Genomic DNA, 57,671 nt, shown 5'->3' with positions numbered 1-57,671 from the left:
TGTGCAGGTTGGAGCTGACAAAGCCAATGGGATTGTTGATCTCATGGGCCACGCCGGCAGCCAACTGGCCGATGGACGCCATCTTCTCCGCCTGCAGCAGCTGGTTCTGGGCTTCTTCCAGCCGGGTGTTGGTGGACTTGATGCGATCGAAGTTTTCTTCCAGCGCCATCTGGACGCGCCGCTCTTCGGTGCGGTCCTGCAGCAGCCACCAGGTCTGCGTGTGGCTCGATTGCGGATTGGCCACATAAGCGATCAGCTGCACCCACAGCCGCTTGCCCTTTACCGACACCAGCTCCATTTCGTGGCGCAGCGATTCACCGCGTCTCAGAATCGGCGCCGCCACTTCCGTCAGCGACTTCAGCGATTCATCGCTGGGGAAGAAGCGGCGGGTGCGCTGGCCTGCCGGCGGCTCGTCATCGAGCTCGAACATGTCCGCAAACTTGCGGTTGCCGCGCAGGATGCGGCTGCCTTGGGTGGTGATGATGCCGACCGAGGCATTCTCCAGAAACGCCTCCAGCTCATGGTGGGTCAGCAGCAGCTCGGCGGTGCGCTCGGCCACCAGGTCTTCCAGCTGGTCGCGATGGCGGCGCAGCTCTTCATCGGACCGGCGACGCTGCGTCACATCCTGCAGCGTCTCGATCGCCCCCACCACCTTGCCCTGGGCGTCCAGCAGCGGGGCGGCGGTGAAGAAGAGCCATCGGCCGCCCTCGTGCATGGTCGGAAAGAACGCCTCCACTTCATAGGCGTTGTCCACGATGGGTGAGCGGCGGCAGGCACCGTCGTAGGCCTTTTCGTAGTCCTCGGGCGACGCGCCGTGGATGATCATGTCGGACAGCAGCGGGCGCCGCTCCGGGTAGAACGCGGTCCAGGCTTCATCACCGCCCAGCATGTCCATGCTGTCGCGCCCCGTCAGCTTGGCGCAGGCGGCATTCCAGTGAGTGACGCGGTGCTCCGCATCCAGCACGAAGCTCGCCACCGGGCTGTTCTCGATGATCTGATGCAGCACCCGTCCCACATTCAGCAGGCTGGTCTGCACATAACGGATGTCGCTCAGGTCCTGCATGGTCAGCACGTTGAACGGCTGGTCCTCATGCAGGAAGGCGCGGGCGGTCAGCTCCAGCACCCGCACCGCGCCGCTGGCGGTCAGCGCCTCCACTTCGATCGCCGGGGCCAGCCCCGTCTGCGCCATGGCGGTGCGGGCATAGTCGCGCAGCGGCTGTTGATGGTCGGGCGTCGCCCAGCCGTCAAACGGCATGGCGGCCAGGCTGCGGTCGTCGTAACCCAGCAGGCGCAGCGCGGCCCCGTTGGCATAGACCACCCGGGTGCTGTCGTGCACCAGCACCGGCGCCATCACCGCCTCCCAGGCCGCATACAGCGCGCCGGGCAGGGTGGAAGGCCAGACGGAGGCCGCGGCAAGCATCAGCGCGTTCATAGGCGCACTTCACCGGGGTCTTCCAGAATGAAGGAGCCGTCGTCCGCCCATTGCACCTGCGTGATGCCGGGCTCCAGCAACTCCAGCCGTCGCAGCTCCGCTTCCTGCGCGCTGAGCCTGCCGTGCTGCACCCGCACCACATCAGCCAGGCGCTGGTTCTCCAGCACGAGCTCACGCATCTGCAGCACCTGGCGCACCGCGCACATCAGGTCCAGGTCCACCCAGGGCTTGCCGATGAAGCGGACGATGCCGGCATCATTGAGCCCGCGCACCAGGGCGTCCATGTCGGCATAACCGGAGACGATCATGCGCTGGCAGTCGGGCTGCAAGGCTTTGAGACCGGTCAGGAAATCCACTCCGTTCATCTCCGGCATGCGGTAGTCGGAGATGGCCAGGGCATACACATGGCGGCGGGCCTGCTCCAGCGCTTCGGCGCCGTTGCTGCATTCGTCCACGAGGTAGCGCTCACCGCCGGGCGTGGTCAGCCCGTGACGGATGAGGCGATGCAAGGCGTGGAGGATGCCGGGTTCATCGTCCACGATCAGAATGCGTTCTTGCATGCAGGGCTCCTGCGTCAGGCCGCCTGGGGTGCGGCGGTGGGCGGATGCACCGCAGGGCCTCGCGGGCCCGGCGGCTCATCGTTCCGGATGGAGAACGTGAGACGCACGCCCTCCCGATTGGCAAACTCCTTGATCTGCTTGACCATCCGCGCATCGAAGACGTGTCCCGCCGCCAGCAGCAGTGTGCCCTTGGGGGTGAGCAGGTCGCGGGACAGCACCATGCCCGGCTGGATCTCATGGGCACCGAGCTCCCGCTCGTGCTCCGCCTGGGTCGGTGCTTCGGCCAGGGCCTTCTGCAGGGCCTCGACCACGTCATGCACATAGCGCGTCCCGGCGCCGCCCCGGATCAGCTGCTCCGCCTGCTGGGGCGTGTAGCGCTTCTCGGCCAGGCGGCCACTCACGGCGGAGCAGAAGTCACTGACGGCACTGAGCACCTGCGCATCCAGCGGCACCGCATCGCCCGCCAGTCCGTCCGGGAAGCCGTGGCCATCAATGCGTTCATGCTGAGACCGCACCAGCCTGGCGACATGCTGCAACTCGGCCAGCGGCAGCAGGGCCGCTTCGCCATTGAGGGTGTGGCGGCGATAACGCGCGGTCTCTTCCGCATTCATCAGCGACACCGGCTTGTGGAGCAGCGCATCGGGCAGGCCGATCTTGCCGATTTCATGCAGCAGGCCGGCGATATGCAGGTCATCCTGCTCCCGCTGGAGCAGCCCCAGATGTCGTGCGGTGCGGCGGGCCAGATCGGCCACGAAGCGCGAATAGCCGACCAGTCCGCCCTCGCGCAGTTCCATCAGGCCGGAGAAGACCTGGATGGAGAGGAGGAAGTTGTCCTTGACCTGGCTGAAGGACCGCTCGAGCATTGCATTGACCTGCTCCAGTTCCTGCGTGCGGGCTTTCACTCGCTGGGAGAGGTCCTGGTTCAATGCGGCCAGTTCGGCGTTCTGCCGCGCCGTCAGGTCGAGCAGCGCCTGGTTCTGCAGTGCCAGCCGGCGCCGGGAAATTGAATCTTCCAGCGCCGCCAGCAGCTCGCGGTCGTCCCAGGGTTTGGCGATGTAGCGCTGGATCTGGCCGAGGTTGACGGCCGCCACGGTGGTCTGGATGTCCGCATAACCGGTGAGCAGAATGCGCCCGACCTCCGGATGCGAGGCATGCACCTTCTCCAGGAAGGCCGCGCCATCCATCTCCGGCATGCGCATGTCGGAGACCACCACATCCACCGGCTCGGTGGCCAGCAGTGCCAGCCCTTCCGCGCCGCTGGAGGCCAGCAGGCATCGATATCCGGCGGGCCGCACCAGCCGCCGCAAGGCGCTCAGGATGGACGGCTCATCGTCGACAAACAGGACCACGGGCGGCGGGATGTCCGCTTCCATGACGGTGTCTCCGGGCTGCGTATGTGTCCAAGTGTAGGTCTGCGATCCAGCCGCTGTCCCGGGCCATCCCCCAGTCGCCTCGCCATTCCTTCACGGGACAGCGCCATCCAATGCGCCGCCCAGAAGCCCGCAGGCCCGAAGCCTCAGGGCGTGCCCGGGAGCGGCCGGCTGGCCATGGCTTCCCGCCACTGCATCGCGGCGTGGATCCGTGACCGGGTGCTGGGATGGCTGTAGAACCAGAACTCTTCCAGCGCACCCGGGTCTGCCTTGCGATATTCCACCAGCCGCAACTGGGCGTTGGCGAAGCCGATCGGCTCCTGCGCCAGGCTCAGGGAGAACTGGTCCGCCTCCGCCTCCTGCGCCCGGATCATCGTGTTGGTGATCGGCGTGCTGAGCGCAAAGAACACTGAGAACACCGCCATCAGCAGCGGCATGCTGGCGATGTCGGTCACGTCCTGCACGCCGGAGGTTCCGGCAGTGCGGCGGATCAGCCCGTCCAGCGCCCACTTGGCAAAGAGGAATGCCACCAGCACCACCAGCGTCATCATCATCAGCATCTTCGGGATGTGATTGAGCACGTAGTGGCCCATCTCATGCCCGGTCACCGCCCGCACTTCCGCCTCACTGGTGCGGCGCAGCAGGTTGTCGTTCAGGCGGATGGCCGCCGTACCGAAAAGGCCGGTCACATTGGCGCTGATGCGGGTGGTCTGGCGCGAGGCATCAAACACCAGCACGTCGCTGGCTGGCACGCCGGTGGCGCGGGCCATCGTCAGCAGCGATTGCTTGAGCGGCCCGTCCTCCACTGGCTTGTAGGTGTTGAACATCGGCTCGAAGACCACCGGCGCGATGGCGATCATCACCGTCAGCAGGGCGATGGTGCCGGCGGCGCCCCAGGCCCACCAATACTGGCGGGCGCGCCGGATCAGCGCATATAGCACCACCAGCGCCACTGCGGCAATCAGACCACTGATGACGTTGGCCAGCAGCCATTCCATCAACCAGGCAGACGCGGTCTGGGTGGACATGCCGTAGGCGTGCTCGCGGAAGAAGTCTTCATAGGCGGACAGCGGCAGGCTGACCAGCGAGCCGATGCCGACATAGGCGGCAGAGAACAGGAAGTCCCGGCGGATGGGGCCCCGACCCACCCGTGCGGCCCAGTCCCGCACCCGCGCGGCACGTCGGCCGCTCATCCAGACGGCGGCGATGGCCAGGCCCAGCAGCAGATGCCACAACTGCAACCAGTAGCCGCCTTCGTAATAGGCGTCGGACTTGCGCATCACATCGGCGGGAATGCGGTCCATGAAGGCCTGGGTGGCGGCGTTGGCGTCCAGGGGCAGGGCGCGGACCCAGCGCTCGTCGGCGGGCTTGAGCACAAAGCCGGAAGCCTTGGCGATGGCATCCGCCTTCTCCGCCTGTCCCTGTGCCTGGCCAGCTTCGGCGGCGAGTGCCGGCAACGCCGCACTCATCACCAGAACGGCGGCCATCAGACCTTTTTTCATGATTCCTCCCGGGAGCGTCGATTGAAGCGGCGCATTGTTCCCGGCAGGCGCCGCGGTGGCGCGTGGCGCGCGACGAACGGCGATGGTGTGGCGATGGGCTGCAGCGGGTTCGGATCAGACGCAAGACCGGGCATTCAGGGAAGGTCCTGGACGGGTGTCTTCATCGCAGCCGGAGCGCCCGCGGGGGGCTGCAGCCATCCGGCCAACAGCTCAGCCGCCTGCGCCAGCCGCAGATCGTCCACCAGCGACCGGAGGTGGGCGAAGCGCTCGTCGCCGAGTGTGGCCCGAAGACTGTCGGCCAGGGTGTCGAAGGTGTGCAGGCCCTCCGCCTGCTGGTCCGCCAGCAGTTGCACCAGCGCCGCAAGAGCGGGAGGCGGCCCGTCGATCGCCCCAGCCGCCCCAGCCGCGCCACCCGCACCGCCTGCACCATCCGCACCACCCGGGTCGGAACGACCCGTGCCCAGGGAGGCGCGAAGCGAAGGCGCTGCCGCCGTTGCCAGCGCTGCCAATTGCTCATTCAGCCGGATCACGTGGCCGGTGGCGGTCTGCAGATCACCGTGCCGGCACGCAGTCTCCGCGAGTGTGGCCGTGGCCGCCACCGCACTGGCCCCTACGTTGCCGGCACTGCCCCGCAGCTTGTGCAGGCGGGCGGCCAGGGCGGGCATGTCCTCGCCGTCAGCGCCCGGCAGGGGCAGTACCGGATGGTCCTTCAACAGCATGCCCAGCAAGGCCAGGAACAGCGTGTGGTCGCCGTCCAGCCGCTGTCGGACATCCGCCGAGTTGATGCCCTCGATCTCCGGCCAATCTCCCAACGGATCCGACTGCTCGGCAGCCTCGCCGGCGGACGGGGCCGGCCGGGCCGTGCGCACCCGCTTCACCAGCCGCGTGATGCAGTCGATCACCTCGGCCGGCTGGAACGGTTTGACAATGAAATCGTTCATGCCCGCAAAGCGGGCCTCCTGGCGCTGACTGGCCAGCGCGCCTGCGGTCAGGGCCACGATGGGCAGCTCGGCCAGGCCCAGATCCTGGCGGATGATGCGGGTGGCGGTCATGCCATCCATCACCGGCATGTGGATGTCCATCAGCACCAGGTCGCAATGGGCGGCATGCTCCCGCAGATAGTCCACCGCATCGCGGCCATCGGTGGCCAGCGCCACGCCTGCGCCACAGGATTCCAGAATCCGTTTCGCCACTTCCAGGTTGATCTCGCTGTCGTCCACCACCAGCACCGTCACGCCCGCCAGCGCATCCCGCGCCGTGCTGGTGTGCAGTGCCGGTGGGGCGACCCTTTGCGGGTCCGCCAGCGGGAAGGGCAGTTCGACCCAGAAGCGGCTGCCAAGGCCCGGCCGGCTGGAAAATCCCACCTGGCCGCCCATCAGCTCCGCCAGCTGCTTCACGATGGACAGGCCCAGCCCGGTGCCGCCGAAGCGCCGCGTGATGGAGCTGTCCCCCTGCGCAAAGGGCTGGAACAACTGCTCGGCGGCCTCCGGTGCGATGCCGATGCCGGTGTCCTCCACCTCGAAGCGCAGTCGCACCTGGCCTTCGTCTGCCGGCAGCCGCTCGATGCTGAGCCGCACCTGGCCGGCGTCGGTGAACTTGATGGCGTTGCCCAGGAGATTGGTGAGGATCTGGTTGACCCGCAGGGAATCCCCCATCACCAGCGGCGGCAGCGCCTGTGGCACCTGCTGCGTCAGGCTCACGCCCTTCTGCTGGGCCTGCACCTTCATCACGTCGACGAGATAGTCCACCAGTTCCGCCGGGGCGAACGGCTGGGTCGAGATGCCCAGCTCGCCCGCTTCGATCTTGGAGAGGTCCAGCACGTCATTGATGATGCCCAGCAGATGCTGGCTGGCCCGGATCATCTTGGTGAGCAGCTCGGACTGCTGGCCGTTGAGCCGGGTCTGCTCCAGCAGGAAACCCAGCCCGATCACCGCATTCATCGGCGTGCGGATCTCGTGGCTCATGTTGGCCAGGAACTGGCTCTTGGCGCGGTTGGCCTGCTCGGCGGACGCCTTGGCTTCCATCAGCATCCGTTCATGCCGCTGCTGGGCGCTGATGTCGTGCGCAATGCCGAGATAGCCCAGGAGCTGCCCCTGGCGGTCCTTCATCGCGGTGATGACCAGGGAAACCGGCAGCGACGACCCATCCTTGCGACGATAGGTCCAGGTCATCGTCTGACCGTGGGCTGCGGGCTCGCGAAAGTACTGCTCCCCCGCAATGCGGCGACCGAGCGACTCACCCAGCGTCTTCGCCCGCGCCTTGATTTCGGCGGGCACATGGATGAGCCCGGGCGTGGCATGGCCGATGACTTCGGCGGCCTGATAACCCAGCATCTTCTCCGCGCCGGAGTTGAAGACACGAATGACGAAGTCGCGGTCGGTCGCGATGATCGAGACCTCGGAGGCCGACTCCAGCACCGTGCGCAGCAGTGACGAGGCTTCCACCAGTTCCAGCTCAGCCCGCTTCTGGTCGGTGACGTCCCAGTTCACGCCGATCATGCGGCGGGACGGCCCGTTCGGATTCGGCTCCACACGCGCCACCGCGCGGATGTGCCGGATCTCGCCATTGGGCCAGCGGATGCGGAACTCCATGTTGAAGTTACGGCGCCCGTGCAGGCAGTCCTGCAGATTGGCATCCACCTGCCCCCGGTCGTCCGGATGAATCAGCTCCCGCCAGAACTGATCGGCCTGCGGGCCGCTGCGCGGGTCCAGATGGTAGAGCGCATACATGCGCTCGTCCCAGGCGGCCGATCCGTCGATCAGGTCGTATTCCCAGACGCCAATGCCGGCCGCGCTGGTGGCCAGCGCCAGGCGGGCATGGCTGTCCGCCGCGGCCATGCGGCTCTCGCGCAGTTCGGTGACGTCATGCACCAGCACGTAGAAGCCTTGTACCTTGCCGTTCACCACGTCCGGCAGGTAATGGGCGAGCGAATGGCGCGCGCCCTGGCCATCGGGCCGCGGAATGCTGCGCTCGAAGGTCTGCGGCTCCCCGCGCAGCGCGCCTTCGATGTGGGCGCGGTTGCGGGTGATGAGGTCGGTGCCGAGCAGCTCCTGCATGGTGCGGCCGGCCATCTGGCTTTCGTCGAGGCCGAACCAGGTGCGGTAGGCACGGTTGGCAAAGCGGTTGCGCAGATGCTTGTCCCAGTAGCCCACCATGGAGGGCAGGGCATCCAGAATGTTGCGCAGATCCCGCTGGGCCGCTTCCAGACTGGCGGTGCGCTCCTTCACCTTGTCTTCCAGCTCGCGGGTGAGCCGCTGCAATTGCCGCTCGGCCCGTTTGGTCTCGCTGATGTCCCGGACCGTCTTGAGCATGCCGAGGACTTCGCCGTCATCGCTGGGCAGCGGCGTCATCGAAATGGCGACATCAAACTCGCGCCCGGTGCGGTCCCGACGGACCGTGTCATAAGTTGGCACGGAGGTGGCGATGCGCAGCCGGTCGTGGATCGCTGCCGCATCCTCCTTGTGGGAGTCGGGCACGATCAGGAAGTCCAGGGGCTGACCGATCGCCTCCTGACTGCTGTAGCCGAACAGTGCGCTGGCGGCGGGATTCCACGACATCACCCGTCCATCCAGCGACACACCGATCAAGGCGTCGGACGAGGCTTGCACCATTGCGGCACGGCGCGCCTGCTCCGCCCGCAGCTCCTGCTGGCGCTGCTTGGACTGTCCGTAGAACCAGGCGATGCTGGCGAGCAGCAGGGCGGCCAGCGTGGCTTCCACCGCCACCTCCACCGGAGACCGCAGCCCCAGCGACCGCACGAAGCTGTCGGTCGGCTGGATCTCGGCTTCCCAGCGCCGGCCGTAGATGTCCAGGATCAGCCGGGTGGGCCCGATGCTGCGCCGTGGCGTGCCCTCCAGCACGGTGGAGAAGAACGGCGCGGCGTGGGCCTGATCGACCAGCGCATCCACATCCCGCAGCGTGAGGTCATAGAACTCCGGACGGCTGTCGAGGTTGTTCAGGACATCGTCCACACTGAGCGGTGCGTAGGCCCAGCCGATTGTGGCGCTCTGGCGGCCGATTTCCGTCTGCGGCGGCACGGGTGTGTTGTAGATGGGCAGCATCAGCAGGAAGGACTGGCGCTGCTTGCCCTGCGCCTGCACCAGGGTGAGGGGACGGGTGAGAATGGCCCGCGCTTCCGACATCGAGCGCACCGCCGCCTCACGGCGGCTGTGATCGGAGGCGGTGTCCAGTCCAACGGCCGCGGCGTTGTACTCCTGGGGCTCGATGTACTGGATGACAAACGCTTCGCCGTCGTTGGGTCCCAGCGTATGCACCGCAAAGGCGGGTGCCCCGTCGTGCCGGGCCCGGACGCTGAAGTCCGCGAGCTGATCGCGCGCCACCCGGCGGATGAAGCCGAAGCCGCGGGCCCCCGGAAACTCCTTCGCGATGTCTCGGGTCAGGGCGTACCGCCGGAAGTCCTCCCGCGTCACCCGGTCCACACCCGCCGCAGCGATCGCCCCGCGTGCGCCCCGCAGCCCGTATTCATAACTGCGCATGCGGTCCTGCACCTGGTCCGCCACCTCCTGGGCCAGCGCCCGGCTGCGGGTGGCGATGATGTCCTGGTTCTGCTGCATTTGCCAGATCACGGCCGCGACGGCCAGCAGGAAGCCGATCAGCAGGCCGATCAGGGCATCTCGGCTGGCGAAGGAATTCCAGCGGCTCTGGGGGACCTTGCGCATGGTGTCAGTGGGTCAGCAGGTCCTCGGCCAGCAAGAGTGTCAGCGTAAAGCAGCTGCCTTCCCCCGGGCGGCTGGTCACCGTCATGTGGCCGCCCATGGCATCGATCAGCTGGCGGGTCACCACCAGTCCCAGCCCGGTGCCCGGCAGGCGGCTGCCCTGCAGGCCGAGCCGATTGAAGGGCTCATAGAGATGCTCGATCTGCTCGGGACGCATGCCGATGCCGGTGTCGGAGATGGAAATCTCCAGCCGATGATCCTGCACCTGCAGCGCCACCGACACCTGGCCGCCGCGCTTGTTGTACTTGATGCCGTTGCTGAGCAGATTGACCAGGCACTGCCGCAGCCGGTTGCCATCACCCAGGGCCTGCTGGTCGGCCGGAATGCGGCAGGACTGGACCAGCGTCACACCCATCTGCTCGGCCAGACCCGACGTGGTGTGCAGCGCACTGTCCAGCACCGCCAGGACCTGGATGGGCCCGCGCTGTACCGACAGCTGCCCCAGCTCGAAATGGCCCAGTGCGCTCAGATCGTTCATCAGCGCGGAGAGCTGCGTGCAGCCGGCCTCGATCATCGCGACCCGCTGCGCCTGCGTGGCGTTGAGCGGGGCGACCCGGTCGCCCGCCAGCAGCTGGGCAAAGCCGAGGATGCAGTTCAGCGGATTGCCGATCTCGTGGGCGACGTAGGAGATCATCAGCGCCTTGGTCTTGTTGGCCGCTTCCGCGGCGGCCCGCGCACTGGACTCGGCGGCGAGCCGCTCCCGGTCGGTCAGGTCGCGGCACATCAGGGTGGTCAGGCGCAGGCTCCCGTCGCCGACGGTGGAGATCGAGACTTCAGCGGGCACCTCCGTGCCGTCACAACGGGACAACAGCACCCGGTGGCCGGAGGTCGGCTGGGTCAGGTCGAGGCCCGGGAGGCGGGCCCCCAGCACATCCGCGGCCGGCCGACCGGTGGAGCCGAGCGGGTCCATCGCCAGCAGGCGGCCGGCGGCAGCGTTCATCAGCGCAATATCGCCGCTGGCATTGATGGTGATGATGGCATCCGAGGCACCTTCCACCACTGCGGCGAGGCGATCGGCCTGCAGGCGCTGCCCCTGGGAGGCTGCCATCGCCAGCTCGATGTCGGTGCGACGCTTGAGCTCCAGCAGGTTGCGCACCCGGGCCTTGAGCACCGTGCCGGAAAACGGCCGGGCCAGGATGTCTGCCGCACCCAGCGCCAGTGCCCGCGTCTCATCAAAACCCTCCGCCTGACGGCTGACAAAGACGATGGGCACATGGCTGAGGGTGGGCGCCGCCTTGAACAGCCGGCACAGATCAAAACCGGGTTCCTCCCGGCCTTCGGAAGCGGTGTCCACCAGCACCAGATCCGGCCGCCAGGTGCGCACCAGCACCATGATCATCACCAGGTCCCGCGCATCGGCGGTGCGGACTTCACCGATGCCTTCGAGCGTCTCATGCAGTCCGGAGACTTCCAGCGGATCACTGCCCACCACCAGCAGCCGGGACGGACCGGCGCGCAGCACCTCCGGCTCATGCAGGGCGGCCTGGGTGGCTTCCGTCTTGGCCCGCTCCACTTCGGCCACGGTCCGCAGCACGGCAGCGACCCGCGCCTGCAGCTGCTCGGCCACGATGGGCTTGCGCACGAAGTCCGCCGCGCCCAGCTGCAGCGCTTCCAGGCGGGTGGCTTCCCGGTCATCACTGGTGACAAAGAGCACCGGCACATGGGCGAGCGCGGAATCGTTCTTCACCATCGAGCAGAGCTGCGTGCCCGACATGCCGGGCATCTCCATGTCGATCAGCATCAGGTCCGGACAGCGCGACCGCGCCAGCGCCAGGGCCTGCTCGCCGGACGTGGCCAGGCGCTGGTCCGGGTATCCGGTCAGGATCCTGCTCAGCACGCGCAAGGTGCCGGCGTCATCGTCCACCAGCAACAGCGACTTCTGCTTGGCCATATCCCTCCCGACGTCGAACGGTCATGTCGCCTCCGCTTCCAGCTTGAATGCGCTGACGGCGTCGACCAGCAGGCGGGCCTGATGGCTGAGGCTGTCGGCTGCGGCGGCGGACTGTTCCACCAATGCCGCATTCTGCTGGGTCGTTTCGTCCAATTGGGCGACCGAACTGTTGATCTGCAAAATGTCCCGGCTCTGCGCCTGGGAGGTCTGGCCCAGTTCGCTGATCAGGCCCACCACGCGGGCCACTTGGTCGCGGATTTCCTGCATGCTAGTGCCCGCGCTATCCACCAGTCGGGAACCGGCTTCCACCGTTTCCACATTGCTGATGATCAGCTGCTTGATTTCCCGCGCAGCGGTGGCGGAGCGCTGCGCGAGACTGCGGACCTCACTGGCCACGACCGCGAAACCGCGTCCGGCCTCCCCGGCTCGGGCGGCCTCCACGGCGGCATTCAAGGCCAGGATGTTGGTCTGGAATGCGATCCCGTCAATGACACTCACAATGTCGCCAATTCGCTGGCTGGCTTCATTGATATTGGTCATGGTGTGGATGACGTGGCCCATGACGTCCGCGCCTTTTTCCGCAGCCCGATTGGCGGCGGTGGCAAAGCTGGTGGCCTCCTGCGCAGTGTCGGCGCTGTGGCTCACCGTGCCGGAGAGCTGTTCCATTGATGCGGCGGTCTGCTGCAGACTCGAAGCCTGACGCTCGGTGCGCTGGGAGAGATCGCCGTTACCGACGGCAATCTGGCCGGCGCCGGTGGCCACCGAGTCGCTGCTGGAGCGGACCACGCCCACCAGATGGCGCAGTGCTTCCTGCATCTGCTGCAGCGAGGTCATCAGCTGACCGACTTCATCGCGGGATTCCGCCTGGATGCGGGTGCTGAGGTCGCCCTTGGCGATGCGCTGGGTGATGGTCATGGCCGCCAGCAGTGGCCGGGTGACACTGCGCGCCATCCAGCCTGCAATGCTGGCGCCCAGCACGGCAGAGAGCGACAGCAGCGCAATCATCGACCAGGCAGCCCGGTCGATGGTGACATCGGCATCGGCGCGGGCGGCGTCCATCGCCTGACGCTGAGTGGCGACCAGCTCGTCCAGGGCGCCAAAGTAGGCCGTCTGTGCCTGGCTCACATCGCCGACCAGCAGGTCACGCGCTGCCTCGTTGTTGCCGTCCATGCCCAGCTTGATCGCCGGATTGATGGCCTTCACATAGGCCTCCCGCGTCCGGGTGACGCGTTCCAGCAAATCACTGCCGGCCTGATCGGCCAATTGAGTCTGCAATTGCTTGAGCAGCTCCTGGGTCGAGGCCCGGTTGGCGTCGATGCGTTCCTTCTCCCGCTGCTTGGCGGCGGGGTCGGTCAGCAATGCAATGTTGCGGGCCACGCGGGCCGTCACATTGACGTTGTCCTTCAGATTGGTGAGGAGTGTGACGATGACCAGATGCTTGTTGGTCAATTCGTGCATCTGTTCGCCCACATGCCGCAGGGCCACACGACCAAATCCGGCCACCGCCATGCTCATCACAATGAGCAAGGCAAATCCCAGCCGCATCCGGGTCGCAATGGACCGATCCTTCAATGCCTGCATCTCAGTTCTCCCTGTGCATCAGCGTTGCGCCGTGCTGTCTGAATGGACCTTGGTAGACCTCTGCGGGGACTCCGGTCGGCTGTGTCAGCCTTGTTGTAGGCGTATCGTGATCGCTAATCGGCGTTTTGTCGCGATATCCGACTGGCGTTCAAAGCCTTTCCAGCGCAATTGAGATGTCATTCGACAACTTCTGCACATCTGCGTTCAAGGCGATTGCCGCGTCCATCCATTGCTCCGACACATCGGGGTCGGACTGCATGGCGGTTTCCAGCGCCTGCAAACGGGCTTCGAGATCCCGGGCGCCCAGCGTCGCGCTCGACCCGCGCAGCGCATGGGCTGCCTGACGCCAGCGCTCCCGCCGCTGGTGCGGCGAGACATCGGCCAGGTCCGGATGGCCGTGGGGATAGACCTCGGCGAAGCGTTGCAGCACCCGCAGCAGCACCGCATGGCTGCCACCGACGCTTTGCAGCGCTTGAACCAGGTCCAGACCGGGAACGCGTGGCAGGACCGCGCCCACCGCCGCATTGAGCTGGCGCATCAGTACCTCGTACAGGCGCACCGGATCCACCGGTTTGGCGATGTGGTCATTCATGCCGGCATCCAGGCAGGCCTGGCGGTCTTCACCATAGGCATTGGCCGTCATTGCGATGATGGGCACGCCGGGCCCGCGCAGGGCGCGAATCTCACGGGTGGCGGCGAGGCCGTCGAGGACCGGCATCTGGACATCCATCAGGATCAGGTCAAACTCCACCTCTCGGGCCCGGGCCACTGCGCTTGCGCCGTCGTCCACCACCTCCACCTGCAGACCGGCCGAGCGCAGCAGCTCTTCGCCCACTTCCTGATTGACCGGGTTGTCTTCCGCCAGCAGCACACGGCGGCCGCCATGCCGGCGGCGCAGGGCCTGCAGGATGTCATCCTCGGGCAGGGCCGCTGCCGGGGATGGGCCTGTGAGTGAATCGAATGCAGGCCGGTGGTTGGCTTCATCCGGCGAGTGCCGGGCGGTGTCCACAGCGCGTCGCGCCTCCGCGCCGACATCCTTCATGGAACCGTGCGGAACACCCGGCGCCTCCGCTGATTCGCCGTGCGTCTCTGGTGGTCCTCGGTCTGAGGATGCATCCTCCGCAGGTGCGTTTGAAGCGTCGCCGGGATGGGTGCCCGCGCGGCCGTCCGCCGGCGCGATCAGTCGCCCAATGGTGTCCAGCAGCAACGTGGGCGTCAGCGGCTTGGCCAGCACCGCACCGAAACCCACCTGCATCGCTTCATCCCGGATGGCATCGCCGTCATAAGCGGTCACCAGGATGCTGGGCGGCATTGCTTCGCCCATGACCTCCCGCAGTCGGCGCAAGGTCAGCAGTCCGTCCCAGGGCACCATGCGCCAGTCCACGATGATCAGGTCCGGCGCGCGGCCGGTGTCCAGGTCTTCATCGGCCTGACGGACCGCGCTGGGTCCGGAGAGATGGCCGTCCACCGACATGCCCAGCACCTTGAGCGCGTCGCCGATCGCGTCCAGCGCTTCGGGCAGGTCGTCGACGACCATGGCGTGGCGGCCCTCCAGGCGGCCCCGCATGCGCAGCGGATCCGCCCGCTCGGCACGTTCTGTCCAGGCGGTGAACCAGAAGGTGCTGCCCCGGCCGGGCTGGCTTTCCAGACCGACGCTGCCGTCCATCAGCTCGGCAATGCGCCGGGTCAGGGCCAGGCCCAGGCCGGTGCCGCCATAGCGGCGTGTGGTGGAAATGTCCGCCTGCTCGAAAGCACTGAACAGCGCACCCTGGCGCTCCAGCGGAATGCCGATGCCGGAGTCCCGCACCTCGAAGCGCAGCTGCAGCCGACCGTCCTTTTCCTGCAGCAAATGGCCCTTGAGCCGGACCCAGCCATGCTCGGTGAACTTGACCGCATTGGCCAGCAGATTGATCAGCGCCTGGGCCAGCCGCTTCGGGTCGCCACGCATGCGCTCGGGCAGGTGGTCGGTGTCCAGCACCAGTTCCAGCTTCTTGTGGGCGGCTTCTTCTCCGACCAACTCCAGCACGCTGGACAGCAGATCGTCTCGGGAGAATTCGAGGCTCTCCAGCACCATTTTGCCGGCCTCGATCTTGGAGAGGTCCAGGATGTCGTTGATCACCTGCAGCAGATGCTGGGCCGCCCGCTCGATCTTGAACAGCCGCTCCTGCTGTTGCGGCTGCGCGGTGTCGCGGCGCATCAGGTGGGTGAGGCCGATGATGGCATTCATCGGCGTGCGGATTTCGTGACTCATGTTGGCCAGGAAGGCGCTCTTGGCCCGGTTGGCCACCTCGGCACTCTCGCGGGCGTCGATCAGATCGGCAGTGCGGGTGGAGACCAGCGTCTCGAGATCGTCGGTGTGCAGTCGCAGCTGTTCCTCGTAATGGCGGCGCTGCACCTCGGCACGCGCGACGCTGATGCCCAGGGACAGGTCGTGCGAGGCTTCTTCCAGCACGTCCAGCGTGCCGGCGTCGAACACATGCTCTTCGGCCGCGCAGATATTCAGCACGCCAATCGTCTCTCCGTCCACCACCAGGGGCAGGGACAGGGTGGCCAGGCAGCCGCGGCGCAGGGCTCCCGTCCGCCAGGCGGCATCGGCCGGGTTGTTGCTGCTGCGGGTCCAGACCTGCTTGACGCCTTCCTTCAGCGCGCGACCCACCGGGCCGGAGCCGTCCCGCGCCAGGTCCCAGGTGGCATAGAGCGCATGCAGCAGTTCCGGCTGCGTGGCATACATCGCCATCAGCTCCACCGGGCCTTCATCGGCGGCATAACCCACCCAGGCAATGCGGAAGTTGCCGGCCTCGATGATCGCCTTGCACATCTGGTTGAGCAGGGCGGCTTCGTCGTGCCGCTGCAGCAGCGTCCGGTTGCCCGCGGAGAGGACCCGCAGCGCCCGGTTGGAGGATTCCAGCCGGGCTTCGCGCTCTTCGATCTTGGCGGAGGATTCGTCGATCGTCTGGGCCAGGTTGCCGATTTCATCGCCTGCGTAGCGCAGCCCCGAACGGGCGCCGCGCTCGCCTGCGCGCTGGCGTTGCACGATCGCCGACAGATGCTGCAGCGGGCGCACCAGCCAGTGGTTCAGGCCGATCAGCAGCGCAATGCCGGTGCCCAGCAGCACCGACAGCAGCACCGCAAACGCGGCAATCGCCTCCCGCTGCGCGGGCGCTTCGATCAGCTCCATCGGCGAGGCGAGCAGCAGGCGGTAATGGCTGCCACTGGTGGTGCGCAGCAAGGGGACATGGGCAATGAGACGCCGCTGGCCAGAACGGTTCACCGCTTCGAAGGCGGCGGCTTCGTTGCCCTGAATCCGGTTGAGCACCGAGGACGGAATCGGCGTGCCCGTCCAGCCCTCGACGTCTGGATACCGCGCGACGATCACGCCCCGGCTGTCGATGACCGACAGCGCTTCCTCCGGCAGGCGGTCCGACACATTGACGGTGCGCTCCAGCCATTTCATGTTCAGACCGCCGTAGTAAACGGCGATCACCTTGCCTTCACCGTCGCGACGGGCCTTGCTGAGGGTGACCGTGGGTCTGCCGATGGTGCGGCTGATGGTGATGTCTCCGACACTGATGTCTGGCGTGGTCAGGGCGCGCTGGAACCAGACGCGGTCGGAGAAGTTCAGGGCCCGTCCTGGATCGACCGCGGAGCAGATCCGATTGCCTTGGGCGTCAGTCACGCCGAACTGGTCGTAGTCCCGCTCGTTGGCCAGCAGTGCGGCCAACTGCCGGTTGCAGAACTCGATGCCGGCCGGGGCGGCCGGCATGGGGGCGGCCATCAAGGTGTCCAGCAGCGCATCGGCGCGTTCCACCAGGATGTCCTGGCGGGCGGCGATCAGCTTGGCGCGAACCAGATGGCTTTCTTCCGACGCCTGCACCCGGGCCTGACCGTCACTGTACAAATGCCAGCCCAGCATCGCCCCCAGCACGGAGAAGGCGATGAAGGTCAACCCAATGACGCGGTTTCGGAGGGTGAGTCGGGTCACAGATGCAAAGGCGCCTCTGCTGTCCAAGTGCAGCCGGATTGATGATCCGGGAAATGAACGGGAGAGTCCAGTCTTTCCGGTCGGCGTCCCCCCACGGGAGGATGACAAAGCTGGAACTTACACTTCGGCGGCCGGACGGGCGCCGATCAACACCAATGGAGGCCTGTCGGCTGCATTCCGCCTCCTTCGGCTCCATTCGAACCCGATGCCATCACGACAATCCGCGACCCTCACCGGCCTGGTGGCCATACTGCTTTGGAGTTCCTCCGTCGGCCTGATGCGCAGCGTCAGCGAAAGCTTCGGGCCCACCGGCGGCGCGGCGCTGATCTACACCTGTGCCTCGGTGGTGCTGCTGCTGACACTGGGCCCGACGCGGCTGTCGACGCTGCCCCGGCGCTACCTCTGGGTGGGCGGCGGACTATTTGTGGCGTATGAGCTGTGCCTGTCCCTGTCACTCGGGTATGCCAGCTCCCGGCGGCAGGCCATTGAAGTGGGCATGTGCAATTACCTCTGGCCGACGCTGACCATGACCGCCGCCATTCTCTTCAATGGGCAGCGCTCGAATGCACTGATCGTGCCAGGCTTTGCGCTGGGCGTGCTCGGCGTGTGCCAGGTGCTGGGAGGCGATCAGGGGCTGGACTTTGGTCAGATGCTGCTGAACGTCCGCAGCAATCCGCTGAGTTACGGACTGGCCCTGCTTGGAGCGCTGCTGTGGGCTGCTTATTGCACCGTGACGCCGCGGCTGGCGCAGGGAAGCAACGGCGTGACGCTGTTCTTCATGGCTTCTGCCGCCGTGCTGTGGCTCAAGTTCGGACTCGGTGAACAGCCGCCGATGCAGGTGAGCCCGAAGGCGCTGGGCTGGCTGGGCCTGTCGTCCTGCGCCATGGCATTGGGCTATTCGGCCTGGAACGTGGGCATTCTGCGGGGCAATGTCACGGTGCTGGCGGGCGCCTCGCAATTCATTCCGGTGATGTCCGCCGCGCTGGCGGCGGTGGTGTTGCAGGCGCCGCTGTCCTGGTCGTTCTGGCAGGGCGCCTGCATGGTCTGCGCTGGATCGCTGCTGTGCTGGCTGGCGACCCGGGGCGGACGTCGCGTCAATCCTCCTTCAGCTTCTCATCCTCCTCCTTCGCATCCTCCATTGCCTCCGGCTCCAGTTCCTCGGCGTAGCGATTCAGACGGATGAACAGGCCCCAGCCGCCCATGAGGATGCCCACGGCGGTGACCATGGCGGCCGCATGCAGCAGCAGCGATTCGCCTTCATGGGAGGCGCGGAAAGTGGCGACCAGTCCTTCGATGGCCAGGGCCACCACGATGACCACCATGAAGCGGGAGAGGAAACGCCGCACACGCGTGGGCGCGCTGATGTGGGCGGTGCGGATGACCTCTTCTTCAGTGATGGTCTGCGCAATCTGCAGGGCCACGACCGCGGCGGCCAGCACCCCCATGGATTCGATGACCAGCTGCGCGGCATGGTCGTTGAGATCGGTGCTCAGTACCTCCCAGGTGCCCTTGGCCGCGATGACGAGCAGCAGCAGTGCCATGCAGATGAAGAGCAGCGCCAGCAGTCCGTGAATGACGGAGAAGCCGCGTAGCAGTTTGGGAGCGCCTTCGGCATCTTCGCCCTCGCGCGAGCTGCTGTGACGGGCCGAAGCGCTCGAACGGACCTGAGCGTTCATTCGCGGTCCATCGGGACGGGCCGGACGGGAGGGCGAAGAACTTGCGGGCGAGGGTCCGGAACCGTCGGCAGCGGATGGCGGCGGGGCCGAACGAGGGCCCGGCGATGGAAGAGGAGAGGAGGGGGCGTTCATCCCCTGACGTTAAGCATTCAACGTACGCTGTCGGGTAGGACAGCATGCCGAGGCGGTGACGGACAGTGCCGCTTTGCCGGCGATCGGCATGGCTGAATCGTCCACATTGCGCTGGGGCACGCTGGGGAGTGCCGGCGTGAATGGAAGTGCCCGGATCGTCTCCAAGCGGTTGCGACTGGGGCGGGCCTCAGGAGTCTCCTGGGGGCCGCTTTCTCAGCAGTCGGCCCGCCAGGCCCGTGGGGCCTTGCAACAGCGCAGTGGCCTTGTCTGAAGCCAGACGTGCGGCCTCGCTGGCGGCCTGTCGGGCGGCGTCACTCGCCGCCTTGGACATCTTCGCCGCCTGGTCGAGGGCCTGTCCGCCCTGCTGCCGCACCTGGGTCGTGGCGGGCAGTTTTTCCTGGGCCCAGTCTGCCGCCCTGCGAGCCGCCTGCAAGCTCTGCTGCGCCATTTGCACTGTCTGCTGCGCCGCTTCCTCGCCCGCGCGCCGAAGGGCCTCCGGGCGGGGCAAACGCTCCTGCGACCATTCGGCGGCGCGGCGGGCCGCGTCCAGGGTCTGCTGCAGGGCCTCTCCGGTGGTGGCCTTGACCGCGTCGGCACTCGGCAGCCGTTCCTGCGTCCAGCTGGCGGCGCCCGTGACGGCTGAGCGGACTTGCCCCGCCGCGCCGCCAGCCACGGACATCGCCTGGGTCCAGGCCTTGGTCATCTCGCTGGGCGGCGTGGTGCGCAGCAGTTGCACCGTCCGCGCCAGCGCGTTGGACTCTGCCGTGGTCAGCGGTCCGGCCGCTTCCAGCATCTCGCGCAGGAACACGGCCAGGTCGTCCACGATGGCCTGATGGTTGCAGTCCGGATTCATCCGCAGGAATTCGGCGCCTTCCCTCGCGATGTCGTCGAGCGAAGCATCGCCCAGCCGCTGCTCCACCGCCAGCACCGCCTGGGTGACGAAGGGCTCACCCAGGCCCCAGTCCTTGACGAGGTGGCGGACCAGGAAGGCACGCTCGGCCGGCTCCACCGAGCCATCGAGCGCCGCCAGACGCAGCGACAGCGGTGCGATCAGGTCGAAGAGGGCCAGACCCAGCGTGTCCAGCGGGGTGTTCAGATACTTGGGGATTTCGATGACGCGTTGGCCCTTGGTGTTGCCCAGCAGCCGGTAAAGGCCATAACAGGCGCCACCGGAGGCCAGGGCCGCAAAAGCCACCCAGCCCAGCGGCGTGGCGGAGGCCCCGAGCACCGAGGCGACCATGCTGGACTTGGCCACGGCAGCGCCGGCGCCCGCGGCCCCCAGGACGTCCCACACCTCGCGGGTGCGGTTGATCATCCGCAAGGAGACATACGCGTCCTCACCGATGGCCAGCTTCGCCTTGAACTTCAGCGGCTCGGCCACCACCTCGTGGACGCCTTCAAATGACGGCGGCGGCAATAGCAGCGGCGAGGGGGACATGGCATCTCCTGGGAACACGGTCGCTGTGAAGTCTAGTGGCTGGGGGCGCCCCACGGCGACGCGGGGCTTCTGGTTATTCCGCCCAGCGATTGCGGCCCAGCCGCTTGGCGTCGTACAAGGCCGCGTCGGCGCGTTCCAGCACGCGCTCCCAGCGGCCATGGAGGCTGACCGGGGAGAGAGGAGCGAGGAGGCCAGGAAAGCTCGCCACGCCGAGCGAGGCGGTGCAGTGCAGGACGTCGCCGGAGGGCAGACGGATCGGCGTGTCGCGCAGGCAGCCCAGCAGGCGTTCAGCCACCACGGCGCGCTCGTCGCGGCGGGCATGTCGCACAACGATCAGGAATTCCTCGCCGCCCCAGCGCACCAGCAGGTCTTCACCGCGCGTGGCTTCTCGCAGCCGGGCAGCGATTTCCACCAGCACGGCGTCGCCGACGGCATGCCCGTAGCGGTCGTTGATCTGCTTGAAGTGATCGACATCCAGCAGGAAGAACAGCAAGTCCCGGCCTGGGGATCCGGCGTCGGGGTCGGTCAGGGGGCCGCATGCATGCGCGCGCAGCGCCTGTGCGACGGCGCCGTCGATGACCTGCGTCAGATAGCGGCGGTTGCGCAGGCCGGTGAGCGGGTCGGTCAGGCTCAGTTCCTGGATGCGCTCGTTGGCCTGCTGCAGCTGGCGGTGGCGCTCCATCAGCTCCCGCTGCGCAGCTTCCAGTGCCGACACTGCGCGGCTGAGCTCGCGATTGGTCGCCTGCAGTTCACGCGCCCGGGCGGCCTCCTTTCGGGCCATTTCGCGGTGGTGCTGCGCCTCGGCCAGCATGGTCTCGCTGCGGTGCCGGGCTTCCATCGCCATGCCCTGGCGCTCGGTCGCACGGCGTTTGTCGGTGGCCAGCGCCGCCAGGGCGCCGCGCAGTGCGGTGATCACGTCCTTGTCGCGTTGCTGCGATTCGAGGCGGTCCGCCAGCTCCAGCAGCAGCTCGTGGCGCTGCGCGCCTTCCAGCTGTTCATCGGAAATCTTCAGGGCCTGCCGCAGCAGGCGCACCGGCTCCTCGGGTGACACCTCCGGCAAGCCGGCATCGACCTGGGCCTGGGCGACGCGGGACAGGCAGATGAGCGTGCGCAGCGCCTGGTCCGGGTCCAGATGGGGTTGGCGCAACGCCTGATCGAGCAGCTCGCGTGCGCGGGGCAGGTCCTGGCGGGCCAGCGCCACACCGGCCAGACCAAAGAGGGCGTAGGCCCGGTCTTCCACCAGCTCCACATGACGGCCGTGGTCATTCACCAGCTGGAAGCCGCGCTCGGCAGCGTCGATGTTGCCGCATTCCAGTTCGGCATCGGCCAGCGCGAGCTGCGCATTGAGGAAGTGGGTGGTGCGCGGTACACGGGCCAGCACCGCCACCGCTTCCCGTGCCTTCTGGCGTGCCTCCTCGACACGGCCCTGGCGCACCAGGACTTCGGAGAACACCGTCAACGTGCAGCCGAGCGGGTGAGGCCAGGCGCAGCGGCGCGCCGCTTCCAGGCGCTGGGCGAGCCGTGCTTCAGCCGCTTCCAGGTCGCCCAGCTCCATCAGCAGGGACGCGACATTGGCGTTGTCCAGCAGCGCGCGGCGCATCTGCCCGCATTCTTCGGAGGCCTGGATGGACAGCAGCGCATGGGCCAGCGCGGCGTCGCAGGCGCCGCGTCCCCATTCGGTGATGAAGAGAAAAAACTGAGCCAGTGCCCGCAAGGCTGGCGTGGCGGCGTTTTCGTAGCGGCGCGCGGTGTGGGCCCAGGCGACACCCGCGGCGGTGCCGTCTTCGAAGGCGGCGAAGCAGGCCAGCGCCATCTCGGCGGTCTGGCGGCGCTCGATGTCGCCGGCCGTCTGTGCATGGGCCGCCGCACTGCGCATGAACTGGTTGCGAAGGCGCGCATCCCCGAGGTCGTGCACGATGTTGGCGGCGATCCAGTCGGCGTCGGATTCACCCGCGAGATGGCCGAGGGCGCGGAAGCCGTCGCGCGCTTCGTCCGTCAGACGCAGCGCGGCCTCGTGATCGCCACGCAGGTTCCAGGTATCCGCCAGGGCCAGCTGCACGCGGGCGCGGGCCTCACGCTGCGCGGGAGCCTCGCCCTGGGCCACCCAGGGGTCGCTCAGCAATTGCTCGGCCAAACGAGGGGTGTGCTGGCCGTCGTACTGACGGAGGAACCATGCGGCGGCGATCCGCTGGGCGCGATCACCGTCTTCAGGCCCGTTCAGGGCACGGGCCAGGGCATCGCGATCCGCAAAGCGGGGGAGTGGCGCGCTCGGGACAGCGGGCAGTCCATGAGGCGCGGAGGCAGCCCCATGGGGCGCGGCGACCGTGGATGAATCAACCGACAGCGCAGAGGGTGAGGCGACTGGCGCCATCCGTGACCGGACGCCCCGCGCAGCGTCGTCCTCCAGCGCACGCCCGGCCCCCGACGGCCCCGGCCCCTCGCCGTCCCGCAGACACTTCGATTCCAAATCCACTCCCTCTTCGTCGGCGCCATGGATTGTTTTGGTGCGGCGCCGCTGACCTGTCTCGTTCAGGCCGGCTGCACCATAACAAAATGTGCTTACCGCCGGTATGGCGGCCTTCGAAATCAGTGTGGCGCGGGTGCGATTAGAGAGCGAGTTGCGCGCTAATCGCCATCGGGTGTCCGTGAGGCGTGAAATAAGTCACGAAAAGGACCTCATGCCAGGCCCGACTTGTCCAGGCCATACAGCGCATCCTGAGAACCCGGCACCACCGCAAAGCCCACCGACAGCCGGTTCCATCCGTTGATGGCGACGATGGCAAAACTCAGCTCGGCCAGTTCCTCTTCATTGAAGTGCTCCCGCACAGCCTCGAAGGTGGCGGTAGGGACGCCGTGCGGCGGCAGCTGAGTCAGCTGCTCGACCCAGTCCAGCGCCGCCCGCTCCCGCGGGGAGAACAGCGTGGATTCCCGCCAGACAGCCACATGATGCAGCCGGAGCGCACGCTCGCCGTGCATCGTCGCTTCCTTGACATGCATGTCGACACAAAAGGCGCAGCCATTGAGCTGGGACGCGCGCAGCGTCACCAGGTCGCGCAGGGTGACATCGAGCCGGGACTTCTTGAGCGCGAGGCTGAAGTCCAGGTATTTCTTGAAAAGCTCCGGGGCCTTGCGGGCATAGTCCAGACGTTGAGACATGAGAACGCTCCTGTTGAGGGTGACGGCGGCCCCGCGAATCAGGACCTGCCATGCCCATCAAGACGTTCCCGGCAGCCGGTCTGTGACAGACGCCGGTGTCTGTGGATCCAACGCGGCGGCCAGCGACCGCAGCTTCTCCGGATTGCGCTGCGTATGGATGCGCACGATGCGTTCACCGTCGGTCTCCATGCTCTGCGCCGATTCCAGCTGTCCGTCGATGAAGCGCAGCAGGCCCCATTCGCCGTTGAAGCGCACCAGCTCCACCCGTTGCCGGGCATCGCCGCGCTCGCTGCGGCGCCAGACAGCAAAGTACAGCTGGGCGATGCGGGTGGCACCCGCCAGCACCTGACCAAAGCTGGGCACGATGCCACCACCGTCGCTGATCAGCTCGGCGTCGTCAGCCAGCAGGGTCTGGAGGCGGGAGAAGTCGCCCGCGCGCGCGGCGTCGGCAAAACCGGCCAGCAGCCGGTAATGCTGATCGGCGGACACGCGCTGGCGCGGCCGGCCTTCCTTGAGCTGTGACTTGGCCCGGGAGACGATCTGCCGGCACGCCGCCTCGGACTTGCCCAGCGCCTGGGCCACTTCCGCATAGTCGGCGTCGAACACCTCGCGCAGCAGGAAGGCTGCGCGGGCTTCCGGGGCCAGACGCTCCAGCACGGTGAGGAAGGCAACGGACAGGTCGTCCGCCCGCTCCAGCAGCGCTTCCGGGGTGGGCGGGCTGGTGTCGCCCGAGGCGGACGCAAGCGTTTCTGCGTCTGGCATCGGTTCCGGCAGCCAGAAGCCGACGTAGCGCGCCCGCTCCAGTCGGGCCGTGCGCAGCCGGTCGATGGCCAGCCGGGTGGTCACGGTGACCAGCCAGGCCTCGGCATTGCCGATCGCGGATCGATCCGCGTCATGCCATTTCAGCCAGACATCCTGCACCAGTTCGTCGGCATCGAAGCGGGTGCCGAGCATGCGGTAGGCAATGCCGCGCAGGCGCGGGCGGAGGGCTTGGAAAGTGTCGGTAGCGTCGTCCATGGGACCCAAGACGTTGGCGGGAACCCGCATGTGACAAGCTTAGCGGGCTCCTGGGTCGGCGTCTGGACGGCGCATTCCGAGGGTCAGCAGGCCGACGGTAGCCGGCCGATGGTCAGCAGGGTGCCTGCCACTCCCGCAGCTCGGTGGCCAGGATGGTGTGGCCGTCCTTCTCGGCGCGGCGGGCCAGCTCCTCGGCGTTGGCGTCGGTGACCAGCTCGCGGCCCACGCCCTTCACCAGTTGCTGGTAGACGTGGTCGATGTCGCCGGTGTTGCCATTGGCGGGGGACTGGGTCTGCGGCAAAGACGTGCTCATGGAATCTCCTTGAACCTTCGGGGAAGGATGGTCGTCAGTGAGGCGGCCGGCATTCCTGGCAGGCAGGAATCGCCGAGTGGCCGGTGAATGTCTGTGGAATCAGCAAGGGGCATTCCCACGCCGTGGGCCACGCCTTCCGATCCGTTGATTTCCCGAACCGCTGAACGGCTGAACCGCTGGTTCGACGGATCGCGGGATCGCCGGATCGCCGGATCGCCGATCCGCCGGTTCGGCTAGCCGCTCTACTTGGTGCGCGGCCCCGGGCGGTGCTCGGGGCGCTTCAGTTCCCCTTTGCGGAGCAGGACGACCGCGTCGCCGACGGTATCGGCCACCAGACGCACCTCCTGCTGGAGCGCTTGGTCCCTGTCCAGCGCTTCGTGGCTGTTGAAGTAGGGTTCGTAGTAGCCAACATACCGGTCCAGACGCGCCTGGGCGCCGGCTTCCATCAGGCCCATCCAGTCCAGCCAGTCGCAGAGGTTGCGGCGCTGTGATTCGATGCCCGCCACGTCGCCGTGCACCACCACGCCGTAGACCCGGCCGGCCAGATGCTTGGGATAGTCCCAGCCCTTTTCCTCGATGGCCTTCGCTTCCGCAGCCTTCTTGCCGTGGGTGGTGGTGGGGTCGGGATTGCCGCCGTCGGCGCAGACCAGCCGGTCGATCATCAGCTTCAAGGCGCTGGGCGATTGATACCAGTAGGTGGGGGCCAGCAGGATGACGCCATGGGCGCTCACCCAGCGTTCGTAGATCTCGTTCATCCAGTCATGGACCTGGCCCATTGCATAGTTGGGATAACAGCTGCAGGGGAAATGGCAGAGCGGCATGGCGGTGGAGACGCAGCCTTTGCATGGGTGAATGGTGCGGCCGTATTCCGAGGTCATCAGGCTCAGGTCCAGCACATCGACGTCCATGTCGCGCGCGGTGAGCTGCTCCTTGGCCATCTGCGTCATCCGCCAGGTCTTGGACATTTCGCCGGGGCAGGAGCCGTCATTGCGGTCACTGCCGCACACCAACAGCACGCGGGAGCGGGTGGAAGCGTCCTTCCATTGCGACTGCGCCGTCTGGATTCGATTGCGGGTCATCAGCCAGTCCACCGACAGGTCGTAGCTGGGATCGGCGAACTCGTCGCCGGCCCGCTGGGTGATGGGCGCCTTGCGACCTTCCTTCAATGCGTCGAAGGCAATCGCTTCCAGCCGCGCCAGCGCTTCCGATTCACTGCCAAAGGCCGGGTCGGTGAACTGACGCATGAAGCGCTCATGAAACTGCTCACGGGTGAGTTCAGCCGGCTGCTGGCCTTTGCGGATGTCGGTCATGGCATCAAGACGGGAGGACGGAGGAGCGCTTTCTGGCAAAGCACAGGCCTGCCGTCCGCGAGCCGACCGACCGTTTCCTCAGCCCCGCCGCAACGTCGGCCGCCGCCCCTGCGCCAGCCCCGGTCCGGGTGCGCTCCGGCACGGTGCGACCACGCACCACGCCAGCGAACCTGCCAGTGCGCCGCACCGCCAATGGGCCTTGCCGCCCACTTTGCGCGTAAACCCTTCCCGCATTCACGGGGGAGGGAGATGTCCGGGTTCGGGCTTCCCCGCAACCGTGCTGTCATCAACGGCGCATACGCTCCGGCCGCTTCACCGGCGCTTGCCACTTCATCACAGTCCACCGCAGTTCGACATCTTTGCGCGAAACGATAGCCGGAAACGTTTGCGCAAATAGATTAACTGCGAAATCGTCAAGGGTAGGAGATCACAATGGCTTTCAAACCTGCATGGCTGGCATTGGCCGCCTTCATTGCCACCGGCGCGTCGGCACAAACGACGCCGGTCGCCACCACCGTCGCGGAATGGGATTTCAATGGCGCCTTTGACGCCGCCAATGGCGGCTACCAGGGCACCACCAAACACGACATGAGCCAGAACGGCGCGAGCATCGCCTTTCTGAGCGGCAGCACCACGCTGACCACGCAATTCGTGTCCTCCACCGGCAGCTCGGATGCCATCACCAACGGCAAGGCGCTGAACACCGCCAACTATGCGCCGCAGGGCACGCAGAGCGGCGTCTATGGCGTGCAGTTCGGTGTGGACACGACCGGCTACGAGAACATCGTCTTCAGCTTTGATCAGCGCAACAGCGCCACGGCCTCCGCGTGGACCGAACTGCTCTACACGGTGGACGGAGAAAGCTGGCTGGATGCTGCCACCTTCCACATGACCCGCCAGGGCAGCTTTGTCACTGGTCTGACCTACGATTTTTCGTCGGTGCTGGGCGCAGCCAACAACGAGAGCTTTGCGGTCCGTCTGGTGAGCATCTTCGCCCCAGGCACCAGCAGCTATGCCGGCACCACCAGCGCCTATGCCGCTGGCGGCACCATCCGCTACGACATGGTCCGCTTCACCGGCACCGAAATGCTGGCGCCGGTGGATCCGATCCCGGCCGTACCCGAGCCCGGCACCTATGCGCTGATGCTGGCCGGCGTCGGGGCTCTGGCCCTGGTGGCGCGTCGCCGTCGTGCGCAATAAGGAGATCGACATGGACTTCAAGCACATTCCCACTCCGGAGTCGGACCTGCAGCGCAGGTGGGGCCGCGGCGCGCGCATCGGCGGGTTGAGCCTGCTGGTGATGGCGCTGGCCGCGTGCGGCGGGGGCCGCACCACCGAGACCACCGTCACCATCGCGTCGGCCAGTGAAGAACGCGCTTCGGCGCTGTCGGCCGACCCCGCGGCCAAGTATCCCGACCATCACGAATTCGACGCCGCGCTGGGCGTGCCGTTCAACGGTGCAGAAGGCACCGGGGCGCGGACCTTCACCGTGTCGCTGGACTATGTCGGCGCCCCCGCCGGCACATGGCTGGGATGGCGTGTGGAGCTGCGCAACGCTGCGGGCGCGGTGGTCAAGACCTGGGCCGGCGCCGAGACCTATGCCGGTGATGCCCGCACCATCAAGCTCGACTGGGCGGGTCCGGGCGACAACAGCGCCGGGCTCTACACCGCCACCCTGGTGGCGGTCAGCGCGCCGGCCGGCACGGCGTTCAAGGCCGACAGCGCCGAAGCCCGCTTCAATGAAATGCTGGCCGCGAGCACCAGCGGCGGTCATGGCCCGGTGACGCAGAGCTGGGCGTTGGCCGTCGGCAAACCCGCGAGCGTCGCGATGGGCGCGCTGCGGCCGCTGGCGGTGGGCATCGCGGGCGAGGCCACGCAGCGGGTGCGGGGGCTGTCCGCCTCGGTGGGCACGGGCAGCTGGCCCTACACCATTTACTACGGCAGCTTCCACGGGCAGACGAATGACTCCGACGGCGGCGGCGCCATTGGCAGCTGCAGCTCGTCACAGCCGGCGCAAACGGGCGCGTATGGCCCGGATGCTGCGTTCCCGTACGCAAAGAATGTGGGCCTGGACTTCTTCGCCAATACCGACCACAACCACTATTTCGACGGCTCTTCCAGCACCAACACCGGCGGCAGTGCGACGGCTGCCAAGGCGCGTTATCAGCGCGGTCTGACCATTGCCTCCGACTACACGTCGGCCAACCCCGGCTTCCTCGCGCTTTACGGCATGGAATGGGGCGTCATCAGCAATGGCGGCCACCTGAACATCTTCAACAGCAACGAGCTGTTCTCATGGGAATACAACGCCAGCAACGAGCTGTTCGGTGACCGCTACATCGCCAAGAGCGATTACGCGACGCTCTACTCGGTGATGCGGGCGCAGGGGCTGATCGGTCAGTTCAACCACCCGGACGACACCGGCCAGTTCATCATCAACGGCACTGACATGGCCTACAGCGCCGACGGTGACGAAGTGATGGTGATGGCCGAGGTGATGAACACCTCCGCCTTCTCGTCCAACACCACCGAGACGGAAACCTCGCGCAGTTCCTATGAAGGCGCCTGGAAGAAGCTGCTCGAGCGCGGTTATCACGTGGCACCGGCCACCAACCAGGACAACCACTGCGCCAACTGGGGCGCCAGCTACACCAACCGGACGGCGGTGCTGATTCCGGCGGGCACGCCGCTGAGCAAGGCGAGCCTGGTGGATGCACTCAAGGCCCGTCGTGTGTTCGCCACTCTGGACAAGGCTTCGCAGCTGATCTTCAGCGCCAACGGCAAGATCATGGGCGAGCGCTTCGACAACAGCGGCACGCTGAGCCTGAATGTCGGCTTCTACAACCCGTATGGCCGCACGGTGGTCGCGACCGAAATCTGGGAAGGTGTGCCAGGGCGCAACGGCACGGTGTCCCTGCTGACCAATACGGCCACGGCCACGCTCACGCCGGCCAACGGCAAGCATTTCTACTATGCCAAGGTCACGCAGGACGATGGCAAGGTGCTGTGGTCGGCGCCGATCTGGGTCAATCAGGGCGTGCAGGGCGGTGACACCACGCCGCCGACGGTGACGGCGTCCGTCTCCGGCAGCACCGGCACCATCACCTTCACTGCCGCTGCGGCGGACAACGTCGGCGTGACGCGGGTGGAGTTCTGGCTGGATGGCATCCTGAAGGACACCAAAACGGCGGCTCCCTACACGCTGGCGGTGGACTCGACGCAATTGGCCAACGGCAGCCACAACCTGGTCGCCAAGGCCTATGACGCGGCGGGCAACAGCACCACCTCGGCGGCGGTGAGCTTCAATGTGAGCAATGTGGTGAATGCCGGCGATGAAGTGGAGCCCAACGGCACCATTGCGACGGCCAATGCGGTGGGCAGCCGCTCACAGCTGACCGGCTTCATCAGCACCGCCACCGACAAGGACTACTACAAGGTAACCCTGGCCGCCAATCAGCGGCTGCGGGTGGACATGACCGGGCCCACCGCGGCGGGCGTGGACTACGACCTGTATGTGGTGAGCGCCACTGGCGCCGGTCTGGCGCGGTCGGAAGGCGGCACCAGCGCCGAATCGCTGACCTATCAGAACGGCACGGCCGCGCAGACGGTCTACATCAAGGTGCAGGCCTATGCGGGTTCCAGCGCGACGTCGCCGTATCGGTTGACGATCAGCTATCCCTGAGCGCGACACGGCGCACGCACTCGGAACTCCAGCGCGGACAGCAGTCCGCGCCGGAGTGATGTGTGACGGGCAATGTGTGACAGGTGATTGGACGATGGGTGGTGGGTGACCTCACCGAGCGCTCTGGCGGACAGGGCGCTCGACGGCGTTATTCTCATCCCGCTCCCATCCCCCACCCAGCGCCAGGAACAGCTGCACCTGCTCCTCCACCAGCGTGGCCTCTGAAGCAGCCAGGGTCGCGTCACTCGCCGCGAGGGCGCGCTCGGCGTCCAGCGCATCGAGGTAGCCCACCTTGCCCGCCTGATACAGCCGGCGCGCCTGGTCGGCCACCACCGCCGCCGCCTCCCGCGAGCGCTGGAGTGCAGCGCGGCGGTCCAGTTCACGGGCGTACTGATTGAGCGCGGTCTCGGTCTCGCGAAGCGCATTCAGCACCACGCCGTCGAAGCGCGCCGCGCTCTGCCGCGTCGAGGCCTCCGCCTGCGCGATGCGTGCATTCGCAACGCCGTTGTTCGGCAGCGTCCAGCTGATCAGCGGACCCAGGCTGAAGCTCAAAGACTCCGACCGACCGAACCGCGCCAGCGTGCTCGGGCCTGAACCGGCCGACAGCCCCAGGCTGATCTTCGGATAACGGTCCGCCATCGCGACACCGATGCGCGCCGTGGCGGCATGCAGCTCGCGTTCAGCCTGGCGGATGTCCGGGCGGCGCTTGAGCAGCGCAGCGCCGTCTCCCACCGGAATGGTGCCGGTCAATTGCGGCGGCGTGTGGCATTCGGCCAGCGCCTGTGGGAATTGCTCGGGCAGATCGCCGGTCAATGTGGCGAGGCGATACAGCGCCGACTGGCGCTGGGCCAGCAGCGGCGGCAGGGCCGCCTGCAGCTGTTCCAGCTGGCTGCGTGCGCGGGCGGCATCCATCTCGCCAACACGGCCCGCGTGCTGCAGACGCTCGGTCAGGTCCAGCGCCTGGCGCTGCAGCTCCACCGAATGGCGGGCCGTCTCCAGCCGCTGGCCAGTGGCGCAGGCATCGGCATAGGCGCGCGCCGTGCTGGCCGCGACGTTCACCTTCACCAAATCCAGGGCGGCCACGGCGGCTTCCGTGCTGGCCTGCGACGATTCGACCGCGCGCCGGATCTGCCCAAACAGGTCCAGCTGATACGACACACCGATGCTGCCCGAATAACGGAAGGTGTCGGGCGGCACATAGTCCTTCTTCAGCATCGACGTGCCGGAAGGATGACCAAAGTAGGGCGCCGCATTCATGCTGACGCTGGGCTTCTCGGCCCCGAACACCTCGGCTTCCATCGCCTGCACCTGCTCGAGGTGGGCGGCAGCCTGGCGAAGGTCGGTGTTGTGGACCAGGGCTTTTTGCACCAGCCCATCCAGCTGCTCGTCGTGGAACAGACGCCACCAGTGCGCGGGCAGCGGCTCGGCGACATAGGGGGCGCCACCGGGCTCGCTGGCTGCGCGTTGCTGCTCCATGAACGCTGCCTGCGCCTGAGGGCGCTGGCTCACGGCGTTGGCAGGGACCTGATAGTCGGGGCCTTTGGGCGTGGTGGAGCAGGCGGCCAGCAGCGCCGCGAGGCTCAGCGCCGCCACGATACGGGACGACTGCACAGGCGAACGGAGTGCTCGTCTCATGCCTGACCCCCATGCGCACGACGCGCAGAGGGTGCCGATGCGCCAGTGGATGCTGGCAACGGCGTCGGCCCGGTCGGTGCTGGCTGCGCTGTGTGCGTGGTCTGCGCGATCTGTCCGGTCTTTGCGGCGGGCAGTGTCGCGGTGGTCGCTGCGGCCGCCTCCGGCATCACCTGCACCGTGACCGTCTGCCCGGCCACCAGATGCTCCCCGGCGGGCAGCGGATCCAGCTTCACCCGCACCGGCACGCGCTGCGGCAGCCGCACCCAGTTGAAGCTGGGGTTCACGCTCGGCAGCAGGTTGGTGCTGGTGCTGCGGTCCCGGTCGGCGATGCCCGCTGCCACGCTCTCCACCCGGCCCATCAGGGGATGCGAGGCCCCCATGGGCAGCACCTGGACGACATCGCCCACATGGATGCGGGCGAGCTTGGTCTCTTCGAAATAGCCTTCGACATACAGCGAATGCTCGTCCACCAGCGCCAGCACCGGATGACCGGCGGAGGCGTACGCCCCCTGTCGCAGGTCGAAGTTGGTGATGGTGCCGGAGGAGGGGGCCTTGACCAGCGCACGGTCCAGGTTCAGCCGCGCCGCTTCCACCGCCACCTCCGCCTGAGCGACCCCGGCGCGGGCCTGCTCCGCGCGGCTGCGGGTCTGCTCACGCACTTCCTGAGAGATCAGATTGCCAAGGCCGGTGTTGCGATCCGCTTCCCGGCGGGCCTGCGCCAGCACCACTTGCTGCGCGGCGAGTTGCGCCTGGGCCTGGCGCAGGGCCAGCTCGAACCGCGCACGGTCCACTTCGAACAGCAGAGTGCCGGCCGCCACGGTCTGGTTGTCGGCCACCGGCACCGCGGTCACGAGGCCGGAAACATCGGGAGCAATCTGCACGACGTTCGCGCGCACGCGGCCGTCGCGGGTCCACGGCGACAGCTCATAGCGGTCCCACAGGCGCAGCCCGGCCCAGACGGCCAGCGCCACCACCACCAGGGTGACCGCCAGCGAGGCCAGGCGGCGAGGACGGAGAAAAGCAGGGAGGGAAGTCATGACAGCGGGTCCAGATCAATTCAAATGCGAGAAGAAGCGCAGCACCACCGGGCTGGCCTGCTGGGAGAGGCCGCTCAATGCCCACAGCAGCAGCACGTACAGGGCCATGTCGAACAGCGCCGGATGCCAGATGAAGCGGTAAGCCCCGCACAGCGCCAGCACGCGTCGCAAGCCCCACAGCAGTAGCAAAGCCACGAAGGCCAGAGGCATCAGCCAGGGCAGATAAAGGCCCAACACATCAACAGCGCCGGTCATGCCGGGAACTCCTTCAAGCGGGACGGGGGAAGGTCAGACGGGTCAGACAGGTCATGCAGATCGGGCGGACCAGCAAGAACGGACGGATCGTCCTGCGGCGGCTGCTCGATTGCCGTGACCAACTGGCCGGGTCCCGCTTCCGGGAACAGGCTGCGGCGCAGACCCAGCAAGGCGCTGACCGACGCGCGGGCGGATGCCGGCCATGGCTGGTGGACCGGGCACACCGTCACCAGGCGGCGCAGCGCATCGTCGATCAAACCCAGCAACGCGGCGGGCGGCGGCTCGATCACACCGGAGATCCGCTGGGACCACCAGTCCGCCAGGCCGGTCAGCAAAGGCTTGAGCGCCAGCACCGGCCACTGATCCCGCTGCGCCTGCAGCGTGACGAGATCAGCCCCCAGGCGCAGGTCACGCAGTGCGTCGTCGGTCGGCACGCCCGGCACGGAGCCCCCGGCCTGTGCCACGCGCGGCGCCAGCAGCGAAATCCGGTCCAGCATGCGCAGCAGATACGACTGGCTGCGGCTCACCGAACGCGGCAGGCGGGCCAGTTCCTCCAGCTCCTTCCAGGTGGCGCGCTGGATGCGACGCGCGCTCCAATCCGCCCCCACGGACCGCATCAGACGGGTCACCCGGGACGCCACGAACACACCGGCCAGTTGCCCCAGCATCGAATTGAGAAAGGCGGGCAGATCGGCCTGCGAGGTGTCGTGCATGGCCAGCGTGCCGGACACGCCCAGCACAAAGGGCAGGGCGGCGCCCATGGTCGTCGGACGCGCCACGAGGCAACCGGCGATCAGAAACACCGGCGCGCAGACCAGCACCAGCGTCCAGATGTCCTGCACCAGCGGCAGCAGCACCAGCACATACAGCGCGCTGACCGGCATCGACAGCACGGTCCATTTCAGGAAGCCGTTGATGGCCGGCACCGGGTCGTCCATGCCCGCGAAGAAGCAGCAGAAGATGGCGGCCATCATGGCGGCGGCCGAGCCCATCGGCCAGCCAGTGAGGACCCAGAAGGTGCAGCAGACCAGGATGGCGACCACTGCGGCGGCGCCCGACAGCGCGGCCATGCCGAGGTCGATGTGCAGGCGCGGGCCGGTGAGCTCGGGGCGTGCGCGGCTGGGCATCGGCGCGCCGCTGAGGCCGTGGTCGATGTCTGCGCGCAGGTGCATGCATTGCAGCCAGCCGGTCAGCAGCAGTTCGAGGCGTTCGGCGAGCGCGACCCGCTGCAGGCGCGGCCAGGTGGTGCCCGGATTGGCTACGGTGCCTTTCACAGCCCGAGCGTCGGCGTCTGCATCCGTACTCGCCGTGACATCCGCATCGGCACCTGCACCTGCATCGGCCTGCTCTTCAGGTTCCGACGCCGCGGCTGCCGTGTCCACCCGGCCCAATTGCTGCAGCGCTTCCTGAATCACCGCCCACTGCGCGCGGGCTTCCTCCGGCGGCAGTGCAATCCACTCCGCCACTCGCGCCAGCATCGCCGCGACATCCGGCGCAATGCCGCCTTCCGTCTGCTCCAGCGCCCGCAGCCGGTCTTCCACCGCAGACAACTGCGGCGTCAACGCGGCCACCCGGTCCTGCATGTCGTGCACCGCATCGGCGGTCCAGCGCAGGTGGCTGGTGTCAAACGGGATGTGGGTGCTGAGCACCCGCAATTGACTGATGTCGCCCGCCACCCGCCGGCGGTCGGCGCCGCTGTCCCGTCGTGCGGTCAGGTCGGACAGCCAACCGCGGGTGTCGCCCAGCGTGCGGTCCAGAAGGCCCAGCACCGTGCCGGCCAACCCGTTGGGCAGGACCAGGCTGTGCACCAGCGTGGCCGAAAGAATGCCCAGTGCGATCTCTTCCACTCGTGCCACCGCGGAATCAAAGATGTTCAGCGGCACATCCACCGACGGAAAGCCGATCAGCGCGGCGGTGTAGCCCGCCAGCATGAAGGCGTAGGCGCGCGGCGTGCGATCGCGCAGCGAGAGGCACAGGCAGGTGCCCACCCACAGCGCCAGCGCCAGGCTGAGCATCTCCGGCGCATTGGCAAAACGCGGCACCAGCAGCGCGGCCGCCGTGCTACCCACCAGTGTGCCCACGAAGCGGTACAGCGCCTTGGAGCGCACCGCCCCGGCCAATGGATGGGCGACGATGTAGGCCGTCATCATGGCCCAGAAGGGGCGCGGCTGACCGGCCCAGTTGGCCAGGAACACGGCCAGCATGGCAGCGGCGAAGGCCTTGACGGAGAACAGCCATTCAGTCCGGCTGAATCGCAGCAGGGCGGTGGGAGAGGACAGCTTCATAGGACTTCTCGCGGCGTCCGGCTCACTTGCGCTTGGGCGGCACGATCGGCGCGGGGCAGCCCAGGCGTTGCTGGACGACGGCGAAGACCCGCAAGGTTGCTTCGATGTCCGCATCCGGCACGCCCTCATAGACCTGGTTGCGCAGGTCGCGCAGGATGACCTCGATCTGCTCGCAGGCGGCATTGCCCGCCTCGGTGAGATAGAGCGTCTTGGCGCGGCGGTCGTCCGGGTCTTCCCGGCGCTCCACCAGCCCGGCATCCACCAGTTGATCCAGTGTCCGGGTGAGGGAGGGCCCTTCGATGCCGAGCAGCTCGGCCAGCGCCCCTTGCCGCAGTCCATCGCCCTGCCGGCCGATCATCAGCAGCGGCCAGGCCATCGTCTGCGACAGCCCGAGCGAGGCCATGGCCTGATTGGCCGTGGCGCGGTAAGCGCGGTCCAGGATGGGCAGGGTGGCGCCCAGTTGCAGCAGCGCCAGTTCGCGGGCGGTGCGGGTCATGGGGCGGGGCGTCTTGGCTGAACTCATGGACGCCATTGTAGATAGTTAGCTTGCTAACTAAAAAATGGGGGTATTGCGCTCGTGTCCGACGGTGAACCTCAGGTGGACCCGGCCAGTGTCCACAACGCACGCCCACAGCGCATGGCCACAGCGCATGGCCACAACGCATGGCCACATCGCATGGGCACATCGCAAGCCCGCAACGGAAGCCTGGCACGAGGTGCCCGCTCATCTCATCAATGAAAAGGGCCGCTGCCTCACGGCAAGCGGCCCCGACCCCTGTCCCCCCCGGATGAAAGCCCGCGGTGAAAGCGGGCTCCCCGGGGCAGGAACGATCAGTCGCGGTCCTTCATCTTCAGCATCCGGTTGGTCCGCAGGGCCACCAGCGTGACGACCGCGCCCGACAGCAGATAGGCGGTCACCGCCCACAACCCGAACTGGATCGACAGACCCAGGGCGACCAGGGGGGCGAAAGCCGCACCGAACAGCCAGGCCAGATCGGAGGTCAGCGCCGCACCGGTGTAGCGGAAGCGCGGCAGGAAGTTGGAGGTCACCGCGCCGGCCGCCTGACCGTAAGAGAGGCCCAGCAGCACAAAGCCCACCAGAATGAAGATGTTCTGGCCCATGGCGCCGCTGTCCAGCAGGATGGGGATGAACAGGCTGAAGATGCCGATGGTGATGGCCAGCGTGCCCAGCGTGCTGCGGCGGCCAATGCGGTCGGCGATCAGGCCAGAGATCGGCATCGACAGCCCGGCGAGCAGCGCACCGACGATCTGCACCGTCAGGAACTGCCCCACCGACTGCTCGGAATGCAGCACCAGCCACGACAGCGGGAACACCGTCACCAGATGGAACAGCGCGAAGCTGGCCAGGGCGGCAAACGCACCGATGAAGACGTTGTAGCCCTGCTCGCGGAACAGCTCGCCGGTATCGCACGGATCCAGCTCATGTTCTTCCAGATTCTTTTCGTATTCATGCGTCATCACCAGACGCAGCCGTGCGAACAGCGCCACCACGTTCAGGGCGAAGGCCGCGAAGAACGGGAAGCGCCAGCCCCAGCTCAGGAAGTCGATGACATTCAGGCTGCCCCAAAGGTAAGCAAACAGCGAGGCGGCGATCAGGAAGCCGGTCGGCGCGCCCAGCTGCCCGAGCATGGCGTACCAGCCGCGCTTGCCTTCCGGCGCATTGATGGCCAGCAGCGAGGGCAGCCCGTCCCAGGAGCCACCCAGGGCCAGGCCCTGGCCGATCCGGGCTAGCGCCAGGGCGGCGATGGCGGCCGTGCCCCAGGCGTTGTAGCCCGGCAGCACCGCGATGACGCAGGTGGATATACCCAACAGGAAGAGGGCTACTGTCAACTTCACGCCACGGTCGAAGCGCCTTTGAAGCGCCATGCCCAGCAGGGTGCCGATGGGGCGCACCACAAAGGCCAGCGCCAGCAGCGCGAAGGACCAGAGCAGGCCTTCCAGCCGTTCCAGGTGGGGGAAGAAGATCGCCGGGAACACCAGGACGGAGGCGATTCCATAGACGAAGAAGTCAAAGTACTCGGAAGCGCGGCCGATCACCACTCCCACCGCGATGTCGCCAGGGGCGACCGCATCCTGTTCGGCCTGGGTGGCGACGCCTGTCCCCCGTGGGAGGGGCTGTCCTACCGTCGAAAGCGTGTTGCTATTCATGAGTCTCCTACCTGGGACAAAATGTCCAATAGTTGGTTTGAGTCGATGAGGCAAAATCTGCGCCCGGTGTGCAACGGTCGACAAGTGTCGTTTACCCGTTAGGCGTTAACCCCGGTCTCCCCGGGAGGAACCCTCGGTGAACGTCGTGTCGCCCACAACCGGATGTCCGCGGCAGGGTCAGCGTCTGACCCCAAGCGGCCACCCGTCTGCTGGCTGTATCTCATGTACCTCAAAGCATCACTAAAAACAAGTCTGGCCCGTCTCGGGCTGCTGTCGTTGGCTCTGCCACTGACCGCCTGCAACATGGTCGTGATGAAACCCTCGGGTGACATCGCCAACCAGCAGGCGCAACTCATCGTGGCATCCACGCTGCTGATGATGCTGATCATCGTCCCGGTGATCATCCTCACGCTGATGTTTGCCTGGCGCTACCGGGAATCCAACAAGGAGGCGACCTATTCGCCGGAGTGGGACCACTCCACCCGCCTGGAACTGATCATCTGGGGCGCGCCGCTCCTGATCATCATCGCCCTGGGCGCGATGACCTGGATCAGCACCCACAAGCTGGACCCCTACCGTCCGCTGGAGCGTCTGGACGCCGAGCGTCCGGTGCCGGCGGGCGTGCAGCCGCTGGTGGTGCAGGTGGTGGCCCTGGACTGGAAATGGCTGTTCCTCTACCCCGAGCAGGGCATTGCGACCGTCAATGAACTGGCCGCGCCGGTGGACCGTCCGATCCTCTTCAAGATCACCTCGTCCACCGTGATGAACGCGTTCTACGTGCCCGCCATGTCCGGCATGATCTACGCGATGCCCGGCATGCAGAGCCAGCTGAACGCCGTCATCAACAAGCCGGGCACCTACGACGGCTTCTCCGCCAACTTCAGCGGGGACGGGTTCTCTCACATGCGCTTCAAGTTCCACGGCCTGAGCAACGACGAGTTCTCGGCCTGGGTGGACCGCAACAAGGCGGACGGCGTTGAACTGTCCCGCGACCTGTACCAGACCCTGGAAAAGCCCAGCGAGAAGGAGCCGGTCCGCCGCTTCGCCTCGGTGGCCCCGGGCCTGTTCGATGCGATCGTCAACCGTTGTGTGGACGGCAGCAAGATGTGCATGGGCCAGATGATGGCCATCGATGCCGCGGGTGGCGGTGGCAAGGGCGCGATCAACGCCCTGGCCAGCAAGCCCTGGAGCAACGACCAGAAGCGGGTGTTCGTCGCCTCGCTTTGCACCCCTGACAACGCCGGCCAGTACGCCGCGCAGTGGTCGTCCACCCGTAGCCAGAACTGACGGCCCCCCGGCGCCACCGCCTGCGGGCGGCCACGCCGGGACCGAAAGCTCTAGAACGCTATCGAAGCATTACCGAGATCCAAGATGATTGACCTGCAAAAGCTCATCTTCGGACGCCTCACCCTTGAGGCGATTCCATACCATGAGCCGATCCTGATCGGTACCTTCGCGATGGTCGCCCTCGGCGGCCTGTTCGTGCTGGCGCTGATGACCAAATTCAAGCTGTGGGGCCCGTTCTGGCGGGACTGGGTGACCAGCATCGACCACAAGCGCATCGGCATCATGTACATCGTGCTGGGCATCGTCATGTTGCTGCGCGGCTTCGCCGACGCGGTGATGATGCGCGCCCAGCAGGCGATGTCCTTCGGGGACAACGCCGGTTTCCTGCCGCCGCACCACTACGACCAGGTCTTCACCGCCCACGGCGTGATCATGATCTTCTTCGTGGCGATGCCGCTGATCACCGGCTTCATGAACTACGTGGTGCCGCTGCAGATCGGCGCGCGCGACGTGGCCTTCCCGTTCCTGAACAACTTCAGCTTCTGGATGACCGCTGGCGGCGCCATGCTGGTGATGTTCTCGCTGTTCGTGGGTGAATTCGCCCGCACCGGCTGGCTGGCGTATCCGCCGCTGTCCGGCATCCTGGCCAGTCCGGGGGTGGGGGTGGATTACTACCTCTGGTCCCTGCAGGTGGCGGGGGTGGGCACCACGCTCTCGGGCATCAACCTGATCGCGACCATCATCAAGATGCGCGCACCGGGCATGACCATGATGAAGATGCCGGTCTTCACCTGGACCTCGCTGTGCTCGAACATCCTGATCGTGGCCTCGTTCCCGATCCTGACGGCCGCCCTGGCGCTGCTGTCCCTGGACCGCTACGTCGGCACCAACTTCTTCACGACCGATCTTGGCGGCAACGCCATGATGTACGTGAACCTGATCTGGATCTGGGGTCACCCGGAGGTCTACATCCTGGTGCTGCCGGCCTTCGGCATCTTCTCGGAAATCACTTCCACCTTCAGCCAGAAGAAGCTGTTCGGTTATGCCTCCATGGTCTACGCCACGGTCGTGATCACGATCCTGTCGTACCTGGTGTGGCTGCACCACTTCTTCACCATGGGCTCCGGCGCCAGCGTGAACTCGTTCTTCGGCATCACCACGATGATCATCTCGATCCCGACCGGTGCGAAGATCTTCAACTGGCTCTTCACCATGTACCGCGGCCGCATCAAGTTCGATGTGCCGATGTACTGGACGGTCGGCTTCATGGTCACCTTCGTGATCGGTGGCATGACCGGTGTGCTGCTGGCGGTGCCTCCGGCTGACTTCGTGCTGCACAACAGCCTGTTCCTGATCGCCCACTTCCACAACGTGATCATCGGCGGCGTGCTGTTCGGCCTGCTGGCGGGCATCACCTTCTGGTTCCCGAAGGCCTTCGGCTACAAGCTGGATCCGTTCTGGGGCAAGTGCTCGTTCTGGTTCTGGCAGATCGGCTTCTTCGTGGCCTTCATGCCGCTGTATGTGCTGGGCCTGATGGGCGTGACCCGCCGCATGAGCCACTTCGACGATCCGTCGCTGCAGATCTGGTTCCAGGTCGCTGCGCTGGGTGCGCTGCTGATCGCCTGCGGCATCGGCTGCTTCCTGATCCAGCTGGTGGTGAGCTACCTGAAGCGTGACCAGCTGCGTGACGTGACCGGTGACCCGTGGAACGGCCGTACGCTGGAGTGGTCGACCTCGTCGCCCCCGCCGCAGTACAACTTCGCCTTCACCCCGGTGGTGCATGACCACGACGCCTGGTTCGACATGAAGACCCGCGGCCACCAGCGTCCGCTGAACGGCTTCAAGCCGATCCACATGCCGAAGAACACCGGCGCCGGCGTGATCATCGCGGCCCTGTCCACCCTGCTGGGCTTTGCGCTGATCTGGCACATGTGGCTGGTGGCGGGCGTGGCCCTGCTGGCGGTCGTGGCCACGGCCATCGTCCACACCTTCAACTACAAGCGCGACTACTACATCCCCGCGGATGAAGTGGCCCGCACGGAAGAAGCCCGCACCCAGGTGCTGGCCGCCCAGGCCTGAACCCGAGCGAGCAACTCAACATGCAAGCAACGACCATGACGAACAACACCGGTACGCCGGTGTTCTACGACAACGGTGATCACCATCCGCAGCACGGCACCCTTCTGGGGTTCTGGCTGTACCTGATGAGTGACTGCCTGATCTTCGCGGTGCTCTTCGCCACCTACGCCGTGCTGGGCCGCAGCTATGCGGCCGGCCCGTCGGGCGCGGACCTGTTCGACCTGAAGCTGGTGGCGGTGAACACCGGCTTCCTGCTGCTGTCGTCCATCACCTACGGCTTCGCGATGATCGCGATGCTCAAGGGCAAGAAGGCCGGCGTGCTGGGCTGGCTGGCCATCACCGGCATCCTGGGCCTGTGCTTCCTGGGCGTGGAACTCTTTGAGTTCGCGCACCTGATCCACGAAGGCGCCGGTCCGCAGCGCAGCGCCTTCCTGTCGTCCTTCTTCGCCCTGGTGGGCACCCACGGCCTGCACGTCACCTTCGGCGCGATCTGGCTGGTGGTGCTGATGGTCCAGGTGGCCAAGCTGGGCCTGACCAAGGAAAACAAGCGTCGCCTGATCTGCCTGTCGATGTTCTGGCACTTCCTGGACGTGGTCTGGATCGGCGTCTTCACCTTTGTTTATCTGATGGGAGTGCTGCCATGAGCGAGCACAACAACGATCATCACGACGACCACCACGATGACGACGTCGGCTATCACGCCACCGTCAAGGGTTACGTCATCGGTTTCATCCTCTCCGTCATCCTGACGGCCATCCCCTTCGCGCTGGTGATGACCAAGGGCATCGAGTCGTCGAGCACGATGGCGCTGGTGCTGCTGGGCTTTGCCGCGGTGCAGATCGTGGTCCACATGGTCTACTTCCTGCACATGAACTCGAAGGTGGAAGGCGGCTGGTCGATGCTGGCGCTGATCTTCACCGTCGCCATCGTGGTGATCATGCTCGCCGGTTCGGTGTGGGTGATGTTCCACCTGAACAGCAACATGATGCCGGTGCACGACTTGCGCAACATGCCCTGATGGCTGACCTGCCTCAGGTTGAACGGCCGCGCCGCCGCATCGCCCGCTGGGCGCTGCAGCTGGGCGCGGCCCTTTTGTTTGTGGCGTTCATCGCGCTGGGCACCTGGCAGGTGCAGCGGCTGGCCTGGAAGCAGGACCTGATCGCGCGGGTCCAGAAACGCCTGTCGTCGCCACCGGTGCCGGCGCCGTCTGCGGACCGCTGGGACGACGTCACCAAGGCGGACGATGAGTACCGTCGCGTGGTGGTGCACGGCGCCTTTGATCATTCCCGCGAGGTGCTGGTGGGCGCCAGCACGGTGCTGGGCACCGGCTACTGGGTGCTCACGCCGCTGCGCAGCCGCGACGGCAACTACGTGCTGGTGAACCGGGGCTTCGTGCCGCCGGAGTACAAGACCCGGGTGTCCCGCACGGCGACCGAGGCGCAGGGCGACGTCGAGGTCACCGGGCTGCTGCGGCTCACCGAGCCGGGGGGCAGCCTGCTGCGCAAGAACGATCCGGCCACCGGACGCTGGTATTCACGCGATGTGGAAGCCATCGGCCGGGCCCAGAAGCTGGAAGGGCCGCTGGCGCCGTATTTCATCGATGAAGCGGACACGCGCCCCACGCCGACCACCGAGACGTGGCCGCGCGGCGGGCTTACCGTGGTGCAGTTCCCCAACAGCCATCTCTCCTACGCGCTGACCTGGTATGCGATGGCGGCCATGACCGCCGGCATCAGCGTCTACCTGTGGCGGGAGCGCCGCCGCCGTCTGCGGGCGGGGCTGCCGCTGGAGGACGACGACCATGCCACTCCGTCGGCCTGATCCGCTGACGCCGGAGGCCGACCTCCGGCCTGACCGTGGCGACCGCCGCTGGTCCAGCCGCTGGCTGGGGTTTTCCGGTCTGCCGGGGCTGGCCTCGCTGTCCGGTGCGCTGGCGCCGGACAGTCAGGCGGGCCGGTCCAACCTGATGCAGATGGTGCAGCTGCGCTGGCTGGCGGTGGCCGGGCAGTTCGCCACCATCGTGTCGGTGCACTACACGCTCGGCATCCACCTGCCGGTGGCGGAGATGCTGAGCCTGCTGCTGGTGCTGCTGCTCTTCAATCTGGCCTGCTTTGTCCGCACCCGCTGGGTGCCGAGTGTCAGCAATGCCGAGCTGTTTGCCGGCCTGCTGGTGGATGTGGCGGTGCTCAGCGGCCAGCTCTTCTACAGCGGCGGTGTCACCAATCCCTTTGTTTTTCTCTACCTGCTGCAGATCGCGGTGGGTGCGGTGCTGCTGCCGGCGCGCTACATCTGGCCGATGGTGTGGCTCACGGCCGCGTGCTTCCTTGCGCTGACCCAGTGGCATGAACCGCTGCGGCTGCCGGATCTGGCGGGGCTCTCGCTGCCGCCGCACTATGTGGGCGGTCTGCTGATCTGCTTTGCGATCAATGCCTCGCTGCTGGTCACCTTCATCCATCGCATCAGCGGCAACCTGCGCCAGCGGGATGCCCGTCTCGCCGACCTGCGCCAGCGCGCGGCGGAGGAAGAACACATCGTGCGCATGGGCCTGCTGGCGTCCGGCGCGGCGCATGAGCTGGGCACGCCGCTGTCGACGCTGTCGGTGATTCTGGGCGACTGGGCCCGCATGGCGCCGTTCGCCGGTGACCCGGAACTGCGTCAGGAAATCGAAGAGATGCAGGTGCAGTTGCAGCGTTGCAAGGCGATCGTCAGCGGCATCCTGATGTCGGCCGGCGAGATGCGTGGTGAAGCCCCCGCGCTGACCACGCTACATGCCTTCCTGGGCGATCTGGTGGAGCACTGGCGCCGCACCCGAGCCGCAGGCCGGCTGGAATATCGGCCCGACGAAGACCTGCCGGACCTGCACATCATCTCGGATGTGGGTCTCAAGCAGATGATCGACAACATCCTGGACAACGCTTTCGAGGCCGCGCCCGGACAGGCGATGCTGCTGCGCGCCTTCTCCGAGGACGACCAGCTGGTGCTCTGCGTGCGCGACCGTGGCCCGGGCTTCCTGCCGGAGATGCTGGAGCGGCTGGGCAAGCCCTACCAGTCGAGCAAGGGCCGCCCGGGCGGTGGGCTGGGGCTGTTCCTGGCGCTGAATGTGACCCGCTCCTTCGGCGGTCATCTGCAGGCCCGCAACCTGACTGCGGAAGAGGGCGGCGGCGCGGAGGTGGAGATCCGATTGCCACTGTCCGCACTGGTGCCTCAGGGCCTCGCGGACAATGCAGCCCATGATGGCCGATGAAGAAGACCGCCTGCTGCTGATCGTTGAGGACGACGACGCCTTTGCCCGCACTTTGACCCGCTCTTTTGAACGGCGCGGTTACACGGTGCTGCGGGCGTCGAGTCACGAGCAGGTGCAGCAGCTCCTGGCCGAACGCGGACCGGAGGACACGCCGGAATATGCGGTGGTGGATCTGAAACTGGCGTCGGGCGGCTCCGGCCTATCCTGCGTGCAGACGCTACATGAGCATGACGCCGCGATGGTGATCGTGGTGCTGACCGGCTATGCCAGCATCGCCACTGCGGTCGAGGCCATCAAGCTGGGGGCGCGGCACTATCTGGCCAAGCCGGCCAACACCGACGACATCGAAGCCGCCTTCTCACGGGCACAGGGGGATGCCGAGGTGGAGGTGACCGACCGCGCCACCACCTCGATCAAGACGCTGGAGTGGGAACGGATCCACGAGACGCTGGCGGCGACCGACTTCAACATCTCGGAGACGGCGCGCCGACTGGGCATGCATCGGCGCACGCTGGCCCGCAAGCTGGAGAAGCAGCGGGTGAAGTGAGGGCGTGACAGGAGCGAGCCTGGCTCCGACCCCTGAAACGACAACAGCCACCGACTTGCGGTGGCTGCCTCGTTCTGGCTGGTGAACGCGCGCTACGCAGCACGTGCGCCTGCCTTACTGCTGCCGATACTGCGGCTGCTGGTACTGCGGTTGTTGGTAGTTGGTCGCAGCGGGGGCGCGCATCACGCGGGTACGGCCACCGGTCGTGACCAGAATGACCGGCTCGCCCGGCTGCCAGACTTCAGCACCTTTGGCTTGCACGATGGCGCGGCGCTCGCCGTTGCGCATCTGGAGCAGCAGCTCCACGGCATCTTCCTTGGTGGCACTGCGTTCCACCGCATTGCCCAGCGCCGCACCGGCGACGGCACCCAGCACACCCACTACCAGGCCTTCGCGATGGCCGCCGACGCTACCGCCGGCCACGGCGCCGACGACACCGCCGGTCACGGCACCCGCGCCGCTCTGGCTGCCATCCACCGTCACCGGGCGGACGGACAACAGGGTCGCGTCCTGCACCTGGGACAGGCGCTGCGCGTCACCGCGCTGGATCACATCAGGATTGGTGGTCTGGCAGGCGGCCAGCACGGCCACCAGGGAGGCAATCAGCAGCTTTTTCATCATGAGAACTCCTTGGACGGTAGGGGCCCAACGCCGTGCGGCGCCGGTTCGTTGACCGGGCAACAAGACTTTACCCACGCAATGCCTTCACTGTACTCCTCACCCTGATTGGGGTGCAGACAGGGCCATGTTCTTGGATCGCACCCGGGAATGCCGGTCCGGACCGAATGTCCTGAATGGCCCCCAGCATGCTCAGGCCACTCAGTGACTCACGTGTGGGGTTCCGGCATCACCGTCTGAAGCGGCTGAGTCAGGAACCGCGAAATTGCTAACGCCTGCTGGGTGGCCGAGTCAACCACCCCTTGCGGGTTGCTTCACGAATTGGATACGCCTGGATACATTCACGGCACGTTGGCCCCTCACTGAGCGACGACTCAGACGTGGGCCCCCAGGGCAAAACCGGCGCGAGCCGGTGACGCAAAGCCTCCGGTCTCCCCTGCCTTCCAGGCGTGTGGGAGATAGCGGGGCCGCCAGCGCGGATGTCATCGCGTTGATTGGCTTCTTTGAAGTCTTGCGTGCCGTGGGTTCAGAAGAATCAACAAGCGCGTAAGAGATGAAGCGGCAATATCTGCATCCGCATGGGGAGGTCCAGGCGGGTGTCGGCACCTCCGTGTGCCTCCCACTTTCTGTGTCCCGGTTCTCCCGGGCGGTCCGTTCCGCCTTGCGCCTCGGCGCAGGCATGGGCATGGGCATGAGCGTCGGCCTCAGCCTGATCTCCAGCGCTGCATGGGGTCAGTCCTCGCCCCCCGGCGCGGTGGACCCGGATGTCCAGCGTCAACTGCAGCAGCAGCGAGAGGCGCAGCAGCGCCAGTCCCTGGAGCGCGAGCCGGATGTGCGCCTGCAAGCCAGCGCGCCCCCGAGCCGGCAGCGGTTGCGAGACGACGAAACCCCGTGTTTTGTCATTCAGCAGATCGAGCTCAAGGGTGTCGATCACCTGCCCGCCCTTGCACGGCTGATCCGCGCGGTGGACGGCCCGGCGGGCGACGATGCCCCCATCGGCCGCTGCCTCGGCGCCCAGGGCATCGCCACCGTGGTGACCCGTCTGCAGGACGCCGTCATCGAAGCTGGCTACATCACCACCCGTGTGCTCGCCGCGCCGCAGGACCTGTCCAGCGGGCGCCTCGTGCTGACGGTGGTGCCGGGCCGTGTGCATCGCATCCGACTGCGGGAGGGCACGTCGCCTCAGGTGCGCCTGTCCAATGCGCTCCCCATCCGGGAAGGCGAGGTGCTGAACCTGCGCGACATGGAGCAGGCGCTGGAGAACCTTCAGCGGGTGCCGGGCGCGCAGGCCGACATTCAGGTGCAACCCGCGCAGGACAACGCCGAGCCGGGCTGGAGCGACCTGGCGGTGAGCTACCAGGGCGGGCGTCAATGGCGGTGGCAGATGTCCCTGGACGACAGCGGCAGCGAATCCACCGGGCGATACCCCTTGGCGCTGACCGCGTCGCTGGACCACCCCCTCACCCTCAATGATCTGTTCTACATCACCCTGAATCGGGAGTCCCGCGAACTCAATCAGCGTCTGCATGACAAACCGGGGCCAATGCCTGGCACCGGAGGACAGGTCTTGCACTATTCGCTGCCTTGGGGACACACCCTTCTCAGCATCACCTTCAGCCGTAACGGCTATCAACAGGTGGTGGTCGGCGCCAACCAGCGCTATGTGTACCGCGGCACCAGCAGCAACGGGGAGTTCAAGCTCACCCGCATGCTCTGGCGTGACGCGCAGTACAAGTTCAGCGGCTTTGCCAAGCTGTTCGGCCGGTCCTCGCGGAACTACATCGACGACACCGAGGTGGAAGTGCAGCGCCGTCGCATAGGCGGTTGGGAAACCGGCGTGACCTTGCGGCGTCAGGCCGGTGGCGTGTCCACCGACATGGAGCTCAGCCTGAAGCACGGCACCGGCGCCTTCCATGCGCTGGAAGCGCCGGAGGCAGCCTTCGGCGAAGGCAGCTCACGCATGAACCTGCTGCAGGGCAGTGTCGGCGTGGCAGGGGCGGTGCCGCTGGGCGGACGCAAGCTGCAGCTGACCACGCAGTGGCGGGGCCAGTACGCGCTGCGGCCGCTCACCCCCCAGGACCGCTTTTCGATTGGGGGCCGCTACACCGTGCGGGGCTTTAGCGATGCATCGCTCTCGGCCGATAACGGTCTGCTCACCCGCAACGAGGCGGAACTGCCGCTGACCGGCATGGCCTCGATGTACCTGGGCCTGGACGTCGGTGTGGTGTCCGGCCCCAGCGCCGGCCGGCTGGCTGACAAGCATCTGGTGGGCGCCGTCATCGGCACCCGGCTGCGTGGCCAGGGCTTCTCGCTCGATCTCTTTGCTGCGACCCCGGTGCAGCAACCCAGCAATTTCCCCGTCGCCCGATTCACGGCCGGCTTTTCTCTGAGCTATTCGCAATGAACCGACTCCAATACCGCATTGTTTTCAATAAGCAGCGTGGCCAATTGATGGCCGTGGCGGAGACGGTCCGCGCGCAGACGAAAGCGGCTGGCCAGACGGACGGTCCGTCGCGGCGTGCCCTGGCAACAGCCGACGCGGTGGTCCCGACCGCATGCGGCCCTCCGAGCCTGATCGCACTGGCGGCGGCCTTGGCCACTGGCGCCGTGCTGACGCTGCTGCCGGCACCGGCGGCCCAGGCGCAGTCGGGCGCGCCGCTGGTGTCCAGGCAGAAGCCACCGACACGCATCGTGGCGGATCCGTCCGCGCCGAAGAACCAGCAGCCCACGGTGCTGACGGCGCCGAACGGAACGCCGCTGGTCAATATCCAGACGCCCAGTGCGGCCGGGGTGTCCCGCAACACCTACGGGCAGTTCGACGTGGGGCCGGACGGCGTCATCCTGAACAATTCCCGGGCCGATGTGAGCACGCAGCTGGGCGGCTGGGTGCAGGGCAATCCGTGGATGGGCAAGGGCGAGGCGCGGGTCATCCTCAACGAAGTCAACAGCAGTGCGCCGAGTCAGCTCAACGGCTATGTGGAAGTGGCGGGCCGACGTGCGGAAGTGATCATCGCCAACCCGGCGGGCATCCAGGTGGATGGCGGCGGTTTCATCAACGCGAGCAGCGCGATTCTGACGACGGGAACGCCGCGCCTGGATGCGGCTGGCAACGTCAGTGGCTTTGCCGTGCAGCGTGGTCTGATCCGCATCGACGGGGCGGGCCTGGATGGCAGCTCGACCGACTACACCGCGCTGCTGTCGCGGGCGGTGGAACTCAATGCGGGGTTCTGGGCGAAAGAGGCGCGCATCCAGACGGGCACGCAGGTCATGTCGGCGGAGACGGCGGGCGCGGCCGCTGGAGCCGCTGCCGCGGGTTCAGCGGTGGGCGCGAACGGGGAGGCCGTCGGGGGTGAGGCGCTGCCTGCCAGCGGCGACCGGCCCCGGTATGCGCTGGACAGCACGGCGCTGGGCGGCATCTACGCCCAACGCATCATCCTGGTCGGCACCGAGGCCGGCCTGGGGGTGCGGCAGGCCGGGCAGGTGGTGGGGGGCCAACTGACCCTCCGTGCGGATGGCTGGCTGGACAACACCGGAACGGTCTATGCGCAGCAAGCGGGTGCGGACGCGCTGGTGGTGAGCTCCGCCACGGGGGTGAGCAACGCCGGATGGATGGCCGCCAAAGGCTCGGTGACGATCACCGCCCCACGGCTTCAGGGCGAGCGTGGCAGTGTCACTGCTGCGGGCATGAATGACGACGGCACATTGACCGCCGGAGCGGGCACGCTGACCTTGCAGGCTGCAGACAGCCAGCGCCAGGCCGGCAGCATGCTGGCGGGAGATCAGCTGCGCCTGACGGCCCCGGTGCTGGACCTGAGCGGCAGCAGCGCGCAGGGAGCCCAGGTGTCGGTGCAAGGGGGCGACATCCACGCCGATGCGGCCGGCGTGACGGCCACCGGGACGCTGCAGGTGCGAGCGGACGGCACGTTGACGACGCGAGGCGCATCGCTGACCGCTCAGCAGCTGCAGATGGCCGCCAGCGACATCGACAGCCGCGGCGGCGAGTGGTTGCACCTCGGCCAGGACCGCTTCAGCACGCAGGTGAGCGGCCAGTTCCTGTTGGATGGCGGCCGTGTGGCCACCAATGCACTGGACTGGGTGCTCAGCGCCGGCAGCCTGAGTGCGGTGAAAGGGCAGTTCGAGCACTACGGCAACGGCACCTTCTCGCTGACCGCTGCGGTGGCGGACCTCACCGGCGCAGCCCTCACGTCGTACGGCGACCTGGTGGCGAAAGGGGACCGATGGACGCTGGACGGGGCGACCGTCCTGGCGCGGTCCGTCAGCCTGACAGCGGATCAGCTCTCGCTGCAACGGGCCGCGCTGCGCAGCGCCACCACGGCGACGCTCAGCGGGGGCGCCATCGATCATCGCGGCGGTGTGCTGACGGCGGACCAGGGCGTGCGCGTGACCGCCGGCCAGGGATTCAACAACGACGGCGGCCAGATCCATGCCGCTGCGGGCAGCGTCGAGCTGACCATGCGGGACGCGTTCAGCAACCGTGGCGGCATGGTGGCTGCGCAGAGCGACCTGACCGTGACCGCAGGCGCGATCACGCAGGCCGACGGCGCCGTGATGAGCGGCCAGGAAGTTCGACTGCGCGTGGCAGGCGCGTATCGGGAAGCCGAGTCCGGCGTGGCGTCGTCCGTACTGGCCGCGGGCAGCCTCAGCCTCAGCGCGACCGATCTGCTGCAGACCGGCGTGATGCGCGCTGGCGGCAACCTGTCGGGTGACGTGAGCGGCAACGCCCGCATCGGCGGCTCCGTGTATGCGCAGGGCAGCTCGCAGTGGCGCGTGACCGGCGACGCCGTCGTGGGCGGCTGGATCGGCGCCTTGTCCGACTTGACTGTGCAGGCCGGCAGCCTGCGGGCGGTCTCCGGTTCGACGCTCGCCGCCGGCCTGACCGAGACCGGACAGATCCAGTCCGGCGCAACGCTGGCGCTGGGCGCTGCCCGTGAGGCGCACCTGCAGGGCGAATTGCTGGCCTCGACGGCACAGCTCCGGGCTGCGTCGCTGGACCTCACGGCGTCCCAGGTGAGCACGGGCTCTCTGCAGTTGCAGGCCGGTCAGCAGCTCACCACCGACGGTGCCACGCTGCGCACCGGCCAGTTGGACCTGCAGGCCGGCGACTGGTCCAACCGGGCGGGCCAGGTGACGGTGACCGGAACGCAGGCCCTGCAGCTTCAGCTCGGTGGCCAGTGGGACAACCGGCTGGGCAGCTTCCAGACCAACAGTGCCGATGTCCAGCTGTCCGCCGCCCGCGTCGACAACCGGGACGGCCTCGTCAGCACCAACGGGGATGCGCTGCGCCTGCAGACCCGCCAGTGGCAGAACGAAGGGGGCCTGCTCATCGGCTCTGGATCGCTCCAACTGAATGCGGGCGACCTCACCAACGCCGGCGGGCAGATCAGCGCCCGAACCCTGGTGCTGGAGGCCTCCCAGGTGGACAACACCGCCAATGGCGTGCTGGCGGCCAGCGGTTCGCTGCAATGGACCGCGGACACCTTCCGCAATGGCGGCGCGGTGCAGGCCGGTGCGTCGATGATCGGCACCACACGCGGTCTGCTCGACAACCAGGGGTTGATCCGCGGCATGGCCGGCGTGCAGTTGCAGGCGGACCGGATCGTTCAGGACGGGACGGTCGCCGCGCAAGGCGACCTCGTTGCGCACGCACGCGCGGTCAGCGGTGCCGGCACCTGGGCAGCCGGACTGGCAACGGACAACACCCTGAGCGCGCCGGGCACGCTGACAATGCAGGCGACGGAATCGCTGCAGCTCAGTGGACCGGTGATGGCGGGGCGCCACCTGAGCCTGGCAGGCGGTCAGCTGGCACTGCAGGGCAGCCAGCTGCGCGCGGTGGATGTGACGCTGTCGGCCACGCAGGGCGACCTGCGGTTGGACCGCGCCACCATCGGCGCCAGTGGTGGGCTGAGTCTGAGCAGTGCGGCCACCCTCAGCACCGCCGACGCCACCCTCAGCGGCGCCACCGTGACGCTCTCGGCGACCGACTGGTCGCACCGCGGCGGCTCGCTGGCGCAGACGGATGGCGGCGGCGCCTTGACGGTGCGGGTCACCGATCAGATCGACAACACACGCGGCACGGTGCAGGCCAATGCGGCCGATGTGCTGCTGCACTCCCAGACGTTCATCCATACGCAGGGGCACCTGCTGCATGCAGGCACCGGCAGCCTGCGGCTGGACACCCACACGCTGGAAGGCGCCGGTGGCGAGATGCTGACGCGCGCGGACCTCACGATCGTCAGCAGCGGCGCGGTGAACCTGTCCGATGCCAACACGCAGGCCCGGCAGATCAACCTGACCGCCGGCGCGCTCCAGCATCAACGCGGCCAACTGCTCTCCAGCGGAGCGCTGACGGTGTCGGTGGCCGGGGATCTGGACAACAGCGGTGGTCTGCTCCAGAGCCAGTCGAGCCTCCTCGTCTCCGGCGGCCGCGTGATGAATCGCGACGGCCAGATGATTGGGCAGGACCTGCGTCTGTCCGGCGCCGTGCTGCAGAACGACGGGCAAGGTCTCATCCACGCGCAAAGCGGTCTGACAGTGGCCGTTGGGGACCTTCGCAATGCCGGCGCCTTGCAGTCGGGAAGCGGAGCGGAGATCCGCACCACCGGAGACATGACGAACACGGGCGTGCTCCGCGCCCAGGGCGACCTGACGGTGGCGGTCGGTCAGGCGCTTCGGCACACCGGCAGCCTGACCGCGCAGGGCAGTGTCACGTTGTCCGCGGAGAGCCTGAGCGGCACCGGCACGCTGGCGGCCGGCCTGAAGGAGGACAGCACGCTGGCGGGCACCGGTGACCTGACGGTGCAGACCACTGGCGTGCTGCAACAAAGCGGCCAGATGCTGGCGGCCGGGCAGCTGTCGGTCCGTGGTGCATCGGTGCAAATCCAGGACAGTCGCCTGCAAGGCCAGCAGGTGTCGCTCACCGCGCAGGCCGGAGACCTCCGGCTGGACCGCGCGCAAGCGCGCAGCAGTGATCAACTGGCGATGACGGCCACCGGGGCGGTCAACAGCCAGGGCGCCCAGCTGGTGGCGGGCCAGGTGTCGCTGACGGCCGTGGACTGGCAGCACACGGGCGGTCAGCTGGTGCAGACCGACGCTGCGGGCGCCCTGGACGTGCGCCTGAGCGGACAGTTGGACAACACCGACGGCAAGATCTCCGCCAACGCGCACAACCTGCATTTGCAGGCGGCTCAGATCACCAACACGCGGGGCAACGTGACGCACGCCGGCAGCGGCGCGCTCACCGTGACGGCGGACCAATGGTCTGGCGCCCAGGGGCAGCTGCTCGGCGCGGGTTCTGTTGCGATGACGCTGAGCGCGGAGGCCGATCTGCGCGGTGCGACGACGCAGGGCGCCCAGTCGCTCACCGTGTCGGCGGGAGCGCTGCAACATCAGACGGGTCGCATGCTGAGCGGGGGCGGGCTGTCGGTGAGCGTGTCGGGCGTGCTGGACAACGCAGGCGGCCAGATCGGCGCCGCGTCCGACCTCGATGTCTCCGCCGCCACACTTACCAACCAGAACGGACAGTTGGCTGGCCAGTCCGTGACGCTGGCGGCGGGCAGCCTGAGCAACACGGGTCAGGGCAGTGTCATGGCCCAGGGCGCCCTGACGGTGCGCGGCGGGCAAGTGACGAATGAGGGAGCGCTGCAGTCCGGCGGTCCCTTGACGCTCGCCCTCGCGGGCGCGTTGTCGAATAGCGGCTCGGTGTATTCGCTGTCCGCCGCGACGGTGGACGCCGGCGGCATCCTGAGCAACCACGGACTGATCGCGGCGCAAGCCGGACTGTCGGTGCAAGCTCTGTCGATGCAGGGCCTGGGGACCTTTGCCGCAGGCCTGAAGGCGGACAACACGGTGGGCAGCACCGGCGACCTGCAGTTGCAGTCCCGGACCTCGCTGCAGCACGGCGGGACCCTGGTGGCCGGCGGCGCTTTGCAAGCGTCCGGCACCACCTTGCAATTGCAGGGCAGCCAGGTGACCGCGCGGCAGGTGGCGCTGCAGGCCACCCAGGGCGACCTGCGGCTGGACGGAGCGGTGCTGGCCAGCGGGGGGGGCCTCGCGCTGACCTCGCTGGCGGGGCAACTGAACACGCAGGCCGCCACGTTGAGCGGCGCCTCGGTCGACATCGAGGCGCAGGACTGGCGTCATGCACAAGGCGTGCTGACGCAGACCGCTGCGGACGGCCACCTGGCGGCTCGAGTGGCCGGCACCGTGGACAACCAGGGCGGCCAGATCCAGGCGGTGGGCGATACGCTGACCGTCACGGCGCAGCGCCTGCAGAACACGCAGGGCCGCATCGTGCAGGCCGCATCGGGCCAGACCGCTGCGATGCGGCTGGACGTCGGCAGCCTGTCCGGCGCGGGCGGACAACTCCTGTCCACCGGGGCGCTGGACCTGCATGCCAGCGGCGCGGTGGACCTGAGCGCTGCGGTCACGCAGGCCCACGGCCTGACCGTGTCGGCCGCGGCGTTGAATCATCAGGCCGGCAAGATGGTGAGTACCGGCGCGGCGAGCGTGACGGTGACGAACCAGCTGGACAACCGCGGCGCTGCGTTGGCAGCGGCAGGTCCGCTGACCATCGGTGCCGGCAGCCTTGCCAACGGGGCCTTCAATGGCGTCGGCGGGACCGTGCAGACTGATGGCGCACTGGACCTGCGAGTCGGCGGCGCGCTGGACAACCAGAGCGGCCGGCTGCGTGCGGCTGGCCTTCTGACGGTGGACGCGGGCAGCCTGGACAACCGCGGCGGCGTGGCAGCGGCCGATGATGCGCTGTCGATCGTCAGCCGCGGCGCGCTCAGCAATGAAGGCGGCAGCCTGATCGCCGGCACTGCCTTGACGCTGGACGCCGCAAGCATCGGCAATCAGCGGGGCGGTCAGATGGCGAGCCTGACGGGCGGCGTCACCCTGCGAAGCCAGGGCCTGGTGGACAACAGCCAGGGCAGCATCCAGGCCGCGCAGGCCACGACCGTGACGGCGACCGGACTGCTCAACCAGCAGGGAGAAATCGCCGGCCATTCGCTCACCATCGATACGCGGGGCCAGACGCTGGACAACAGCGGCGGCCGCCTGCTGGCCGACGGTGCCATCGTGGTGGATAGCGGCGCCCTCGAGAACCGCGGGGGACTGGTGCAGGCCGGCGCCGACCTGACCGTCCGGACGCACGGTGGCGCGTTGAGCAATACGCGAGACCTGTCGGTGACGGCATCCACCGGCCTGCTGGCGCAGGGCGGCCTCACCATCGACGCCGGTTCAGTCTTGAACGAGACCGCCATGAGCGCGGGCGCCGGGGCCCGCATCACGAGCGCCTCGCTGACCAACCGGGGGGAGATCGCCGCAGGCACGGGCCTGGACGTGGCGGTCACCCATGGCCTGGACAACCAGGGCGGTCGTCTCATCGGTGTGCAGACGACACAGGTGTCCGCGGCGCAGATCCTGAATCAGGGCGGCCTCCTCTACGGTGGGCAGACGCTCACCGTAACGAGTGGCAGCGTCATCAACAACAGCGGCACCACCGGCAGCGCGCAGGGCCTGCAGGGCGGTAATGTGACCCTGACGGCGCAGCAACTGGACAACCGCGCCGGACAAGTGCTGGCGAGTGGCGACCTGCGCCTGACCCTGTCGCAGAGCCTGGACAACCGTGGAGGGCAACTCGGCGCCTCCGGGCGTCAGACCGTGGGCGACGGCCAGGCGCCGACCGCGTCGGCACTGTCGCTCAACAATAGCAGCGGTCGCATCTGGTCCGGCACGGACCTCTCCCTGGGACTGCGGGAACTGGCCGGCGGCCAGGCGGGGCAGATGAGCAGCGGCGGTGACCTCAGTCTCGCGCTGCAGGGCGATCTGGTGTATGGCAGCGGCAGCCAGATCCAGGCCGCAGGCAACACGACCCTGACGGTGACGGGCCAGTTCACCAACCAGGGCGTGCTGCGCAGCGGCGGGGTGCTGAGCATCGGTGCTGCCAACATCAGCAATGAGGCGAGCGGTGAACTGAGCGGGGGGCTGACACTGCTCCATGCGGCCGGGGCCCTGACCAACCGCGGGCTGATCGATGGGGACGGCGTGTCTCTCACCGCCGACCGCATCGTCAACCTGGGCACCGGCCGGGTGTATGGCACCAACATCGCATTGACAGGCGGCCAACTGATCAATGATGCAGAAGGTGCGCAAGCGGCCGTGATCGCGGCGCGACAGTCGCTGGATGCGCAGTTCACCCGCGACGTGCTGAACCGCGCCGGTGCGTTGGTGTTTGCCGACGGGAGCCTGACGGTCTCCGCTGCGAGCCTGGTGAACGAGAACGCCTCCATCGAGGCGTCCCAGTGGCTGGAAATGGCCATCACCGGCGCGGTGGAGAACCGAACTGTCTACAGCGGGCTGAGTGTGGGCGAGGGCGCCAACGGCGGCATGTTGGCGAGCAAGTCCTTCATCAGCAGCGGCGGGGACATGCAGCTGTCGGCGGGCAGCCTGGTGAACAGCGGCGCCACCCTGGAAGCGCGGGGCAATCTGCTGCTGAAGGCGGCGGACATCCGCAACTTGAATCCGTATCTGGGGTGGTTCGGTGCGTATGGCGAAGCGACGGAAGGCTTTGTCCAGATCTACTTCCAGCCCCGCAACGAGCCGCTGGAAAGCGAAGGGTTGTTGTGGGAGGAGCCCCTCAAAGGGCGGACGGTGACCCAGGCCTTGCGGGATTTCGCGAAGGAGAATCCCGACTACTACATCAAACGTTTCGAGGGGCCTCCAGCTTCGACGACAGCCGAGGTCACTCAGAGCAGCGCTGGCCAGATCGTTGTGGGTGGCCTGCTGGTCGTGGATGGCGGCACCATCACCAATGACATGAGCATGGTGGTGGGCCGCGACGGGGTGGCCATCACCGGCGCCCAGGTCAACAACGTGAACCGGGAGGTGCAGGTCTTCGATACCGCCACCGGCATGATGAAGACGGTGCCCCTGCACATGCCGACGCAGGCACAGACGGTGGTCCCGGGCTCCACAGCACCCGATGGGCGGGCATCCGCTGGCACCGTGACGACCGGGCCGGGGGCGACGGGTCAGCAAGGGGCGGGCAGACCCGTCAGCCAGCGCGGGCTGGCTGCGCTTCTGCCGGGACTGACGGACAGGAATCCAACCGATGTCCAGGGCGGCGCCGCTGCAAGCGTCCGTCCCACCATGACCTCTGGCTGGCGCAGGAGTGAGGGTCCGGCGCTGGCCACTGTCGAGGGCGGCGCCGATGCCGGGGAGATGCTCGCTGCCACCGCCGAGCGGCGGCAAGCGCAGTCGGTGATGGCCGCCGTGCTGCGTGACGCATCGGCGGCAGTGGTGAACCCCTCGGCCGACGGCCGGATGAAAGCCCTGGCGGCGGCCACGGCGGTGACGGCGGGCGGCAGCGCGACGGCCAAAAACAAGCCAGCCGCAGCGGGGGAACGCATCCTTCGTGGTGCCGAGCTGACGTTCAACGGCCAGCCGCTGGCGCGCAGTGTGCAGGTCAACCTGCAGGTGCCCACCAACAGCCTGTTCAAAACGCATGCGGAGCCGACGTCACGTTATCTGGTGGAAACCGATCCGCGTTTCGCCAACTATCGCGACTGGCTCTCCAGCGACTATTTGCTGCAGCAATTGGCGGTGGATCCGGCCACCACGCAGAAGCGGCTGGGCGATGGCTTTTACGAGCAGCGCCTGGTGCGGGAGCAACTGGGCCAGTTGACGGGCAACGCGTATCTGCCTGGATATGCCAGCGACGAGGACATGTACCGTGCGCTCCTGTCCAATGGTGCGACCTTCGGGAAGGATCATCAGCTGATTCCGGGCGTGGCACTGACGGCCGAACAGATGACCCAGCTGACCACCGACCTGGTGTGGCTGGTCGAGCAGGAAGTGACGCTGGCCGATGGCACGACACAGCGGGTGCTCGTGCCGCAGGTGTACCTGGTGCCGCGTGATGGCGACCTGGACAAGAACGGATCGCTCATCGCTGGTGACCGAGTGGAGATGGCGCTCAGCGGCGACTTCGTCAACGAGGGCACGCTGCGTGGCGGCGATGTGCGCATCCAGGCGCAGAACGTGGGCAACAGCGGGTCGATCCGCGGCGCAAGCGTGGCGCTGACGGCACGCGATGATCTGAAGAATGTGGGTGGCACCCTGGCGGCCACCGCCGATCTGTCCCTGGTGGCGGGTCGCAACATGGACATTGCCAGCACCACGGCCTCGGGCTCGATCTACAACAAGACGGGTGCGCTGACGCAGGCGACGGTGCTGGACAAGGTGGCCAGCCTGTCCGCCGGTGGCGTGATGGTGCTCAAGGCCGGGCAGGACGTGACCCTGCAGGCGGCCCAGCTGCAGCAGGGGGCGGATGGCACCGGCTCCGAGGGCGGCATCGGCGTGCAGGCGGGGCGTGATGTCACGCTGAGCGCGGTCAAGCTGTCGTCAGACACCGAGCTGATCAAGAACGCGAACAACTACAAGAAGGAGTCGGTCACGCAGGACAGCGGGACCACGGTGGACGCGCAAGGGTTCGTGACGGTGAAGGCGGGGCAGGACCTGACGGCCACCGCTGCGGAGATCAAGAGCTCGGAAGGGGCGGTGACGCTGGCGGCCGGGCGGGATGTGCAGCTGCTGGCCGGTGAGGCCCGGCAGGTCATCGAGGAGATGAGCCAGAAGAAAAAGAGCGGCTTCCTCAAGAAGAAGGTCACCACCACCTACAGCAAGACGGATGAAACGGTGGCCGTGGCCACCAC

General features: G+C 67.3%; 34 protein-coding genes and 1 riboswitch (1 of these 35 running past the window's edge). Of the genes, 12 read left to right on the top strand and 22 right to left on the bottom strand.

Going from position 1 to position 57,671, the window contains the following annotated elements; translation table 11 throughout:
- The 8 genes from FHS28_RS23705 to FHS28_RS23670 all read right to left on the bottom strand — a co-directional run.
- Positions 1-1,432, bottom strand: the 5' portion of a protein-coding gene (locus FHS28_RS23705) for an ATP-binding protein (protein WP_088454680.1). 734 nt of this gene lie to the left of the window's left edge; 1,432 of the gene's 2,166 nt are visible here — the first part of the coding sequence; the start codon lies at positions 1,430-1,432; its stop codon lies off the left edge, out of view.
- A complete protein-coding gene (locus tag FHS28_RS23700; protein ID WP_088454681.1) occupies positions 1,429-1,992 on the bottom strand; it encodes a response regulator in 564 nt (187 codons plus the stop codon). Before FHS28_RS23700 ends, FHS28_RS23705 begins: the two co-directional genes overlap by 4 nt.
- A gap of 14 nt (positions 1,993-2,006) precedes the next feature.
- Positions 2,007-3,365 carry a response regulator c-di-GMP phosphodiesterase, NosR family gene (nosR, locus tag FHS28_RS23695; protein ID WP_088454682.1) on the bottom strand — a complete coding sequence of 453 codons (1,359 nt, stop codon included), beginning with the start codon at positions 3,363-3,365 and terminating at the stop codon, positions 2,007-2,009.
- Positions 3,366-3,508: 143 nt separating this feature from the next.
- On the bottom strand, positions 3,509-4,864 hold the full coding sequence (locus tag FHS28_RS23690) for a M48 family metallopeptidase (RefSeq protein ID WP_088454683.1): 1,356 nt from the start codon (positions 4,862-4,864) through the stop codon (positions 3,509-3,511).
- Between the two features lie 134 nt (positions 4,865-4,998).
- The gene (locus FHS28_RS23685; RefSeq protein ID WP_088454684.1) at positions 4,999-9,543 is read right to left on the bottom strand and encodes a PAS domain S-box protein; all 4,545 of its coding nucleotides are present in this window, start codon (positions 9,541-9,543) and stop codon (positions 4,999-5,001) included.
- A gap of 4 nt (positions 9,544-9,547) precedes the next feature.
- Positions 9,548-11,491, bottom strand: coding sequence for a hybrid sensor histidine kinase/response regulator (locus FHS28_RS23680; RefSeq protein WP_088454685.1), 1,944 nt, complete (start codon positions 11,489-11,491; stop codon positions 9,548-9,550).
- Positions 11,492-11,512: 21 nt separating this feature from the next.
- On the bottom strand, positions 11,513-13,072 hold the full coding sequence (locus tag FHS28_RS23675) for a methyl-accepting chemotaxis protein (RefSeq protein WP_088454686.1): 1,560 nt from the start codon (positions 13,070-13,072) through the stop codon (positions 11,513-11,515).
- A gap of 148 nt (positions 13,073-13,220) precedes the next feature.
- Positions 13,221-17,018, bottom strand: coding sequence for a response regulator (locus FHS28_RS23670; RefSeq protein WP_088454687.1), 3,798 nt, complete (start codon positions 17,016-17,018; stop codon positions 13,221-13,223).
- 241 nt (positions 17,019-17,259) lie between these two features.
- On the opposite strand from FHS28_RS23670, the gene yddG reads away from it, so the two are divergent.
- Positions 17,260-18,237 carry an aromatic amino acid DMT transporter YddG gene (yddG, locus tag FHS28_RS23665; protein WP_088454688.1) on the top strand — a complete coding sequence of 326 codons (978 nt, stop codon included), beginning with the start codon at positions 17,260-17,262 and terminating at the stop codon, positions 18,235-18,237.
- Here yddG and FHS28_RS23660 read toward each other — a convergent pair.
- From FHS28_RS23660 to FHS28_RS23630, 7 genes are all read right to left on the bottom strand, one after another.
- A complete protein-coding gene (locus tag FHS28_RS23660) occupies positions 18,149-18,595 on the bottom strand; it encodes a hypothetical protein (RefSeq protein ID WP_246410522.1) in 447 nt (148 codons plus the stop codon). The two genes, yddG and FHS28_RS23660, sit on opposite strands and share 89 nt — an antisense overlap.
- Before the next feature lie 454 nt (positions 18,596-19,049).
- Complete coding sequence (locus tag FHS28_RS23655; protein WP_184295564.1) at positions 19,050-20,300, bottom strand: hypothetical protein; 1,251 nt, start codon at positions 20,298-20,300, stop codon at positions 19,050-19,052.
- A 73-nt stretch (positions 20,301-20,373) separates the two neighbouring features.
- Positions 20,374-22,434 (bottom strand): diguanylate cyclase, encoded by a 2,061-nt coding sequence (locus FHS28_RS23650; RefSeq protein WP_184295560.1) that lies wholly within the window; start codon positions 22,432-22,434, stop codon positions 20,374-20,376.
- Between the two features lie 542 nt (positions 22,435-22,976).
- Positions 22,977-23,456 carry a carboxymuconolactone decarboxylase family protein gene (locus FHS28_RS23645; RefSeq protein ID WP_088454690.1) on the bottom strand — a complete coding sequence of 160 codons (480 nt, stop codon included), beginning with the start codon at positions 23,454-23,456 and terminating at the stop codon, positions 22,977-22,979.
- A 57-nt stretch (positions 23,457-23,513) separates the two neighbouring features.
- A complete protein-coding gene (sigJ, locus tag FHS28_RS23640) occupies positions 23,514-24,473 on the bottom strand; it encodes an RNA polymerase sigma factor SigJ (protein WP_088454691.1) in 960 nt (319 codons plus the stop codon).
- Between the two features lie 112 nt (positions 24,474-24,585).
- On the bottom strand, positions 24,586-24,786 hold the full coding sequence (locus tag FHS28_RS23635; protein ID WP_088454692.1) for a hypothetical protein: 201 nt from the start codon (positions 24,784-24,786) through the stop codon (positions 24,586-24,588).
- 242 nt (positions 24,787-25,028) lie between these two features.
- Complete coding sequence (locus tag FHS28_RS23630; protein WP_088454693.1) at positions 25,029-26,096, bottom strand: flavodoxin family protein; 1,068 nt, start codon at positions 26,094-26,096, stop codon at positions 25,029-25,031.
- A gap of 432 nt (positions 26,097-26,528) precedes the next feature.
- Between FHS28_RS23630 and FHS28_RS23625 the strand changes: the two genes are divergently transcribed.
- Positions 26,529-27,296, top strand: coding sequence for a PEP-CTERM sorting domain-containing protein (locus FHS28_RS23625; RefSeq protein ID WP_088454694.1), 768 nt, complete (start codon positions 26,529-26,531; stop codon positions 27,294-27,296).
- 10 nt (positions 27,297-27,306) lie between these two features.
- Positions 27,307-29,778 (top strand): CehA/McbA family metallohydrolase, encoded by a 2,472-nt coding sequence (locus FHS28_RS23620; RefSeq protein WP_184295557.1) that lies wholly within the window; start codon positions 27,307-27,309, stop codon positions 29,776-29,778.
- A gap of 111 nt (positions 29,779-29,889) precedes the next feature.
- Here FHS28_RS23620 and FHS28_RS23615 read toward each other — a convergent pair whose 3' ends face one another.
- From FHS28_RS23615 to FHS28_RS23590, 6 genes are all read right to left on the bottom strand, one after another.
- The gene (locus tag FHS28_RS23615) at positions 29,890-31,413 is read right to left on the bottom strand and encodes an efflux transporter outer membrane subunit (protein ID WP_088454695.1); all 1,524 of its coding nucleotides are present in this window, start codon (positions 31,411-31,413) and stop codon (positions 29,890-29,892) included.
- A complete protein-coding gene (locus tag FHS28_RS23610) occupies positions 31,410-32,450 on the bottom strand; it encodes an efflux RND transporter periplasmic adaptor subunit (protein WP_088454696.1) in 1,041 nt (346 codons plus the stop codon). The genes FHS28_RS23615 and FHS28_RS23610 overlap by 4 nt, the downstream gene beginning before the upstream one ends.
- A gap of 15 nt (positions 32,451-32,465) precedes the next feature.
- The gene (locus tag FHS28_RS23605; protein ID WP_088454697.1) at positions 32,466-32,705 is read right to left on the bottom strand and encodes a DUF1656 domain-containing protein; all 240 of its coding nucleotides are present in this window, start codon (positions 32,703-32,705) and stop codon (positions 32,466-32,468) included.
- Entirely contained in the window at positions 32,702-34,990 is a 2,289-nt protein-coding gene (locus tag FHS28_RS23600) for an FUSC family protein (protein ID WP_088454698.1), read from the bottom strand. Before FHS28_RS23600 ends, FHS28_RS23605 begins: the two co-directional genes overlap by 4 nt.
- Positions 34,991-35,012: 22 nt before the next feature.
- Positions 35,013-35,513 carry a MarR family winged helix-turn-helix transcriptional regulator gene (locus FHS28_RS23595; protein ID WP_246410520.1) on the bottom strand — a complete coding sequence of 167 codons (501 nt, stop codon included), beginning with the start codon at positions 35,511-35,513 and terminating at the stop codon, positions 35,013-35,015.
- 308 nt (positions 35,514-35,821) lie between these two features.
- Positions 35,822-37,159, bottom strand: a complete 1,338-nt coding sequence (locus tag FHS28_RS23590) for an MFS transporter (protein WP_088454700.1) — start codon at positions 37,157-37,159, stop codon at positions 35,822-35,824.
- Positions 37,160-37,381: 222 nt separating this feature from the next.
- Between FHS28_RS23590 and cyoA the strand changes: the two genes are divergently transcribed.
- The 7 genes from cyoA to FHS28_RS23555 all read left to right on the top strand — a co-directional run bounded on the left by cyoA (position 37,382) and on the right by FHS28_RS23555 (position 44,316).
- Positions 37,382-38,446 carry a ubiquinol oxidase subunit II gene (gene cyoA / locus FHS28_RS23585; RefSeq protein WP_088454701.1) on the top strand — a complete coding sequence of 355 codons (1,065 nt, stop codon included), beginning with the start codon at positions 37,382-37,384 and terminating at the stop codon, positions 38,444-38,446.
- 84 nt (positions 38,447-38,530) lie between these two features.
- Positions 38,531-40,525: a cytochrome o ubiquinol oxidase subunit I gene (gene cyoB, locus FHS28_RS23580; protein ID WP_088454702.1), complete on the top strand. Its 1,995-nt coding sequence runs from the start codon at positions 38,531-38,533 to the stop codon at positions 40,523-40,525.
- Positions 40,526-40,560: 35 nt separating this feature from the next.
- Positions 40,561-41,169, top strand: a complete 609-nt coding sequence (gene cyoC, locus FHS28_RS23575; protein ID WP_246410521.1) for a cytochrome o ubiquinol oxidase subunit III — start codon at positions 40,561-40,563, stop codon at positions 41,167-41,169.
- Positions 41,166-41,543 carry a cytochrome o ubiquinol oxidase subunit IV gene (gene cyoD, locus FHS28_RS23570; protein ID WP_088454704.1) on the top strand — a complete coding sequence of 126 codons (378 nt, stop codon included), beginning with the start codon at positions 41,166-41,168 and terminating at the stop codon, positions 41,541-41,543. The genes cyoC and cyoD overlap by 4 nt, the downstream gene beginning before the upstream one ends.
- On the top strand, positions 41,543-42,346 hold the full coding sequence (locus FHS28_RS23565) for an SURF1 family protein (RefSeq protein WP_088454705.1): 804 nt from the start codon (positions 41,543-41,545) through the stop codon (positions 42,344-42,346). Before cyoD ends, FHS28_RS23565 begins: the two co-directional genes overlap by 1 nt.
- On the top strand, positions 42,327-43,769 hold the full coding sequence (locus tag FHS28_RS23560) for an ATP-binding protein (protein WP_088454706.1): 1,443 nt from the start codon (positions 42,327-42,329) through the stop codon (positions 43,767-43,769). Before FHS28_RS23565 ends, FHS28_RS23560 begins: the two co-directional genes overlap by 20 nt.
- The gene (locus FHS28_RS23555; protein ID WP_184295554.1) at positions 43,756-44,316 is read left to right on the top strand and encodes a response regulator transcription factor; all 561 of its coding nucleotides are present in this window, start codon (positions 43,756-43,758) and stop codon (positions 44,314-44,316) included. The genes FHS28_RS23560 and FHS28_RS23555 overlap by 14 nt, the downstream gene beginning before the upstream one ends.
- A 114-nt stretch (positions 44,317-44,430) precedes the next feature.
- Here FHS28_RS23555 and FHS28_RS23550 read toward each other — a convergent pair whose 3' ends face one another.
- Positions 44,431-44,937 (bottom strand): outer membrane lipoprotein, encoded by a 507-nt coding sequence (locus FHS28_RS23550; RefSeq protein ID WP_246410519.1) that lies wholly within the window; start codon positions 44,935-44,937, stop codon positions 44,431-44,433.
- A gap of 379 nt (positions 44,938-45,316) precedes the next feature.
- A riboswitch (cyclic di-GMP riboswitch) is annotated at positions 45,317-45,409 on the top strand.
- A gap of 78 nt (positions 45,410-45,487) precedes the next feature.
- On the opposite strand from FHS28_RS23550, the gene FHS28_RS23545 reads away from it, so the two are divergent.
- A complete protein-coding gene (locus FHS28_RS23545) occupies positions 45,488-47,338 on the top strand; it encodes a ShlB/FhaC/HecB family hemolysin secretion/activation protein (RefSeq protein ID WP_088454707.1) in 1,851 nt (616 codons plus the stop codon).
- Positions 47,335-57,671: two-partner secretion domain-containing protein (locus FHS28_RS23540; protein ID WP_184295551.1), on the top strand; the 10,337-nt coding region annotated here is incomplete at its 3' end. The genes FHS28_RS23545 and FHS28_RS23540, both read left to right, overlap by 4 nt.

The organism is Roseateles terrae, from assembly GCF_014192155.1.
Lineage (GTDB): Bacteria > Pseudomonadota > Gammaproteobacteria > Burkholderiales > Burkholderiaceae_C > Roseateles > Roseateles terrae.
The sequence above is the reverse complement of the archived record's forward strand: the minus strand, read 5'-3'. Positions and strand labels throughout refer to the sequence as shown.

Coding starts and splice junctions, on each gene's coding strand:
- FHS28_RS23700 (WP_088454681.1), bottom strand. CDS start 1,992: ATGCAAGAACGCATTCTGATCGTGGACGATGAACCCGGCATCCTCCAC.
- nosR (WP_088454682.1), bottom strand. CDS start 3,365: ATGGAAGCGGACATCCCGCCGCCCGTGGTCCTGTTTGTCGACGATGAG.
- FHS28_RS23690 (WP_088454683.1), bottom strand. CDS start 4,864: ATGAAAAAAGGTCTGATGGCCGCCGTTCTGGTGATGAGTGCGGCGTTG.
- FHS28_RS23685 (WP_088454684.1), bottom strand. CDS start 9,543: ATGCGCAAGGTCCCCCAGAGCCGCTGGAATTCCTTCGCCAGCCGAGAT.
- FHS28_RS23680 (WP_088454685.1), bottom strand. CDS start 11,491: ATGGCCAAGCAGAAGTCGCTGTTGCTGGTGGACGATGACGCCGGCACC.
- FHS28_RS23675 (WP_088454686.1), bottom strand. CDS start 13,072: ATGCAGGCATTGAAGGATCGGTCCATTGCGACCCGGATGCGGCTGGGA.
- yddG (WP_088454688.1), top strand. CDS start 17,260: ATGCCATCACGACAATCCGCGACCCTCACCGGCCTGGTGGCCATACTG.
- FHS28_RS23660 (WP_246410522.1), bottom strand. CDS start 18,595: ATGGCACTGCTGCTGCTCGTCATCGCGGCCAAGGGCACCTGGGAGGTA.
- FHS28_RS23655 (WP_184295564.1), bottom strand. CDS start 20,300: ATGTCCCCCTCGCCGCTGCTATTGCCGCCGCCGTCATTTGAAGGCGTC.
- FHS28_RS23645 (WP_088454690.1), bottom strand. CDS start 23,456: ATGTCTCAACGTCTGGACTATGCCCGCAAGGCCCCGGAGCTTTTCAAG.
- sigJ (WP_088454691.1), bottom strand. CDS start 24,473: ATGGACGACGCTACCGACACTTTCCAAGCCCTCCGCCCGCGCCTGCGC.
- FHS28_RS23635 (WP_088454692.1), bottom strand. CDS start 24,786: ATGAGCACGTCTTTGCCGCAGACCCAGTCCCCCGCCAATGGCAACACC.
- FHS28_RS23630 (WP_088454693.1), bottom strand. CDS start 26,096: ATGACCGACATCCGCAAAGGCCAGCAGCCGGCTGAACTCACCCGTGAG.
- FHS28_RS23625 (WP_088454694.1), top strand. CDS start 26,529: ATGGCTTTCAAACCTGCATGGCTGGCATTGGCCGCCTTCATTGCCACC.
- FHS28_RS23620 (WP_184295557.1), top strand. CDS start 27,307: ATGGACTTCAAGCACATTCCCACTCCGGAGTCGGACCTGCAGCGCAGG.
- FHS28_RS23615 (WP_088454695.1), bottom strand. CDS start 31,413: ATGAGACGAGCACTCCGTTCGCCTGTGCAGTCGTCCCGTATCGTGGCG.
- FHS28_RS23610 (WP_088454696.1), bottom strand. CDS start 32,450: ATGACTTCCCTCCCTGCTTTTCTCCGTCCTCGCCGCCTGGCCTCGCTG.
- FHS28_RS23605 (WP_088454697.1), bottom strand. CDS start 32,705: ATGACCGGCGCTGTTGATGTGTTGGGCCTTTATCTGCCCTGGCTGATG.
- FHS28_RS23600 (WP_088454698.1), bottom strand. CDS start 34,990: ATGAAGCTGTCCTCTCCCACCGCCCTGCTGCGATTCAGCCGGACTGAA.
- FHS28_RS23595 (WP_246410520.1), bottom strand. CDS start 35,513: ATGAGTTCAGCCAAGACGCCCCGCCCCATGACCCGCACCGCCCGCGAA.
- FHS28_RS23590 (WP_088454700.1), bottom strand. CDS start 37,159: ATGAATAGCAACACGCTTTCGACGGTAGGACAGCCCCTCCCACGGGGG.
- cyoA (WP_088454701.1), top strand. CDS start 37,382: ATGTACCTCAAAGCATCACTAAAAACAAGTCTGGCCCGTCTCGGGCTG.
- cyoB (WP_088454702.1), top strand. CDS start 38,531: ATGATTGACCTGCAAAAGCTCATCTTCGGACGCCTCACCCTTGAGGCG.
- cyoC (WP_246410521.1), top strand. CDS start 40,561: ATGACGAACAACACCGGTACGCCGGTGTTCTACGACAACGGTGATCAC.
- cyoD (WP_088454704.1), top strand. CDS start 41,166: ATGAGCGAGCACAACAACGATCATCACGACGACCACCACGATGACGAC.
- FHS28_RS23565 (WP_088454705.1), top strand. CDS start 41,543: ATGGCTGACCTGCCTCAGGTTGAACGGCCGCGCCGCCGCATCGCCCGC.
- FHS28_RS23560 (WP_088454706.1), top strand. CDS start 42,327: ATGCCACTCCGTCGGCCTGATCCGCTGACGCCGGAGGCCGACCTCCGG.
- FHS28_RS23555 (WP_184295554.1), top strand. CDS start 43,756: ATGATGGCCGATGAAGAAGACCGCCTGCTGCTGATCGTTGAGGACGAC.
- FHS28_RS23550 (WP_246410519.1), bottom strand. CDS start 44,937: ATGATGAAAAAGCTGCTGATTGCCTCCCTGGTGGCCGTGCTGGCCGCC.
- FHS28_RS23545 (WP_088454707.1), top strand. CDS start 45,488: ATGAAGCGGCAATATCTGCATCCGCATGGGGAGGTCCAGGCGGGTGTC.